31 protein-coding genes and 7 pseudogenes (1 of these 38 only partly in view) are annotated in these 49046 nt (G+C 57.9%); 20 read left to right on the plus strand and 18 right to left on the minus strand.

Going from position 1 to position 49046, the window contains the following annotated elements; all coding sequences use genetic code 11:
* Positions 1–105: pseudogene (locus XI08_RS20125) on the plus strand (tyrosine-type recombinase/integrase); its annotated part reaches 537 nt to the left of the window's first position; the annotation flags it as partial.
* Positions 106–110: 5 nt separating this feature from the next.
* Here XI08_RS20125 and tnpC read toward each other — a convergent pair.
* The 7 genes and pseudogenes from tnpC to XI08_RS20160 form a co-directional block, all read right to left on the minus strand.
* Positions 111–1455: pseudogene (gene tnpC, locus XI08_RS20130) on the minus strand (IS66 family transposase); the annotation flags it as partial.
* A 32-nt stretch (positions 1456–1487) separates the two neighbouring features.
* On the minus strand, positions 1488–1661 hold the full coding sequence (locus XI08_RS20135) for a hypothetical protein (RefSeq protein WP_179880118.1): 174 nt from the start codon (positions 1659–1661) through the stop codon (positions 1488–1490).
* Between the two features lie 84 nt (positions 1662–1745).
* The gene (locus tag XI08_RS20140) at positions 1746–1958 is read right to left on the minus strand and encodes a hypothetical protein (protein ID WP_271575661.1); all 213 of its coding nucleotides are present in this window, start codon (positions 1956–1958) and stop codon (positions 1746–1748) included.
* The gene (locus tag XI08_RS20145) at positions 1942–3195 is read right to left on the minus strand and encodes an IS4 family transposase (protein ID WP_271575662.1); all 1254 of its coding nucleotides are present in this window, start codon (positions 3193–3195) and stop codon (positions 1942–1944) included. Before XI08_RS20145 ends, XI08_RS20140 begins: the two co-directional genes overlap by 17 nt.
* Before the next feature lie 169 nt (positions 3196–3364).
* A pseudogene (locus XI08_RS20150) lies at positions 3365–3794 on the minus strand (transposase domain-containing protein); the annotation flags it as partial.
* A gap of 474 nt (positions 3795–4268) precedes the next feature.
* Complete coding sequence (locus XI08_RS20155; RefSeq protein ID WP_097670016.1) at positions 4269–4688, minus strand: SET domain-containing protein; 420 nt, start codon at positions 4686–4688, stop codon at positions 4269–4271.
* A gap of 336 nt (positions 4689–5024) precedes the next feature.
* Positions 5025–6230, minus strand: a pseudogene (locus XI08_RS20160) (IS110 family transposase).
* 240 nt (positions 6231–6470) lie between these two features.
* Here XI08_RS20160 and XI08_RS20165 point away from each other — a divergent pair.
* Positions 6471–6674: pseudogene (locus XI08_RS20165) on the plus strand (integrase core domain-containing protein); the annotation flags it as partial.
* 2188 nt (positions 6675–8862) lie between these two features.
* Here the strand turns inward: XI08_RS20165 and XI08_RS20170 are convergent.
* Positions 8863–10212 (minus strand): hypothetical protein, encoded by a 1350-nt coding sequence (locus tag XI08_RS20170; RefSeq protein ID WP_271575664.1) that lies wholly within the window; start codon positions 10210–10212, stop codon positions 8863–8865.
* A gap of 296 nt (positions 10213–10508) precedes the next feature.
* Positions 10509–10646 (minus strand): annotated as a pseudogene (locus XI08_RS46395) (IS256 family transposase); the annotation flags it as partial.
* A 1031-nt stretch (positions 10647–11677) separates the two neighbouring features.
* Here XI08_RS46395 and XI08_RS20175 point away from each other — a divergent pair.
* The 4 genes from XI08_RS20175 (at position 11678) to XI08_RS20190 (ending at position 18209) form a co-directional block, all read left to right on the plus strand.
* Positions 11678–12301: a J domain-containing protein gene (locus XI08_RS20175; RefSeq protein WP_271575665.1), complete on the plus strand. Its 624-nt coding sequence runs from the start codon at positions 11678–11680 to the stop codon at positions 12299–12301.
* Between the two features lie 1152 nt (positions 12302–13453).
* Entirely contained in the window at positions 13454–14239 is a 786-nt protein-coding gene (locus tag XI08_RS20180) for a helix-turn-helix transcriptional regulator (protein ID WP_271575666.1), read from the plus strand.
* A gap of 1806 nt (positions 14240–16045) precedes the next feature.
* Positions 16046–17746: an RNA polymerase factor sigma-54 gene (gene rpoN, locus XI08_RS20185; RefSeq protein ID WP_442869847.1), complete on the plus strand. Its 1701-nt coding sequence runs from the start codon at positions 16046–16048 to the stop codon at positions 17744–17746.
* Between the two features lie 202 nt (positions 17747–17948).
* The gene (locus tag XI08_RS20190; RefSeq protein ID WP_271575667.1) at positions 17949–18209 is read left to right on the plus strand and encodes a hypothetical protein; all 261 of its coding nucleotides are present in this window, start codon (positions 17949–17951) and stop codon (positions 18207–18209) included.
* A 638-nt stretch (positions 18210–18847) separates the two neighbouring features.
* On the opposite strand, the gene XI08_RS20195 is transcribed toward XI08_RS20190, so the two are convergent.
* The 3 genes from XI08_RS20195 to XI08_RS20205 all read right to left on the minus strand — a co-directional run bounded on the left by XI08_RS20195 (position 18848) and on the right by XI08_RS20205 (position 25882).
* Positions 18848–21103: a di-heme-cytochrome C peroxidase gene (locus tag XI08_RS20195; RefSeq protein WP_271575668.1), complete on the minus strand. Its 2256-nt coding sequence runs from the start codon at positions 21101–21103 to the stop codon at positions 18848–18850.
* Between the two features lie 72 nt (positions 21104–21175).
* Positions 21176–22582 (minus strand): hypothetical protein, encoded by a 1407-nt coding sequence (locus XI08_RS20200; protein WP_271575669.1) that lies wholly within the window; start codon positions 22580–22582, stop codon positions 21176–21178.
* A 75-nt stretch (positions 22583–22657) separates the two neighbouring features.
* Positions 22658–25882, minus strand: a complete 3225-nt coding sequence (locus tag XI08_RS20205; protein WP_271575670.1) for a hypothetical protein — start codon at positions 25880–25882, stop codon at positions 22658–22660.
* A 735-nt stretch (positions 25883–26617) separates the two neighbouring features.
* Between XI08_RS20205 and XI08_RS20210 the strand changes: the two genes are divergently transcribed.
* Positions 26618–29785 (plus strand): metallophosphoesterase family protein, encoded by a 3168-nt coding sequence (locus XI08_RS20210; RefSeq protein ID WP_271575671.1) that lies wholly within the window; start codon positions 26618–26620, stop codon positions 29783–29785.
* 404 nt (positions 29786–30189) lie between these two features.
* Here XI08_RS20210 and XI08_RS20215 read toward each other — a convergent pair whose 3' ends face one another.
* Positions 30190–30447: a hypothetical protein gene (locus XI08_RS20215; RefSeq protein WP_271575672.1), complete on the minus strand. Its 258-nt coding sequence runs from the start codon at positions 30445–30447 to the stop codon at positions 30190–30192.
* Positions 30438–30920: a HipA domain-containing protein gene (locus tag XI08_RS20220; protein WP_271575673.1), complete on the minus strand. Its 483-nt coding sequence runs from the start codon at positions 30918–30920 to the stop codon at positions 30438–30440. Before XI08_RS20220 ends, XI08_RS20215 begins: the two co-directional genes overlap by 10 nt.
* 473 nt (positions 30921–31393) lie before the next feature.
* Between XI08_RS20220 and XI08_RS20225 the strand changes: the two genes are divergently transcribed.
* The 13 genes and pseudogenes from XI08_RS20225 to XI08_RS20285 all read left to right on the plus strand — a co-directional run bounded on the left by XI08_RS20225 (position 31394) and on the right by XI08_RS20285 (position 44163).
* Positions 31394–31867 carry a hypothetical protein gene (locus XI08_RS20225; RefSeq protein WP_271575674.1) on the plus strand — a complete coding sequence of 158 codons (474 nt, stop codon included), beginning with the start codon at positions 31394–31396 and terminating at the stop codon, positions 31865–31867.
* A gap of 110 nt (positions 31868–31977) precedes the next feature.
* Positions 31978–32937, plus strand: a complete 960-nt coding sequence (locus XI08_RS20230) for a Wadjet anti-phage system protein JetA family protein (protein WP_271575675.1) — start codon at positions 31978–31980, stop codon at positions 32935–32937.
* On the plus strand, positions 32856–33323 hold the full coding sequence (locus XI08_RS20235) for an SbcC/MukB-like Walker B domain-containing protein (RefSeq protein WP_271575688.1): 468 nt from the start codon (positions 32856–32858) through the stop codon (positions 33321–33323). The genes XI08_RS20230 and XI08_RS20235 overlap by 82 nt, the downstream gene beginning before the upstream one ends.
* Before the next feature lie 2 nt (positions 33324–33325).
* On the plus strand, positions 33326–34495 hold the full coding sequence (locus XI08_RS20240; protein WP_271575676.1) for a Wadjet anti-phage system protein JetD domain-containing protein: 1170 nt from the start codon (positions 33326–33328) through the stop codon (positions 34493–34495).
* 54 nt (positions 34496–34549) lie between these two features.
* Positions 34550–34805, plus strand: a pseudogene (locus XI08_RS20245) (IS5/IS1182 family transposase); the annotation flags it as partial.
* Between the two features lie 620 nt (positions 34806–35425).
* Entirely contained in the window at positions 35426–36811 is a 1386-nt protein-coding gene (locus XI08_RS20250; protein WP_271575677.1) for an ABC transporter substrate-binding protein, read from the plus strand.
* 68 nt (positions 36812–36879) lie between these two features.
* Positions 36880–37842, plus strand: a complete 963-nt coding sequence (locus XI08_RS20255; protein ID WP_271575678.1) for a carbohydrate ABC transporter permease — start codon at positions 36880–36882, stop codon at positions 37840–37842.
* Positions 37843–37854: 12 nt separating this feature from the next.
* Positions 37855–38715, plus strand: coding sequence for a carbohydrate ABC transporter permease (locus XI08_RS20260; RefSeq protein ID WP_271575679.1), 861 nt, complete (start codon positions 37855–37857; stop codon positions 38713–38715).
* On the plus strand, positions 38712–39653 hold the full coding sequence (locus XI08_RS20265) for a ribokinase (protein ID WP_271575680.1): 942 nt from the start codon (positions 38712–38714) through the stop codon (positions 39651–39653). Before XI08_RS20260 ends, XI08_RS20265 begins: the two co-directional genes overlap by 4 nt.
* Positions 39650–40420 carry an SDR family NAD(P)-dependent oxidoreductase gene (locus tag XI08_RS20270; protein ID WP_271575681.1) on the plus strand — a complete coding sequence of 257 codons (771 nt, stop codon included), beginning with the start codon at positions 39650–39652 and terminating at the stop codon, positions 40418–40420. The genes XI08_RS20265 and XI08_RS20270 overlap by 4 nt, the downstream gene beginning before the upstream one ends.
* Positions 40413–41240, plus strand: coding sequence for an HAD-IIA family hydrolase (locus XI08_RS20275; RefSeq protein ID WP_271575682.1), 828 nt, complete (start codon positions 40413–40415; stop codon positions 41238–41240). The genes XI08_RS20270 and XI08_RS20275 overlap by 8 nt, the downstream gene beginning before the upstream one ends.
* Positions 41240–42352: an ABC transporter ATP-binding protein gene (locus XI08_RS20280; RefSeq protein WP_408912997.1), complete on the plus strand. Its 1113-nt coding sequence runs from the start codon at positions 41240–41242 to the stop codon at positions 42350–42352. Before XI08_RS20275 ends, XI08_RS20280 begins: the two co-directional genes overlap by 1 nt.
* Before the next feature lie 56 nt (positions 42353–42408).
* The gene (locus XI08_RS20285) at positions 42409–44163 is read left to right on the plus strand and encodes a phosphoenolpyruvate hydrolase family protein (RefSeq protein ID WP_271575683.1); all 1755 of its coding nucleotides are present in this window, start codon (positions 42409–42411) and stop codon (positions 44161–44163) included.
* A 1-nt stretch (position 44164) separates the two neighbouring features.
* Here XI08_RS20285 and XI08_RS20290 read toward each other — a convergent pair whose 3' ends face one another.
* The 4 genes from XI08_RS20290 to XI08_RS20305 all read right to left on the minus strand — a co-directional run bounded on the left by XI08_RS20290 (position 44165) and on the right by XI08_RS20305 (position 48374).
* The gene (locus XI08_RS20290) at positions 44165–44785 is read right to left on the minus strand and encodes a hypothetical protein (protein WP_271575684.1); all 621 of its coding nucleotides are present in this window, start codon (positions 44783–44785) and stop codon (positions 44165–44167) included.
* Between the two features lie 410 nt (positions 44786–45195).
* Positions 45196–46101 carry an NAD(P)-dependent oxidoreductase gene (locus tag XI08_RS20295; RefSeq protein WP_271575685.1) on the minus strand — a complete coding sequence of 302 codons (906 nt, stop codon included), beginning with the start codon at positions 46099–46101 and terminating at the stop codon, positions 45196–45198.
* Between the two features lie 3 nt (positions 46102–46104).
* A complete protein-coding gene (locus XI08_RS20300) occupies positions 46105–46785 on the minus strand; it encodes an HAD family hydrolase (RefSeq protein WP_271575686.1) in 681 nt (226 codons plus the stop codon).
* Positions 46786–46787: 2 nt separating this feature from the next.
* Complete coding sequence (locus tag XI08_RS20305; RefSeq protein WP_271575687.1) at positions 46788–48374, minus strand: hypothetical protein; 1587 nt, start codon at positions 48372–48374, stop codon at positions 46788–46790.
* Positions 48375–49046: the final 672 nt, after the last annotated feature.

Consider the following 49046-nt stretch of genomic DNA (forward strand, 5'->3'; position numbering starts at 1 on the left):
GCACACGTACGATGCGTCGGTAAAGGGCGGAAGGAGCGGACCACTCCGCTGGTCGAGCAGGCCTACGAGCGGATGGTGGCTGCCTGGAAGGAAAAACCCAGAAAACTTGTCGCCAGCTGACGAAAGAGCTTCTCAACACCATCCGTGGAGAGACACACGCGTCCATCTTCCAGGAACAGCGTGAAGCTCGCTCAGCGCTTCAGGATATAGTTGAACGCCTTGGCCAGGTCGTGCCCACGGGAGAGCTTGGCGAGCTGTTCCCGCATGTAGACCTGAAGATCATCGACCAAGGGACGGCTCAGCGTCTGCCGCATCTGAAACGCTCCTCCGCACTCCTGCCATTGATGGAGCGTTCGATCTCGAACAGCGCATCGATCCGGCGCACGACCTCGACCGCGATGGGCGAGAGCGGGATCTCCTTTTTGCCGGCAGCCTTGCGCCGCGCATTCTCTTCGATGTCGGCCATGGCGAAGAACGGACGCCTTCCATGCGACCAGCAGGCAGCCTCCCGGATAGGTCCGGGCTGGCGTCCCGCCAGATAGAGTTGGTTGTACCCGTCATAGGCGTCGGCCTGCAGGATGCCGGCATCTCGGGCCAGATGCCCCTGGGGATGCTCGCCCTTGCGGTTGCGGGAGTAATAGAACATCGCCTCGGCGGGCCGGCTCCACCAAATGGCTTGTCGTCCCGCACGTAGATCCAGCACCGCCCCGTGTCGGTCTCACCCTTAGCCAGCACCGGCACGGTCGTATCGTCGGCATGAAGGCGCTCGGCCGCCATGACATGGGCCTCAAGGCGGCGCAGCAACGGATCTAGCGAGGCACAGACCGCCCCAACGGCATCCGCCATGGTCGACAGTGCGATCGGCACGCCTTCCAGAGCGTAGCGCTCGGCCTGGCGGTTCAACGGCTGATGTTGGCCGAACTTCTCGAACATGATCATGGCCAGGAGGCTCGGGCCAGCCCATCCCCTGGCGATGGCATGGAATGGGGCCGGCGCCTGGCTGATCTTCTCGCAGTCGCGGCAGGAGAACTTCTCCCGAACCGTCTCGATCACCTTCCACTGGCGCGGCACCACTTCCAGCGTGCGGGTCACATCCTCGTCGAGCTTGCGAAGGCGATTGCTGCCGCAGCATTCACAAGCCGTAGGCCCATCGATCACCAGTTCCCGGGGCAGATGCTCAGGGAAGGTCTGGCGCTCGGCACGCTGGCGCGCAAATCCACGCACCCTCGTCGTCTTCGCCACGGCCCGTTCCGCCGCAAGCTCGTCCTCGGTGGCGTCGGCTTCCAGCTCTTCGAACGTCAGCGCCAACTGCTCGATCAGCCGCGCTGAACGCTCTGACCGTTGCCCATAGATCTGATGTTTTAGCTTGGCGATCTGCAGCTTCTGCTGAATCCGCAACTGAGTTGGCGACCGCAGAGCGCGGGCTGATCTAGGAAAATCTGCGGTTGCCGGCATTTTGAGGAGTCCCAACGCGTCCAACTTGTGATTCACTGCGTCGCATGGATGCTGATCGCGACGCTGTTCCGGATGACGTTGCCGCCCTGAAAGAGGCGCTGGCAGTCGAGCGCGCGAAGGGTTTGGAGGTCGCCGCTGAACTCGCGGTCGCCCGCGCGAAAGCGTCGCAAGACGAAGCGCCGTTCTGGTCGATCGAAGATCCGCAATCGGTGTGTTCGCAGAGCATCATAGTGTCTCACGTGAGGAGCTGAGTACGCATACGACGAAGCTTACGATTACCCACATTTTGGTCAGAGTTTCGCGCCCGTTGCGATATCGATGAATCGCGATAATCCGCGCCACATGATCAGATTCCCTGGTGGCGGATCGTTGGCGCGGGCGAGATAGCCGCCGAGCCTGGCGATCTTGATGAGATAATGCGACAATGTCTTTCGTTGTGCGCTGACTGGCGTCTTGTCTTTGACGAGCCGATCAAGCAATTGGATTTCAGCTTTGGTCAGCACAAATTCCGGTGAGGCATTTGGCGCTGAACGATTGAGCATCGTCATCCAAAAAAATGCGCCAGCTCACAATGCAGAATACCGAGATCAGATTCGTCAATCGCTGAGCAGTCCGCAGTTGCGAGTCCTCTGCCCTACATCCGGATTTGAGTATCTTGTGGAAGACCTCGATCTTCCATCGCAGGGAATACCATTCGAGTTTCTCGATCGCATCCCCGCGCGATTGCACCGGAAGATCGGTCAGGAGTTTCCATTCAATCTTCTTTCTGTTCTTTGGCGCTCCTCTTTCGTCAGCGTGGATCACTGTCAAAGTCAACGCTGGATACCGCGACTGCTTGCCTATCGGTGGTAGAATACGGATTTTACGATACCGGATTTCAAGAACAGCCTGGTCTGGATTGCCCTTGCTATCCTGGACTTCGATCCGATGGAGACCTTTGACCACGACCTCGTCCATTATCGTTGCAACCGTATGGTTGCCATCGCCTGCCAGGCGATTGACACAGGTCCTTACCAAGAAATGCGTTCCAACCTCTTGGGCGGCGCAAAACAATTCATAAATATCGGCCTCACGATCACCGATATGGATGCACTGCGATGGGTCCTCGAAAAGCTCCGTGGATTGCTTGAGGTTCTCCAGCCACCGAATGCTCTCCTTGGTTTCAATGGGGATCCGTGTCAGGTTGACCTCGCGCCTGAGCGCAGCGACCCCTCTGAATTTCTTTCTGGTCCAGAACTTCACGGCGCTGAGCCCCAGCGGAAGCCCCTCGAGGGTCACCGCAAGGCTCGAATGCATCAATATTCCGCATGTCGTGTATGTTTGGGGTTTTCCGTCCAATCTTCGAGAGTTGCTTTTGGGGATACGCTTAATCATCCCGATCAGATCCGGGCGCTCTCTTTGATAGGTGAATTCGGTCGTATCATGCAGGACAAGAACAGGCCCTTTCGCGGCCGCGATACGTTCCCGCGTCGATTTAAAATGACCAGACAGGATGTCGGCCTCGCTTACTCGTTCATTGGAGAAGAAACGATAGGCCGCCTTGGTGTTCGCCCAGTCTTGGCAAACCATCGGAATGCTCTGTCCGATGTCTCCACCAATCTGCTTCAGCAGCATGCGAAATCTCTCGCCAAGTCGAGCGTCCTGGAATTCGCACAGCGCAGCTTCACGGTCAAACCAGGTCACCGCGTCAGACGCCAACCGATGCGCCTTCTCATCCCGGGCGCGTGAGGTCAGTCCCATAGAGCACCTCTTCTCGAATCAGGTGCCCATCAAAGAATCACGAGCGATTCTGGCAGACTCAAGTTTTTCGACTCACTGCACCTCAAAAATGTGGGTAATCGTAAGACGACGAAGACCGCCTGATTGACGCATGCGCGCGGGCACAGCGAGCTCTATGATCGGTCGAAGGTCAGTGGCCTGCTGACCCGGCGGGCTTATCGGCCTGGCGCAGGAGCTTCCATTCCCAGGGCAGAAGTTCGTGCAGGCGCGACCCGGGAAGATCGGCGATCCGGGCCAGGACCTCGGCGAGCCAGGCCTTGGGATCAACGTCGTTGAGGCGATAGATCGTGATCATCGTCAGCATGATGGCGACACGGTCGGCGCCGCGCTGGCTACCAGCTAAGGTCTAGTTGCGCCTTCCCTGCCTCTCAATGCGCGCTCAGCGCATTAGTGAAGCAGATCTTGCCATCGTATAGGAAGTGGGCGAAGTCGTCCCAGCGCCTGAGCATGTAGTTCATAGGCTTCAGTACGTCGGAGGAGCGCGAGAGGGTTTCGCGCTCTCGCAACAACCAGGCGTGCATGTCCTGGAGAAGCGACTTGCTTTTTCCTCTGCGCTGCGCGCGGAAGTAAATCGAGGGGCAAAGATCGAGCCGCAAGCGATCTCATCAAGTGCGTTTGTGAACAGCACATCTGCGGCTCTGACGTTAAGCAGCCCATTCAGCGCATGCTAAGAGACTGTGAGGCTCAGTTCCTGCGCCATCTCAGCAGCGATTGGGAATTGATCGAGCGTCGTCAGATTCTGAAGTAAGTGCGAGATCAGGGGCATCTGCGGAGATCTTGCGTAGGGTAGGCTCTACAGATGTTGTGAACTCCACGTCGCGGCAATACGTCATCGAAAGCACGCGCCGGGACGTGGCCCACCGCACTTAGCGCGCCAGTGATGTCGAACAAGGCCGCGCTCGCAATGATCTTCAAGCTCGAGGAGGCTGCCGCAAAAGCTGGGTCGGTCGATGGCCACAATTAGTTGCCGAAACTCTTCCCGTAAATTTCGCCGACGAATCAGCCGTCAGACCGCGAACTCAATCCACTGCCGCCTAGCCCGTTGGGGCATCAACATTCACCGATGGTTCTTCATTCCACGATAAGTCACACGTCGGATCGAAAAACAAATAATTGCGAGTCAGTTCTTCACCAGGTTGTACGTCACGCGCCGTTAAAAGTCGGCAATGATCGTCTTGATATGTGTTTGGCTGACTGCTGTGGTTCATGAAGCGGGCGTTGTCGGCATTGTACTCTATAACACCATCATTTGCCTTGTAGTCTCTTGGATAGGCATGCTTATCAAGTAGAGCTCGAAATGTTGGAGCTAGAGCTTCGTACTGCTCAGGCGTCACTGCGATGTCAACGATTGGGTTGTGAATCCATATCAGCGAACCTTTGGGCAAAAGCGTCGCGGAGAAAAGTCCAATACCGCCAAACTGGTCTGGCTTTAAAACAGTTTCGACAATCAACATTAAGGAAGTCTCCCCTAACACTCAGCAAGCTAACTGACCTGAGCCGCGAAATCTCCTGCACAAATCGGTAGGGTCGTCTAATCGCGCCTCCGTCCCGATTTGGATTTGTTTGCATTTGTTGCGGCAGCGGCTGCTGCGGATCGCCTTGTACGGGACCGCCGACTTGTCGGTGCTGGAAGGCGGCTGCAAGTCAGTGGGATTCCGAGCAAAGATCCGCGTCGATCAAGGCGGCGAGTTCCTGTCGCGCGATCGTGACCTGTAACCCTACCAGCGTCGCGATACGCTTACTTTCTCGGCCGCCGGCAAGCCAACCGACACGGATGTTGTAGACAAGCCCTATGTCGCGGAGGCCTTGCTGTGTCGGGATCGTGGCTTTGCCCGCCACCGGGACGTGAACCTCGTGTACTCCTTCTCGGCGGATTCCACGCGTGCTCGTTCCTCAGCCCTCTTCGCGGGGATGTTTTAATCATAGGCCGATCCACGCTTGGCATGGCTGGTGGGTAATCCAGCGCGCAGTTCGATGCTCCGGAACTTGCGCGCCAGCAGGGCCGGCCTGGTCCAGATGTAGTCAGTGCTCTTGGTCAGCATATGCCAGATGATCATCGCCAGCTTCCGCGCCGTCGCGACTGCCGCGATGTGCTTGCCGCGTCGTGAAGCCACGCGCTGGAAGAATGCACGCAGCGGTCCCGGCGAACGGGCTTCGACGAGCATTCCGCGAGCTTGGCCGCGGCCCTGCTTGGTGATCCTGCCATGGTAGGCGGAGCCCTCGCCAGACTGCCTTACGCTCGGGTTTAGCCCCAGGTAGCTCACCAGCCTGGTCGGATCGGCAAAGCGCCGAATGTCGCCGACGGCCGCGGCCACGCCCGAAGCCACCGTCATGTCCACACCCGGGAGCGTCATCAGCCGCCGAATGATCGGATCGGACATCGCTTCACGCGCGATATCCGCCTCGACCTCCTTCAACGAACCCTGGATCAGGTCGATCTGCGCCAGGTGCCGCTCGATTGCGGCACGCTCGTCGGCAGGTACAATCTGGGCGGCGATCCACCTGCGACCGCTGATCCCTACAAGGTTGAGGTGTGGACAGGGCGGAATGAGGTGGGCGTGAAGGATCGACTGAATGAGGTTCTTCAAGCGTACCCGCTGACGCACGAGCTGCGTACGGCGCGCAACTTGCCGTCGCAGGGCCATAGTGCGCTGATCGGGTACCCAGACCTCCGGAAGAAATCCGGTGGCGTACAACTTCGCGAGCACGGCGGCATCAATCGCATCCGTCTTGATCTTTGCGTGCGCGATCCACCGCACCTGCTTCGGGTTGGCGATGACAACACGGTCGACATACGGCGCCAGAACTTCGACAACGGCCGCGGCATTGCCAGTCGCCTCGACGACCACGTGATCATCATGGGTGAGTTCCTTCCTGGCGAAAGCCTCCAAGCTGTCACGAGTCATGGGAATGCGGCCGAGCTTCGTTAGATGTCCCTCGAGCAGCGCCACGGCCTCGGCCGCCACGCGATGGATGTCCATGCCAATGATGCGCATCTCTCCCTCCATGGTCAGTGCGAAAGGGAGCTGCGGGCAACACGACAATTACGGATCCGCGCTCGCAGCGCATCCGGGCTAGTCGCAGGGGCGGCCAGATAACGACCTCGAACTCGCAGTTCATGTCAGTGCGACGGCCTGCCCGCACTTGCGTGCTCCCGGTGCCCCGAGGCCCGGATCGGTCTACGCTAATGGGCTAGATCCAGTCTGGAAACACGGGACACCGGCTACATCATGCCGGATAACGCGTTCATCGAGGCCTTCAACGGCCGCTTCCGGGCGGAATGCCTCAACGCCCATTGGTTCCTGTCCCTTGCAGACGCCCAGGAAAAAGTGGAGACTTGGCGCAGATACTATAACGAGGAACGGCCCCACGGGGCGATCGGCAATCGGCCGCCGATTTTGCTGCAAAATCACGCCGGCGCCACCAGCCCGCCAACGTGATGAGAGGCGCAAAACTCTAGTTCTGGCTGGTCCAAAGTTCGGTCTCGCTGCACACGGGACAGCTCTACTCTTGGCTGGTCTAAAGTTCGGTCTCACTGAAAATCCCGAGATGTAACTGCTGCCATATGAAAGTTCAGTGGCAGGTTAGGTGCGGGATAATTCTCGGGCGTATCCACCGTATCGGTGACCTGTGAGGGATCTAGCGCTGGTGGTGCGCTCCTAGACCCCTGGTCATCGCCCGCGCTTCCGCCGCGATGCAGTCCTGTGAGGACGCCAGATCTGCACTAAGCGTTTGGCCGTAAGGGATATCAGCCGATTTGCCGAGCCCCTGTCCCTCGACTGCTAAGCACCAAACCGGGATGCTGGCGTGGGAGTGAGCAAGGAGGGCTTATGCGCTTTGTCCGAAGCCGCAGCCCGTCGCGGGCTGATTGTCTCAAGCTTATCGGCCAACTCGCCAAGCCCGGCTGCAGGCGGCGCATGAACGAATTGCGATGTTCTCCGCATCGAGACCCCAGAGCGGACCTGAAGGCAGAGTAGATCGTTTCCCTAAATCGAAGGGCCATCTCAAGCGCTCATGGCCACGAGGTAATCGAGCCATAACCAGGGCTGCCTTATTCGCTCGGCTCGTTCCTCTGAGTGCTTCTCGGCCAAGCCGTGATCGCGCCAGGTGTCAAAAGAGAGACGACACTCGTGCCAGAAAGTACTCCCCCCCGCGCTCTATTCCTGAGCCCGGACACTGAAACACGCAACAAACGCACGGCACGGCCTGCGCACCATTGGCCCCGGCATCTTTCAATGCGGCGTTCGTCGATCCGCCGCAAGGGCCATGCAGACGCCTTGCGAAATTGAGCACCTCGCCCGAGTCGAGACGGCCCCGATGACCCCGGTCGTCGTCGCGGTGTGCCCGCCTGGTGCTGACTTCGGCCGGGAAGGCCTGCACGATCAGCTAAGCTAGAAGATTGTCGCGGCGATCGTCAATTGAGGCCGGCAGGAAGTGCGAAACGCCTCGGCCTTCGCGCCGGCGAGCCTTGCTCTATGATTTGTCTCGGCATCAAAGTACGCGGGAGATGTGCGGTCGTGCACATGATGGCCGCGATATGGCCTAGATGGGGCAGCAGCCTCGGGCTGGAGTTCCTGATGTTGACATTCAGCAGCGCAAGCTGGTCGCGAACAGACACAGCTCTGGTGCTCGGTAACGATGCTGTCGCGGGGCTTGTCTTTGGGGCGCTTCGCTATTTGAACTCCTCAAACACTATCTGGCCGATTTGATCAGCCGGACAGAGGTCGCTGCGGCTTGCTCAGCTTCATCTTGCGCTCAAGCTCCTTGACGCGATAGGTCATTTCAGGTCGTCATCTTCGACGGGCAGAGTAGTGCCGAAGGCAGCCCGCGCTGAACCAAATCCTTATCCCGAACAACGCGGCTCTCATCAAAGCGTCAAAAACCGGAGTAGCGACAGATACTTCGCGGTCTATGCACTGCTCTTGCAGATTTCAGCGACTATCTCCGCCAAAAAATAGGAAGGGCATTGCTGGCGAGCTTTCCGCGGGCACGTTGAATGCACATGTCAAGAGTATAACCAGGACAAGGGCGTTGGCGGCAGCGTTGGGGTAGCACTGCGCGAGCTGCGGAACACCTCGACTGGGCTAAGTGATGACACGGTATCCCGGACCATTGCTGACCCCTGAGATATGTACTGAACGGCTCGAGGCGGATCGACGAGGTGCCGGGCAGTGCCTCGTTGGCCAGAGGAGCTTTCTGCCGGTACGCCACGACCAGGATATGCATCTGAGGCTAATGGACGACCAACATCCATCTGCAGCTAGCTAAGCTCAGCCGACGCCTGTTCAACGGGCACGGAAAGCAGCCTCTTTACTCGGAGGATGCGTCCCCCTGTCTCGGGGCCGAGGCCCCAATCAATGGCAGTGCTGTAAAACGCAACGGTAATAATACCGTAGGTGTTCTTCGCAGCTTCGGCGCTCGGAAAGATCAAAGGGCGATGGCTGTGCGGCTCAACGAGGAGCCGCACAGCGATGATCGCGCAAAGTTAATCGGGCCGGGTAGCGCTCACCCGCGCCCGGGGAACCGCGCCAAGCTCCCAAGACGCGCTGGAGCAAGCTATGATCCAATAAGAAGTCCAATACCGAAGCTATGTGGACGGGCTCCTAGCGTGGGATTGCCCCTCGGCATCTACATTGTCGGGTGATGAATGAGCCGAACGTCGTTGGGCCCTCCCGGCCCTAGGAGGGCGGTGTAGAGCTCGCCGCGAATGTCGTATTGCTTTACCGGCTGCGCCGCGTCCGGCAAGAGGCCCCAGCGGCCGAGCATCGAGAGCATCGTGTGCGAGGCGGGTTGGGTGCCGTGCGAAAAATTCTCGGGAACGGCGAATGATGCAGCATAAACCTCGCGGGCCGCCGGGGACGTCCTCTCAGCCCTGGAGGACGCCGGAGCGGCATGCTCCATCGAACGTCCAAGCAGCGCTGGTGAGGCTCGATTTGCTGGCTGCGCGCTGGGCTGCGGAACGTTTTCCGCTCGAGATCCGAGAGGAATGGCAGGGCCTGGCGCATTGAGTGGGGTGCTTGGCCTCATCGCCGCCGCGGGCACGAATAGCGCCGTGTAGCGGTCATTGTGAACGATAAAGCTGTTGGGTCGGCTGTCCTGGCTCGGCGGGATGCCGCTACGGTCAAGCGCAGCGGACGCGTGCTGGTCGCCCTGCCGGAAATTGAAGGGAATAACGGCCGATTCCGAATGCAGCCCTTGGTGATGACCCTCGGTTGGCTCGAGAGACGCCGATGGGCCGGCGTTTCCCACCATCGCCCACAGCAAATCCTGATCGTCGCCTTCTGCAGGAAGGACGAGCGGACCGCTGGCCTGAAGCGGTGCGTCGGCGCTTTCCATCAGCACACGCGCCATTGAATTGCCCGGCTCGCTCAGCTGGCGCTCAATGGCATCCAGTTCCGGCTGGCTTAGCGTCCTCTGCCTCTTCCCAGGCCTCAACTCACCGGTGTAATCCTCACCCATGAGGGCCTCGTGACTTGAAAAGGGAGCGCTCCCGGTCAGCTCGTTCCGAGCCTGCTGGTAGCCGTCGCTCCAGTTGAACTGGAGAACGGCTTTGCCGCGATCCGGTCCCTGGTGGTCGCGCGCGGTTGGGAGAGACGATGTTAGGGTCGGTTCGCTCATCATCCCCCGCAGCGGGTTCTGATCGTGACCTTCCGCAGGCAGCTCTTTCGGCCAAGTCCAAGCTTCCCGCGGCGCGCTGTGCTGGGCAGCGGTGTCCACGAGGTGTCTGGTGACGGCGTCTTCGGGATGAGGACCGTGGGCCCCCTGGTGCCCAAGTTCCAAAGCCTCGATGAGGCTACGCTCTTCCTCAGACAGAGGAAGATAGTAGCGATCTGAAAAACCAGGAATCTCTGCAACGGCAGGGGCATCAAGCTGCGGCACTTCATCCAAGTACGGCTCAAATTCCGCTTGCTGCTGTTGCGGTTGTGACACTGCGGCGTGGTCACGGTCGAATGGGTTGATGCTGTTAAATGGGTCCATGTCAACTCCCCGGGTTTGAGTCGGTTGGCAATGCCGAGCCGATAGTGTCGCTCTCTCTCGCTCTATTAGGACCAGCTGTCGACAAGCTGACGCGCTTAGAGACTTACCGGATTGTGATCTCAGATCAGTCATTTCGCCGCTCCTGACCGCGACTGGTGAGGAAGCGGAGCGGGCGGTATGGCTTTGCGTGTTCGGGACGAGCTCAACGCCCTCGGCACTCTGACGACGCCACGATCTCGGCAACTGTTTGGGCCACTTCAGTCAACGCATCGTTTTCGACGCCACCTCGATCAGCTCACCATCAATTTTGCGGTTTGTGGCGACAACGGTTCCTTGGCTCGCACGCTCGGTTGCCGCACCGCGGCGGATGCTCTCGATCGGATTGTAGTTCTCAGCTGGCTCTGGTGCTCGGCGGGAAAGTCATAGAAAGCCAATGGGCTCCAGATTGGAGATCCTTGTCCGGTTATCAAGGTCACGCGCATGTTTGGCGCGGCTCTCGGCGAAGGTATCAAGTGCATGCTCCGCGACCGCCCGGCTTGGCGCCATTGAGATACTGCATGGCCTTCTTCTTGCCGCTCCGAACCAGCTCGGGATCTCTTTGAGCACGTTGACGGCCCTTTTGCTGCCAGCGCTCGTATTCGCCCTGCGATTGGTCATTCAGGCCCAAGATCACTGAAAGTGAAGGTTCGTTGCATCCTTTCCAGCAGGGCCGAGAGCGCCTCCTGGATCGCCTGCCGACATACCGCTTAGCTAAGGGGCGGGCAGCAGGGGATCGAGGTTCCTGGTCCGCCGCGCTCGGACTGGCAAAATCACCGAGGTGAAGCGGATCCAACGGGCGAGCTGCTTGCGCGCCGGTCCTCACCTTGGGCCTGGCAATCTCGATCGCGCCGATATCCTTTATGTTGCGCGCCGGGCGATAGCTGTGCCGCACGGCCTGGCGCGACATCCGCGGCGGCTTCAGCTCGCCGGCGTCTCGAGAATGTGGCAGTTCAGTCTCGACGGCCCGGACGAACAGATCGCGCGCGATGTTGCAGGAATTTATAGCAGTGCATGATCGACCGCAGACGGCTGACCGAAGGGCAGGATGTTGATCGTCTCCTTCGATCGTATCGGCTCCCTGGAGAAGTTCTCGCAGCTTCGCCATCCGCCTGGATACGCTGCCTCTCTGAGCGCGTCATTACCCTTCCTGTGCAGCTCCCGTTTTCTTTGTATTCACCCCCGGTCCCATTCAAGACCTCTATGTGCAGAACCCGACAGCAATTGCAATCGAGTCGATCTGAATCGCAAAGAGATGATTGTCTGAACCAAGCTCGCAAGTCCTGGCATGTCGATTGCTAGGAAGTGCCTGCTACATCATGCCACCAACTAGACGCAAAGGCCGAGACAGATCCAACTTGCCGTCCAAACCAATTCTCTAGCATACAAGCGGCGCTGTTAACTGCCGCTCCGCCAGCGGAGCAAGGTCATGCTGATCGACACATCCAAAATCTTCGATTCCATTCGCATCAACAAGAAGGAAGCGGCGGAGCGCCAGATTGCGGCGCTGTGCGAATGGCCTGGTTGCCAGAACAAAGCTACCCATCCGGCGCCCAAGGGCCGCGACAATGCGCGCCAATATTGGCACTTCTGCATCGACCATGTTCGCGAATACAATCAGTCCTACAATTTCTTTTCGGGGATGGATGCGGAAGCGGTCGCGCGCTACCAGAACGACGCGCTGACCGGCCATCGTCCGACCTGGAAGATGGGCGAGAACATCAGCGCCCGTAAAATGGCCGGCAACGCGGCCGATCTCGAGGACGACTGGCATGCCCTCTGCACGCTCCTCGAGCTGAACGGACGCGCCGGTGTCCGCCCCCGCTTGGAGGCCAAGCCTGAGGCGCGCAAGATTTTGAATGCCGAGCGGAAAGCGTTGCAGGTGATGGGCCTGAATGCCAATGCGACGCTCGGGGACATCAAGGCGAAGTACAAGGCGATGGTCAAGCAGCACCATCCCGATGCCAATGGCGGCGACCGCTCTACGGAGGATCGCCTGGTCGAGATCATCAAGGCCTACCATTACCTGAAGACTGTGGTGCGCGAGAGCTAGCCCGGACCCGACTTGAGCGGCTTCACCCCACACGCCGCGACGTAGCCCTTCATCGTGTGAAGGCTGCATCCGAGCTGGCGTGTAATCGGATTCAGACCCCCACGCCTACGCCCGAGAGGCGCAGCATCTCCGTCACGTTTGCCTGAGTTGTTATCAACAGCGCGCCCCGGATCAATCCACAACGAGCCTTTGATTCCTTCTTCTTTCATTTGCTCTCTCCTCGGCTTTGCAAGGAGGGGCAAGTCCTCACGACGCCTAAGGGAGCGGTTCGCAAAGGGCCCCACAGCAAGCGCCGAAAAGCGCCGGTCCTCGGCTGCTCAAAGACCCCGCAAGACTAAACTGCTGCTCCGCTGCTCGACTTCAAGGACGGAAAGCCTCTTGCTGGATTTGGCTTGCGCCTTAGGACCGCACTCACAGGCAGCACCCATCCGCCTTCCGCGTCAATGCAGGTGAGGCAAGTGGCCCTTAATCACGCTCTTGATCCATATCAATTCGATGTCACGCCTGAGACGTTGTCGCGTGTTTGGCGTATGTCGCATCCGCTCCAAACACCTCAGACGAGGCGGTCTTTGTCTGAGTGCCTCTCTTAAGGGTCCATTTTGCCAAAGCGGAAAGTGGTACGAGAATTGCTGTGCCCACCATGCTGGTTCTTGGAAGTCCTGAGGATCGCATGCACGCTGTCGTCCTTATCAAGCAGCTGGTTGTCGATGTCCGCGCGTGGCGGCCCAACATGCATAAGCGCCTAAGGGGGCTGCACCGGTCCTTGACGTGAGGTGTGTCGAGCTGTGCGAAGAGTTCCGTGCCAAGCGCACTTCTTTGCGTCGGTGCTCTAGATGTTGCTATGTTCTTACGAGAAGTGCTGACCTTATCCGCCGCAACCGCTGCATCATTTGCCAGTCATTCTTTCGAGAGTCTGGATACGCACGCGACGATTCGGCAGCTCGGATAGCAACCCGACCGCTCGGCAACGAACGATATCAGCTCCGCGTGGGCTCAAACCTGCGGGCGGCCCGCGCCGGTTTGCTCCACCTATCGGATCGGTGCGCACCTGGACCGGGTCAAACATCCCGGACCCGGCGCCTTCCTTCGCATCCGGGCGTCCAGCTGCAACAAGCAGAGGCAACATCTGTATAAGCAAAAATGGAAATGGAAATGGATGACCAATCGCACGGCGAAATGCCACTATCTTCAAGCAGACGGGAAAGTCGCGGGCCAGACCTATTCAGCTTCGTCGAATGCGCTACACAGACAAGATCAATCAAAGCGCTGTTCGATCTTCTTGTGAATTGCGCGAGCAATGAAGGCTTTAATAAGGTCGCGTACGGAGCACTCACCTGCTCGAATGAGCGTCGTCTGCTGGACTATCTGCCGCCACCGCCAACCATAAACTTCCCGTCTGATTGGTGCCAACGCTATGCTGAGCAAGAGTATCGAGCGATCGACCCGGTAGTCCGGCGGACAGCAATGCTGCCAAGGCCCTTTCTTTGGGATGAACTAACCCATCGATATGAACTGCAGCCCCGTGAGCTGCGCGTCTTACGCGAGGCCAGAGAAGCAGGTCTAAAGCATGGCATAAGCGTGCCATTGTTTGGATCGCAAGGCCGATTGGCGTTCGTATCGTTTGCATCTCCCTTCGATGATGCCAATCCACAGGATCGCATGGCTCATCTCACGATATTGGCGTCGGCGTTTCACAACGCTGTCGCGCAGATTACACCGCCACTTGATGAAGATTGCGAGACAGACATTCCGCTAACCAAGCGAGAGACAGAGTGCCTATACTGGGTCGCAGAAGGAAAGTCAGCCTGGGTCATCGGGCGGCTCGTGGAGGTCAGCGAGAATACCGTCAACTTTCACATGAAGAACGTCGTCAGGAAGCTAGGGGCGGCGAACCGGACGAATGCTGTAGCCAAAGCGACCCGACGCCGCCTCATTTAACTCCGCGCCCGTTTAAAAGCACGATCAAAGGCCCCGTCCTCGGGCAGGCTCTTCTGTTATTGCCGCGGATCGGGACAATCGATCTCAAGTGGCTTCAACGAAGTACTTCAGCCGAAGCGGCCCAAACCAGATAGCTGGGCAGGCAAGGGCATCAGGCGCGCGTATGCGGTGTCTCTCAACAGCGGTGCGTGGACTTAGGGCGTCGTCGTTGCATGAAAATCTCCTTGCGCCAGACTCGATCCGCCTCTTAAGCGATCTAGTGTTGCTAAATTGGCTGCTCAACGAGATGGCGGAAGACGCCGGCATCATCTTCATTCTCTCCAGCAACCGTCCCGACGCGATCGAGGCCGCGCTACCCGTCCCGGCCTTATCGATCAGGCAATCGAAGTGCCGCTGCCTGATGCGCTCCGCCGAGGCAAGGTGGTCCGCCCTATGGCAGCGGCTTGCCGGTGGACGAAGCCATGGCCGCCGAAGCCGTGCGCTTCACCGCGGGGGCAGCGCCGCTTTACAATCGTGGGATTTCCATCAACGTGAAGCGACCTGCTCGTGCAGCGAGGTCAATCGCCTATCTAGGCGTTGTGGTAAGGGTTCTCCAGCCATCGACCTTGCCGCATGTTGATCTGGCGAGGTGAGCAGGCCAGCACAATAGTGCCGTAGCGGCCGCTGATGGCAAGCGGTCTCGATCTTGATCCGTCGCTTGAACTTCTCGTGGGGCCGCTCAATGGTGTTAGTAACCAGTAGGAGATCTGCCGGTGCCAACGTTCCGCCGCGGTGTTCTGATGCGTGGTGTATGGTGCGACCATCAGCACAGAGGCAGCGGGAGCACGAATTGCGGGTCCGGCGACATAGGCAATGAGCCGGGAGTTCGAGTTGGGTGTTGGCCACCTCTGCTGCTCACTGCGTTGTACAAAAAGCGCTAACTCGCACTTGTCGTCTCGCCGTAGCTCAGATGCCGATGCGGCGACTGATTGGACTCGGCATACACCAAAGCTTCGGTGGGATGTTGTTTTGGGGTGGCGGCAGGCTCCGCCGGCAGCACTGATATGACGCGGAGTGCGCCAAAGCGCTGGCAAGACACTGCTGGCCTGCGATGAGGTGGTGCTCGAGGTCATAGGCAACGGCATGGCGCTCTACGCACGTGCGGACGGCTTTCGCCACGTGATTGTCGGCAGTCCGCTGCAAGCGAAACAACTCGCGAAGGCTCTCGACAAACCGACAAGATCGTCCCGGTCACGCCGGCCAACTTGGAGGAGGAAGGTATCCTTCCCAGATTCGGATGCGTGAGAGGCCCAGACGCGACATCGCGAATATGTTGGGACCTTCGCCAGGATAAGCCGAAGCGCAGCACAATAGTGCCAGCTGTTCGATCTTCCGCCGATTTGCCTCAGCAACTTGGGCAAGAGACTTGTTTTCGAACGCACATGGAGGACGCGCTGCGCTAACAAGCGGCGGGCTTCAGGCAGACGAACGCGACGTCCTACGGGATGTGTAAGATCGCGGTTACTCGCAGAAGTCCCCGAAACTGCCGCGGACTGCCAAGTCGTTCACAGGAGTGTTGCCACGGTGAAACTGTCCTGTTGGTTCATGTGCTCGGGTCAAAGTGCCACCTCCTAACCTCTAGTTCTCTAGTCTCACGGACAACGGAGCTTTACGAAGGAGTTCCGCAAGTGTTTCGGTGTCCAGTTGTTGGCCGCCTACATCAAAAATGTCACCCCCCATCTGCTTTTGCGCGACATCAAAGCGGTTGGATCAGCTCCTGACTAGATGAGCAAAACGCGGGCCAACTTCAGTAACGGTTCTTGCTTCATGGCGCTTACGCAGAGATTAGAGTTCCGGCAATCGCAGTCGCTGGTCATGACGCCGCAGCTGATGCAGGCGATCAAGCTGCTGCAATTGTCCAATCTCGATCTCACGACCTTCGTGGAAGAGGAGCTCGAGCGAAACCCGCTGCTGGAACGGGCCAGTGACGAGGCCCCCGCGGGCGAAGCCCCGGCCGAGGCCGGCAGTTACGGCGATTCCGAGGGTGGTCAAGGCGAGGCTCAGGGCGAGGACGGCTTCGGCGGCAGCGCGGAAGGCTTCGAGCCGGGCCAGGAAGAATGGATGAGCAAGGATCTCGGCACCCGCGCCGAGATCGAGCAGACCCTGGACACCGGCCTCGACAACGTCTTCTCCGAGGAGCCGGCCGAGGCTGCGGCGCGCAACGCCCAGGATGCCGCGCCGACCACCTATACCGAATGGGGCGGCGGCGCCTCCGGTGACGAAGACTACAATCTCGAAGCTTTTGTCGCGGCCGAGACAACGTTGTCGGACCATCTCGCCGAGCAGCTCTCGGTGGCCTTCACCGCGCCCGCGCAACGCATGATCGGCCAGTACCTTATCGACCTCGTCGACGAGGCCGGCTATCTGCCGCCCGATCTCGGCCAGGCCGCCGAGCGTCTGGGCGCGTCGCAGGCCGAGGTCGAAAACGTCCTCGCCGTGCTGCAAAAATTCGATCCGCCCGGCGTCTGCGCGCGCTCTCTTAGCGAATGCCTGGCGATCCAGCTGCGCGAGTTCGACCGCTACGACCCCGCGATGCAGGCGCTGGTCGAGCATCTCGATCTGCTCGCCAAGCGCGACGTCGCCGCTCTTCGCAAGATCTGCGGCGTCGACGACGAGGACATCGCCGACATGATCGGCGAGATCCGCCGCCTCAATCCCAAGCCCGGCATGAAGTTCGGCTCGGCGCGCCTGCAGACCATGGTGCCGGACGTCTATGTCCGCCCGGGCCCGGATGGCGGCTGGCATGTCGAGCTCAACAGCGACACCTTGCCGCGCGTGCTGGTCAACCAGACCTATTATTCCGAGCTGTCGAAGAAGATCGGCAAGGTCGGCGACAAGTCCTATTTCACCGACGCGCTGCAGAACGCGACCTGGCTCGTGCGCGCGCTCGACCAGCGCGCCCGCACCATCCTGAAAGTGGCGACCGAGATCGTGCGCCAGCAGGACGGGTTCTTCACCCATGGCGTCGCGCATTTGCGGCCGCTCAATCTGAAGGCCGTCGCCGACGCCATCCAGATGCATGAATCCACGGTGTCGCGCGTCACCGCCAACAAGTACATGACGACCAACCGCGGCACGTTCGAGCTGAAATATTTCTTCACGGCCTCGATCGCCTCGGCCGACGGCGGCGAAGCGCATTCGGCGGAAGCGGTGCGTCACCACATCAAGCAGCTGATCGATTCGGAGGAGCCCTCCGCGATCCTGTCGGACGACACCATCGTGGAACGCTTGCGCGCCTCGGACATTGATATTGCCCGCCGCACGGTCGCGAAGTACCGCGAAGCCATGCGCATACCCTCCTCGGTGCAACGCCGCCGCGACAAGCAGTGGTCAACGATCAACAGTCAAGCATCGGGAGGAACTGGCGTCCATGAAGAACTCCCAACCGTCGATTTGGAGTCCACAAGCGACACTTCGGATTTCCCTGAAAGTGAGTCTTTGACACGACATTTGTTGATTGGTGATTGAACGAAGCCGCTCGCGCCGACTGCCGTCTGAGAGGATCCGGGCGTTCTCAGAGCAGACCCCTTCAGACAGGAGGTTTTCTGATGGCTCAGGTGAGCCGCCGCATGCTCGAGGACATGATGGTGGGCAGTTTGTCGCCGGCAACGCAGCCGATCATATCTCTAGCAGTATCGAAGCCTAGCTGATTTTTTAGCCGATCGCCCGTTTGGAGGATGTTCATACGTTCCAGGTTCACTTTGTGGTGACAGGGATCTCTTGGCCGCATCTCAACCAGATGGTCTGTGCGTCGCACCTTTTCGACGGCATGACGCTCGGCCACAGCGAGATTTCCGAGCGCATCGCCTGCGCGCGCGAGCCTCGCAAGCTGCCGGTCGTGCTGATTACAGAGGAGGTGGTGAGCTTTCTAAAGGCAATCCTGAGCCTAACGAGCCGTATAGCGCTGACGACGTCTGTGCCACAGCATTAAGCGTGTCGGAAGTGGCTTTCCTCGCGATCCCGGATATCGACAGACAGCGGATGGTAATCCGGGTCGAGCGGGTAAAGCTGGCAGGGACGTCATGCTCTCGCCACGACTTCTTAACATTCTAAGGGCCTATTGGCGGCTACTCGACCGACACGCAGGCTATTTGCCGGCCGCGACAGTTAGCGGCCGCTTGATGCGACCATTCTGTATGCTGCGTGCCGCTCGGCCCACATCGCAGCGGATCTGAACAAACCCGTGACTTTGCACACACTGCAACACAGTTTTGCGACCCATTTCTAGAGTGGCGCCGACATTGTTGATGCGGTCTGCGCCGCAATTGGCCACCTGGACGCCTTCTATGCTTTGACTGTCGCATGGGCCAGCCGACCAGGCACCGGATCTCCCAGGTCGGTTGGAAGCCGAATTCCGCGTCGACGTCCTGAGCGGCATTCGGGCTCTGGGATAGGTGAGGGGCGGCGTCATCGGAAATCTCGAAAGGCTCGGGCTCGATCCAAGCGAAGTCGGCGTCGACGTCCTCGCTCTCGCCGCGATGGTGCACGCCGCCGACAGAGGGATGCACCGGCTCCGCGGAAGATCCAACGTAGCCGCGCCGACGTGCAGGTCGGCGGGCAACACCTTACTCATAGAGTCTTGAGATACTCGACAAGCGCTCGCCGTTCGGCGTCGGTCAATTCTGGTCCGATCACGCCAGGCGGGAGCTTCCTTAAGTCGGTTTCCTTGCCCTCGAAGGAATGTCCACGATTGCTGTTCCCAAGCAGCGAAACGTCGAAGTTCGTCAAGCCGGCCGCACAGCTGTCGGCCGACTGTGCTTTCGTAAGAAGTCCGACATTGACCGGGTCGAACGCGCGGCTGCCGACGCAAAACGACGTCGGCCGCTGGGCCTGCGGTGCCAACATATCTCTCAGCGTTGGAACGGACCCGTTGTGCAGATAAGGAGCCGTCGCCCACACACCGTCCAGCGGACGCGCCCGGTACTGAGGTTCAAGGGCGAGAACAGCTTCGTCTTTGCCGTTGCGGCTCGCACGCGCCCCGACATAGACGCGCTGGTTTTGGCAGTTCTTTCTCGGTCCCCACATTTGACTCTTGGCTTCTTCAGAAGCGCCGTTCGCAATCATCCATTGGTCAATCGTCTTGCCGACCACGTCCATGAGTGCGAGTACAAACAGAGGATCTGCCCCTTTATCTGCCGGAAGGCCACAACCTCCGGCTTTGTTGAGGTCATCTGTAGGATGTAATCCGAGTGACTCGGGTAGGTGAACGCGCCGCGTCGTGAGGACGCTGGATTGTTGGGGGTCGGTGCCGATCGCGGTGACCGGCATCTGGACCACGTTGAAATAATGCCGTCCGCCGATCTCCACCCAATTCTTCTCGTTCTTGGCTGAGCGATCGGGGTTCTCTGGGCTCCAGAACGAATCTTCCGGCCACTTTTTGTCGAAGGCAGTATCGTTGACCGGGCCCCGGTGACATTCAAAGCAGTGAGCGCGATAAAGATCGCGACCTTGTTCGACGAGCTTTTCATCGATCGCCCAGGCCGGGTCACCGCGGAATTTCTCCTGCGCGTCCTTCCATTGCGGGGCCACGAGCCCGGTAAATTTTCTGCGGCCTGCATCGCCCGCCGAAAAGGGATCGGCGCCGCGAAGAAGCTCTTCGAACCGCGAGATTTCGGATAGATGTATCGACGAGGCAAAAAGCGGCCGTCCGGGCGCGGCCGCTGTCATATTGATTTTCGCGCTGACACCGAGCGCCTCGCCGGAATTGCGAACGAGTTCGTTGAGAACAGAGGCGTCATACTGTGCCCAAAGGAAATACGGCGTGTCCCAGATTGGCGGAAAGCTCACGGGCGCATCGTGCCGCGCGAAATTGCCCTTGAGGAGTGGGTCCCGGAGTTCGCCAGTCACGGGATCGAGTAGGTTCGTATAGAAAACCTGGTTCCCGATCCGGTTCAGCGCATCAAGTCGACCGAACCCTTCGTCGAGAGACGCCACTCCCTGTCCTGTCAAAAGTCTGTCGGTCGCTGCCTTTTGGTTCCTGATCTTTTGAAGTGCAAGCTCCAGATCGCCTCGAATCTGCTTTCGATCGACGCTTTGCCCTTTGATCCGCTCCAGCTTGCTGGCGAAACGCTCAAATCGCCATGGCAACATCAGCGTGTAGCCGATCGATAGCCCGATGACTCTTTCAACTTCGCCGAGATTGACCATCGCCGGCCCACCGTCGAACCGTATGCTGACATTCTTGTATTCGAGATGCCCCGTATGACAGGCGGCGCAGGTTAGTCCGATCTGATCTTCATATGGGGCGCCCGTCATCGGATCGACACCGCCCTTGAGGATGGCAAAACCGACCGGCAAAGCGTTCGGATTGCCGGGCGCGCTTGGAGCCCCACCGGGGGGCGCGGTACCCCCATTCGGTGCATCGTCGTGATAACCATATGAGGGCGCATTACCGGCAAAGTCCTTTGAGCCAGGACTCGGGATGAAGCCCAGGCGGCGCAGATAGTCCTCGTCGCTCAAGCTTGTGTAAGAGAAGGACAGCTCCGGGCGTTCCAGGGCCAAGAACCACTGATACGGGACAGGAATGGTCGCCGTCCCCTGGGACGTGTGGTGAAACCAGTAACGCTGACGGGAGCTCCAGTTTTGCGGCAGCCAATAAGCGCTTTCGATTTTTGATGGCTCCGGCAGGGTCGCAGGCAATAATTGAGCGACCAGATTTGCGTCGTTCTTGATTCTAAGAGCTGCATCGCGAACTTTCTCCGGCGCGAAATACACCAGGCCGGCCGCCACGATCACGACAACAAAAATTGCAAACAACAGGCTGGTGACATGAGGCCAGCGCATCACCCAGGAATAAAGACGAGAGCCAAAAGAAGGTCTCCCCATAGCAAGCACTCCATAAATCTTTTCGTGCGTCGAGCCGAGGCGGCAGACTGCCGCAAACGGTCACGGCGTCTGTTACTTGTTCAGCAGTCGGCTATTGATGAAGGCGACCACGTCGGCCGTCTCGGCTGCCGTGCGCCGGGTTATTGTCGCCGCCGCCGGGCCCCCCCGCAAGAACGAGGGGAACCAACCGAAATTGCGAACATTCCAATCTTCTTTCGGCCAGACCGCGCGGTTCACGCCAACCGCTGCGAAGTTTGCAATTTTCCTGGCGAGTGGCTGCGCTGTCTCGGTGTGACAGCTGACGCAATCGGTATTGAAGAAGTGGCTCTTGTTCGGATCGGCAATGGTATTGACGATCTCGATGATGCGGTTGTTGGGCACGTTGCCATCGATAAACTCGGAGGTCGAAACACCCTTGCGATCAGCGGCGGGCAAGGGCGGATTTTGCAACGCCGCGTGTCGACAGGTGATCGGATTTTGATTGTTCGTACCCGGTTGCGGGACGACGTGTTTTCCGCCGATGATGCTGAACATCTGTGCTGCGTGCAGGCCATCAAGCGTCGGGCCGGGCACGGGTATCAACCCCGCTTGCGGGACCCTTAACATCGACACGAAAATCCAGGGCTCGGGCGGTGCGATGCCCATCACTGCCATGGTGTTGAGGCGCTGAGGCGAGAGATGCTTCTCAAGCAAGGCCTTGAGCGCATCGCGAAAAGCCTTTGCCGATGCTCCTACAAGACCCGGATGCACGTTCAGATCACCGGCAGTCGAGACTTTGACTTTACCAAAATGTCCGGCTGCAAGCTGATCGCGCAAGGTCGCGACGTCACGAACGATCGCCTTGAAGGCTTCGTCGTCCGGTTTGAAGCGCGGGAACGGCGCGCAACCCTCCAGAGGCGGATCCGCCTCGAGAGTGAAACTGAAGATAAGGTGGCCCGCGGTGTCGTGAACCTTGAAGCCGTCCGGCCCATTGGTCACCGGCTGAATGATGAGGCGGATTTGCGGTTGCCGGCCAAATTGGGCGACGATATCCGGCGCCAATCCCGGCGCGCCCGGATCGATACGGACGCCCGCCACAAACCAGGCGTCGATCTTTTTCACGGCATCGGGCAACTGAATTTGACGTACACCCGAATCAGGCACGCCCGGACGCTCCGGATGTTCGGCGTTGGCGATAAAGCGCGCGAAGTCCGCGTCGGAAAACAGCCGCTGGGGGGATCCCGAGGGGCCGGCGAGATCGGACACCGCGATCAGATTGGCGAGATCGCCCGCCGACTTCGGCGGAGGAAAGAGAATAGACACATCATTAGGCGCAAGCGGCTTTGATGCGGCTTGCGCCGGAGCCGTTGTGACGTTCAAAGCTGATGCGCACATCACTCCCGCCGCAAACAGTCGTGCAAGCCGCCGACCAAACATCGATCTGTGCATTTCACCCCTTTGCCACCATTGGAAATCCCCCTGTAAGACTAAAAACGTCACGCATCAGCTGTCAAAAGCGGCGGTCCGCCGCTACTCTCTCTCGCTACGGCAATGCGAGCGAGGGGATTAAACTCCTCATTCCTCACCGTAGAATTGACTTTGCAAGGTCTTGAGTTTCGTCGGGTGTAACGCCTCCTCAATACAGCCGAGGAACATCTCACTTCTTGTAGTGACCCGCGTCCTGTCGACCGACGCACGTGCCATGTCCGTTTGTAACGCGCGTACGGCCGCCCAGTCGTTCGCACGATCCTTGAGCAACTCGAACAGTGTTCGGCGATTGTTGGGCGGAGATAATCGGTCGTCTCTATACCGGTGCAATCGGAAGTGGGCCAAAGTGACCTTGGCCGAGATCTTGGCGTCCCTCAGCGCGTCGGGAAGCGTCAGCAGATCGAACCCTTCGAGCTCGCCCAGCTGCTGCATTTGATCCTGCGCTTCCTGATATTGCTCGCGGCCGACCAGTTGATACATTCCTCGCGGGCGAAACAGCCAACCGTCATCCGTTCCGGGTTGGTTGCCGAACAGATTGCCGTCGTAACCAAGGACGAAGTTGGCCAATTCCTTGGGATGGTTGAGTAATGAACTAATGTCGACCGCGGGCTTGTTTGCGGCCGCAAGCTTTGCGTTATTCTGGTCGATGCGATCGCGCCATTTCTGTGGGAGTTGTGAAGCCGCGCTGTACGAGAAATTCTCGCTGCTACGCGTAAAGTCGGCGCTGTCGTAGGACACTGACCCAAGAATATAGGCCAGGATACGAGGATCCGTCTCCTCGACGCGATCCCATTCCTGCAACAAGGCCTTAACCTGCTCGGCCTGATAATAGGCCATGTAGCTCTTGCGATATGGCGGAACAGGTAGAGGAGCCGGTGAATGGTCCTTGCTCGATTCGGCCAACTGGTGCTCGTAGGCGGCGAGTTTTTCTTGATACTTCTCATAACCGCGCTCTTGCAGCCAATTGCTCTCATAGCAGGCAAGCAACGGCTGCGGCTTGATCTTTGGAGATGGTTGATATTCCTTCGCTAACTCGCCGGCGTAGGCAGCCCGTGCGAGCTTGGCGTCCTTAAGCGTTTCAAATGCGGACGCGACCGATCCATTCAGAAGATGGAATAACTTCACCTGCAGGCAATCAGCGTTGCTCTGCCTCTCGCGGGACTGATCGAAGTCGTCCTTTGGCACGCAATCCCAAAAGCGACCGCTGCTCAATGAGATGATATCCTCGGTCTTCTGGGACAACGTCCAGCCGAGTGGAAGGCTGTAAAACAGGCCTGTTATGTCCGTGCGGCCGAACGTCGGAAAGCGCTGCACACTGGGAGTCACCTCGGCCTCGAGCCGACGATCAATGCTGGTTGCATGATTGAGCGCGACATAGGTTCGGGAGGTTCGCGTGCTCAGAAGCGCGCGTACCGGCTCCATGAGCTCACCGAACATGAATGACCCATGATCACCGAATTGCCCGCTCACGAGAGACAGCATGTAAATTCGGAATTTCGGCGCATCGGAGGTGCCCTTGATGGCGTTAAGCTTCTCAATGAGATCGAGCGCGGTCTCGATCCCGGAGTTCTCCACGTATCCGCCGTCCACCAGGCGCGCCTGCGGATGAGAGGTTATGCAGTCATTCTTGACCGAGACGGTCGCCGCCGGCGTAACCCACGGAAATCGCGCGCTCGTGAAAGCGGCTGTGCTGAGCGGAATACGAAGCGAGTGGCTCTTGACCGTTTGGTCAGCCCCGGTGCCCGCGCGTTCAAGCGCTGCAAGAACACACAGGTCCGTGTCTTTCGGGTGCAGCGGATCGAAATCGAAGGGAGAGATGACAGCCCGTTTGCCGCTGCCGGCATCTGTCGTGTTGAACAACAGCGCCGGCATGTTTTTATCGGGCGCCCAATGGGACTGATAGTCGGCCTTTAGCAGATTGGATCGATCGCCGGTGCCCTTGTGGTTGCCAAGCATTCTGTCGCCGGCGTTCTCTAAGGTGTATTCGAGGAAACGCGCGCGATCGAAGGCGGGGACTGCGACCGGTGAAAACATTTGAGTGAAATCGGTAAAGAGAAAGCCGGCGACCAAAGGCGACAGAAAATCCGTTGCCAAGACGCTTGCAACGCGCTGCTCGACCGGGCCGGGAGCATCAATATCTTGGACCCGCCCAACTCCAGCAAGGAAATCTGCGATTTTGGGGCATGTCTTTCCGTCGACGGCATTCGAATCAAGGGACGCATTTTCGGCGTGGAGCGCAGCGGCGAAGATTGCCGAACCGACGCTGCCGCCGGACACACCGCTTATCGCAAACAGATGTTGGCGAAATGCCGGGCAGAGATCCTGCAGCCGCGCAAGGAACCGCGCTGCATTATTGGCGGCATAGATCCCTCCGCCTTGAGCCGCCACAATGAAGACGGGATATTCGCCGAGCCTCTTGGCTTCCTCCACTCGCGGCTTCTGCAAAAGCCACTCGCGGAATGCGCCGGCAGCGGACATGCGCGTTTTCTCCGGCGGGCTGTTTGCTTCAGAGACGGTACGCAGTTCGTGGTTGTCACCTCCGAATAAGGAGGCAAGCAGAAACAAGCCGCCAAAGACAGCCGGAATGAACGGAAACGCAAATCTGATCGTCAAGAGAGCAAAATGGACGGTGAGACCAATGACGCAAACCGCAAAGAGAGCGATCACGCCGAACGATCCAAGAAATTGTGCAAGTCTATCCGGCAGCAGGATAAATGCTGTTGTCAACAGCACGATGCCGCCAATCGAGAGCGCGAGAAACCTGTAGCGGATGAAGTAAGCGTTGTTGGCGCGGCTCGCGATGTCAATCGAGCGGTCTCTTGATCCTATTCGCCAAGTAAATGCCACGAAACAGGCGAGCATGATCAGCATGGCGATCGCGAGGATGAGCAGTATGTTCCGCTCAAACGCGAGCGCCTGGTCCTGAATGCGGAAGATGCTGCCGACCTCCTCGACCTCCCCAATCTTTCGCGCCGGTCGCGAGGCGAATTGGCCTGCTGTGGCGGCGATGATCGGCAGTGCTCCAAGCAGGACGGGAGCAAGTCTTATATAGTAGGCGAGGCGCCCCGAAAGCTTAGGGATTTGCGGCAGGGATGCAGTTGTGAGCTGAAACGCGCTTGCCCAAATTGTTATGGCAATCAGGCCCAGGGCAGCGAACTCCCTGAACGTCACCCAACCAAGGTCGTCGGCGGCTATCCGGTAGAGTTCCTGAATCTGATCTGGCAGGTAGAGCAACACTGAGATAGCTAACGACAGAACGATTATCCATCTAAGATTGCGCAACAAGGTAAACAGCTGCTCGCGCACACTCATCGCGTTATCTCCCTCACACCTTTATGGAGATTGCTGGCAAGCCACTGAAACAGGCTCTGGTACTAGGCATGCGCGCCAGCTCACGTTGAAATTGTTCAGCCCGTAGCGTACGGGCGACTCGAAACAGATCATCTTTTAGGACACGCTCTTAGGTAGCGCGTCAAATATTGTGCACTCCCTACAGGAGTGTGCCGGCTTTGTCGATATGTTCTGCGCGGCAATCGGAGAGTTTTCCTCCGGCTGGCCAAACTTCTTCATCGTCGGGCAAATCGCTTTCCTATGACTCCTCTTGAGAGAGTTGGCACGGCCTGATCACAAACGCTGAGCACAAACCGCACCGTTGCCTGTAGGAAGATTACGCGCTTGCCAGGCATAGGGTGCCAGATGGCCCGCGACGAAGCTGCCGTGGAATGGCCTGCGATGGCGACGTCTTGCTGCTTGAAAGAAAGGCCTGGCGCTCTTGTTCAGCTTGACTCCGGGCGGAAACGCAAAAAAACGGCAACGCCGCTGCTGTAGTCTGTGAAGCTACGAAGTCCCGGAGTGTGGGTGCTGCTGCGCACCCTGCCGACGCTATCAGCCATACCAGGAGCGATGCCGACCTAGGATTGAGGAGTGCCTGCTGCGACTCCTAGGCGGCAGAGAAATGGCTGACGCTATCGAACGGCTGTAACTTTCCTCCGGCGTTCCGCGCATAGCTCGCTCCACCAACTCGTGATCGACGGAACCCGCACTGCTATGAAAGTTTTGCACCTTTCTGACCTTCATCTTTCGGCCAAACACCAGCACGACGAGGAAATTGTCCTAAAGGCTGCAATAGAAGCAATCGAAGCTCGCCGGGACGAGGCTGGCGCTTTCGATCTTGTAATCTTTTCGGGCGATCTCGTGAATCGCGGCGGGGATGAAAACGTTTTTCAAACGGCCAGATCGACGTTCATCAAGCGCTTTCTGAACGCTGCCGGCGCTTCTGAAAGCCAATTTGTTATATGTCCCGGCAATCATGACATTGACCGTGATGTCGTCCGAAAAGTCGGCTACATCGAAGCCGGCCTTCTCAAGACACTTACTAATCGGAGTGAAATTAACAAGTTCGTCGACGATCATTGGTCTCACCCGATTTCCTCTGCTCCCCCTCCATTTGCACGGTTGTCAGGATTCTACCGTGATGTTTGGGCAGCCCATTCAGATAGCTGCATATCGACCAATCTTTTCTTGAAAGCCTACATCATCAAACAAAGCGATGGCGACATAGGTATCGCCTGCTTCAACACGGCATGGCGCTGCACGGGCGAAGCGGGCGACGTTGACAAGGGAAACCTGATTCTTGGCGAAAGAGTCGTCGATCACGCTATCGAACTCTTGCGTTCGGCTCGCATAAAGATCGGCGTCTTCCACCATCCCCTCTATTGGTTAAATGAATCTGACCAAGTAGCTGTCGAAGGGCGGCTCCAAGCCGCGTTTGACTTACTCGCTTGCGGTCACATTCATCGTCCAGGGCCCGAGTTGCGTAAAACAACAATGGGCGATGCGATACTTTCACAGGCCGGCTGCCTGTATGGAAGCCGAGAATGGTTCAACGGCTACAGCATTGTGGAGACCGACAGCAGCGACACTGCAATTGTTCGCTTATACGAATTTTCAGATCAACGTCGAAAATTCCTGCTAGCCACGCGAGTTGTGGACGAGGGCATTGTCAGATACCCATTTTCCTCCTCTGGAGGCACCTCTACAAACACGCTTTCAACAACACTGCGCAAAGCCCGCCCCAATATCCGAAAGTTAGCAAATGACCAGATAGCACTCGCGGGCATTGCAGAACAAAGTAGAGATATTGACGAACACTTTGTTTGCCCGCCGCTAAACAGGCTTTCACAGGCAATCCCCACCTCACAGGTCAATGATTCTCCAGAGAATGACCGCGAGAACTTGTTGGGCATTCTGAAAAGCAAAGAAAACGTCACCATCGTGGGTCGGTCGGAGCTTGGGAAAACGACCGTTGCTCACTATATCGCTGTTAAGGTTTCAGAAGGCTTTGGCGATCAAGCGCGCTTTCCCTTGATTGGAAGGTTTGCTGAGCTCGAATCGAAGGATGGCAGTCTGTGGAGACTTTTCCGCAGTTATGCGAATGAAGTGTCAGATGGTGCCGCGACGAGAGCCTTTGTTGAAACCAATCCGGTATTCGCAATTGTTGACGACGTAGATTTGTTTGACGAGCCCCGCGTCAAGGCTCTCGGCTTGCTGATCACGAAACACAATAATGTCCGTTGGTGCATATTTGTCCGGGCAGCAGCCGGCACGGAGTCTCTTTGGAAGGCTTCTGGCAATGCCTTTCCAAACACCGAGCAGTACGTCATCGGAGAGTTACGTCGGGGAGCGATCAGAGCCCTATCTGATACCTACTTCGTAAGTAAAGACGAACAAGATCGGCGCTATCAGAGCCTGATGGAGCAGTTGCAGCGTATCGGCCTTCCAAGAAGCGGCTATGTCGTTTCGCTTATCCTTTGGGCGTTGAAGAATAGGTCCCAGGGCGAACTGCTAAACGAAGCCGTTTTGTTACAAAATCTGATCGATCACATTTTAGGTCGCATGGATTACACGGGAGCGCTTCGTCGTGAATTTGACTTCACCATGAAGTCGCTAGTCCTTCAGAACCTAGCTTTCCACTTTAAGACGACCAATGAAGTCCAATCCAAAAACGACGTGGTCGAGTTTGTGATCGGCCTGCTCAAGCGTAAAGGACTTAGATATGACGCAGCCGAGATTGTTCGCGCGTTCATCAAGTGCGGCGTCTTGTACGAGGTCTCTGAAACCCTCTCATTCCGCTACCGACGCTTTCAGGATTTTTTCTTTGCTGGGTATCTCCGAGATAACCCTGCTGATATCCAAGATATCTGCAAAGGGGAACGCTGGCTAGATTACACAAAGGAGCTTGATATCTACACGGCGCGATTTCGTCACGAGAAGCAGTTTCTCGCGTTTGGGCTGCAGATAATCGAAGGCATCAACCGCCCCGAGCCGCCTCTCTCCGTTGAGCAGCTCGAAGACTACCTTTCCGAAGGCCAGAATCTGGACTTTACGCAGGCGCAGCTCAGCAAAATGCGCAAAGAACGCATGACGGCCGAGAAAATCGACGAACTGATGGATAAGACCGACCAGCGCATCGCCGAAAAGCGCGAGAAAGAGGCGCGTGACAAAGCCAAGACTGGGGTCGAAATCCGAAGCAATCGCGTAATCAAATTTTCTATGGCAGTGGAGATGTACAGTGAATTCATCCGAAATCTTGAGTTTGTCGATAAGGAAGTAAAGACAGCTCATCTGGAACATTGCTTGACGTGCTGGGAAACAATTCTCCGTGGCTTTCTGTCCGGCCTCAAAGAGGCAATCGATGATCTAGTTCACGATATACATAATGGAGGCGAAGTCGCCGCCAAAGTGAACAAGAAAGGAAGCACGCTCTCCCCTGAAAAGCTGTCCCAGCTATTTAGGTTCATCGAGGGTACGATCAAGCATGTCATGCCGACCATCGTTGCTGAGATCGCCTATCAAAACCTTGGAAGCGAAAAGCTGGTTGATTTTATCGATGAGCAGATACGCAGCGAGAAGACATCTGCAATTCGCACGCTGCTCTGCTCTTTCATGTTGCTCGAGATCGACTCGTCCCTAGCTATAACCAGGATAAGTGAGTTTTACGGATCGGAAGATACGCCACGGTGGGTGACAGCTGTCATAACCGAGCGCCTGTACAGCTATTATCGGCAACGACCTCTGGCGGGCGCAACACGCAAAAAATTTGAGGAACTTGTTGTGACGCTAGAAATGCGCTTGGCCGGTGAATCTCGGCCAAGAGTTCGAGGAAATTATTTATCCGCCTTGAAGAAGAAGGCATTCAAAGAACCAAAGTCCTAAACTCTTATTGTGGATGAAGCGCCACCTACAGTCAAAGATCGAGCCATCTCGCGGGACTTGCGGCGCGGATTTGGCGCGGCGGACTCGATCATGGCCATGGATTACCTCAAGGGTCGCGCATGGCAACCGAAAGGCTACCATACGCCGCCAGCTGACAATCGTTAGGGTCGCGCCGGGCGTCGATCATGGTTCGATGAACGCCGCTGCGCCCGGATCACGCCCCGGCCTGCCTTGACCAGATCGAACCACCCCTTCAGGTGCGGATGCGCCCACCAGTCGATCCGTCGTTGATCGACCGGAGGCGCGAGCCCGCGGGTTCATATCAGTTATTTGTCATCTGATTCAGCGTCCGGAACGGGCCTCGACGGCGTCCGTCGGCCTTGAGGGTCCCGAGCGCGGCGCGTTCACGCCGAGTATTGCTGCACAATCGCTTTGCCGCGCGCCGAGATTCCGTCCAGCATGGTGTCAAGCACCGGTTCCGTCAGGTCCTCGCCCCTCGCCCCCTTCACGACCTCGCTGAGCGCGTCGGAAATCTTCTCGCCGAGCCCCACGAATCGCGTGATCATCTCGTCGGGATCCATTTTCATCACTTCCGCCTGGCGCCTCCAGTGCCGCGGCAGGACTTCTGAGAACTTGTAGGAACCCCCGATCTTCATCGCCATGCGCACCGCCGCGGCTCATGTTCGTCGTCGTCGTAAGGCACCAAGCTCAGGACGTTGTGGAGTGGTGCAAGAAATATCCGCCGGCCCGGGAGGTGGATGACTGAGAAGTTCTTCGCGGGAGCGTCGGTACCGAGCACCAGGAAGCTGAAGGCGATCATGTCAGCGAACGTCGCCTTGTCCGCCTCCGGATCGGTAGCGTAACGCAACACGTCACTGGAGATCTGCTCGATCGAGGGGCCGCCTTCGCTCTGGTATTTGACGGCGGGATGCGCGCCGAGCGCCTGGCACATGTCCTCCTGGTGGAAGCGTCTGACCGCGCCGTCGCTACCGATCTCGCGGTCATATCGGGTGACGACGATCGGGATCTCTTTACCAAACTTCCCAACCTTAACTTCGGCCGCCGTGATCCCGAGCTGGTTCGCAAGACGCAGACACGCGTACTCGTTCTCGGTCGTGCCTCGCAGGTGAGGCATTGGCGGATATGATTTTTACGCAAGTAGCGGCGATATTAGTTTTAGCAAATATGCCGAGCTATGAGTTAAAACTCATGCCGGTGCGATCGGCGCTCGTCTCGTCCAGGAACCAGCCTGACGCAGCGACCTGAACGGCTTCGCCGCCTTGGTTGCGGGTCTTGCCGCACGATGACCGTGCCCCGGCCGGGTGAGTACCCGTGCGGGGACGTTTCTATCCTCGGCCTGAAAGCGGATAACCGCCGCTGGGTGCACGCCGCAATTCTTCCGGCCTTCAAGAGCACGGGGGAACTCCATGGGCATACCAAATGAGACTCTCGGGGCCTCGACAGAACGCGTCGAGCGAGGGTATACCGGAACATACTGTGAACCACTCTTCCAGTTGCAAATTTTGAACCTGCTCTCGGTTTAATATCTTACATCTTTTCATGGGTTTAAGGCCGACTTAGGATGCCGGCGCAAGGAGCGTGCAATCATTGTCCCTGTTCCGCCATTTGCATGACGACGCGTTCCTGGCCTTCTCGCGCGATCACAAGCACCTCTATGCCGCTTGTCTGCTCGATCTCCATGAGCGTTTTTTTTCGGGGGCGCCGGCATTCCCGAGCCCTCAGCAGGTCATGCACGCCATCTACGATGTGATGCGTGCCAATCCCACGTTGTGGAGCGAAACCGATGATTTCGGCAGCCTGCCGGAAATGATTTCGGCCGGTCGCCGCCGCATTCGCAGGGCCGATGTCGCGCTCGCCTCCGAGAAGGGTGAAAAGGCGCTTGGCCTGGCACGGCAGCTCTATGCTCGGCTCCTCGCCTGGGGAGCTCGAGGAGGAGGAATATGGCCTGCGCGTCACAGTGGACATGGCGATGGGACCTCTCCTCGTCATCCAGCGGTTGGCGAGCCTCAACAAGGATCTGTCGCAGCGCTTCGGGGGGCTGATCGTCCAGATACGCCTTAGTCTCGAAGCGGTTGAGAAGCTTACGCCGGAGGTGACCGATCGCAAGCAGCGCGAAGCCGCGCTCGCAGTCAAGAGAGGCTCGCAACCAAGCGGACCAATTCACCGAGAGCTTGCGCGCCATTCTCGCCGACCTCAAGCGCATCAGGCGAACGGTGATGGAATCAAAGACCGTCGGCAGCCGGCTCGAGGCCTTTTTCGAGGAATTCGTCGACCAGCTCTTGCTCAAGGATTTCGAGTCTATCCTGACCTTCAACCATCCTTACCGTTTCCGCGACGCCATCGTCGACCTCGCGCGCAGAATCTCCTACACGCCGGTCACCATGCAGGTGCTGGCCGAGGAGTACGTCGCCGCCAGCATGGCGTCAGACGTCAAAGACGGCCACACGGCCGCGGCCGACGACCTGCTAGCCATCGAGAACATCTTCGAGCAGATCGGCGAGATGTTCGATCGGATCGAGACCTTTCGGCGGCAACTTGAGGCGCGCGTCCGAAACACCATCAAGTACGCCGAGCGGGGCGCACAAGGTCTGGTGGGCCGCGCCGGCGACCTCGTCCGTCGTCTCGACGCGCTGCTCCGAGATGGACGTCATGAGGGCGCTACCGTCGAGTGGAGTGTCGAGCCGCTTCGGTCTCCCTGGTCGGAGCACCATCAGGCGCCGAGCCGCCGGCCACGCCGTCCTGTCGAGGCGAGGGAGCTTTCAGCGCCGCCTTCGGATCCGCTCTATGAGCTGAGGAAGCAACTGCGGCTCGAATACATCACGCGCATCGCGCCGCGCCCGGAGGACGTCCGAACGTTTCTCGAGGGGCAAGTCCCGCCGGCCGGAACGAAGGAGGCGCGCTTCTTCGAAATTGGGACGGTGGACGACTTCCTCGCGTTCGACTGCGCTCGCCGGTACGCCCTGACCGGCGAAGTGCCGCTGCAGATCGCCGGAAGCTTCGAATTCGAGCCGTCGCCCGACACTCCGCCGCACGACAGCGAATGGCTGCGATGCGCGAATTTCGTAATCCGTCGTCGCGCACTTGGCAGCAGCTTTGGCAGCGGCTTTGGCGAGGGAGCGGCGCATGCTTAGCGAGTTCGAGAACATCGAGCGCTCCGCGGGCGCCGACAAGGCCGCTCGCCGCCGTCTACGGAAGTGCAGAACGGCGCGCAGGCAAGCCGTCCGGCTTCGCGCTCGCGATGTTCGACGAGGCGTTCTCCAAGATGGACGGCCGAAATCAGCGCCAGATGATGGCGTTCTACAAGAAGCTGGGCTTGCAGTTCGTGATCGCAGCGCCCTTCGAGAAGCGGGTGGCGGTGCTGGAGCACATGGATACGATCGTGGAAGTCGACAGAATCGGCGAGCAGTCGAGGGCGAGCGTTGTTTCGCTGAAGGAAAAGGCCAAGCGCGAACTCATGGCGATCGATCCTGACCTCATGTCCGACCAGGATCTCGCCGCCCGGCTCGCAGCCGAATAATCATGCCTCGCCGCTTCACAGACGCGAAGGACCTGCTCGGCGATCTTCTCGATCGTTTCGAAGCCGGTGCTGCGAGTCCGATCGCGCATCCGGACTATGCGGCTTTCCCGTCCGTCGTCGATGCCGACGCCTTTCTGAAACGTATTCGAGAAGCGGAGGCTGCCGGCGCAGTCTCCCTTGGTTGGGGCCGCCGCGGCAAGCGGGACCAACTCGCCCACGTGCGGCTGGCTTCGGCGGAAGCCCTGTACCAATACCTCGGCCGCACGCCGGCGCCGCAGATCGCGCAGGACGCCGTCGCGCGGCTTGTCGGCGGATCGGCGCTGCACGATTCGCTGAAGACAGGCGCTGCTCAGATTGCCGCGGTGTGGGGACGGGGGAAAACGTGGCACGGCTTCGCTTCGTCCGATGTCGATACGCTGCGCCACGCCTTCGATCTCGCCCAGGCCATCCTGGACAACAAGCATCTCGACGTGGACTATAAGACCTTCTCGCGACGGACGGTGAAGCACAGCAAGACGCTGGAACGCGTTGAAGGCGTCGTGGTTCGGCTCCTGAGTGGCGTCCTCGAGTTTCCTCCGGGCGCGCGGCCCCGCGAGGCACTGCGGGCGATCGGGCTGGAACGCTTTGCCCCGCCGCTGCTGATCGCGGGTAAGATCGATCTCCTTGGGGCCGATCTCTCCAGAGTCACTCCGCTCTATCTCGGGATCGCGCCTAAGGAGGCAGATCGTGTCCGCTTCCGGGAGCCGCCGGCCTATGTTTTGACAATCGAAAACTTCGCAAGCTTCAACAGGCACGTCGCCGAGGCCGACCCCGCTCGACTGGGTGCTACGCTGTATGTTGGCGGGTATCCCTCGCTTGCCACCCAACAGGCCCTGCGCACGATCTCGGCAATGGTGTCCGAACAAACCCCGATCTTTCACTGGTCGGATATCGATCCGGACGGCACCTGGATATTCCACACGATCGAGCGCGCCGTCGGACGACCGATCCTGCCGCATCTCATGAGCGTCGAGATTGCCGAACGCTCGGGGCAGGCGCCGACCAAAAAGTCCGCACCCGCTCGTTGCCCACCAAACTCCGGCATCGCTTCACTGGCGGCATACTTGGCCAAAGATGAATCCAAGATCCTCGAGCAGGAGGAGCTTGATCCGATTCTTCCTACGCCCCCGTAGGCGTTCGGACTGACGAGGGCGCCAGCTTGCGTAGCGGGCACGCTTGGCCATTGACGTAAGCGGCTCGGTGACAAGCTGGAGCTTTTGCTGGCCGAGAGCTTGAGGGGGCGCATGAGACTGGCGCGTTGCGGGCGCGCGATCTCAAGCGTGCGACGGTGGAGACCACGTTCAGCCCAAGACTATCACCTCCCGACCGATGCCAAGCTGGAGCATGCGGCGATCAACCAATCGGCTGGCCCGCGAGTGCGGCCTTAAGCTGCGGCAATCCTATCTGCGCATCGGCTCAGGCGCCGCTCAGTCATCGAGCCGTGATCGGCCACATGAAGAGCGACGGGCATCTCGGTCGCTGCCATCTCAAAGGGCCGGGAGGGGGACGCCGCCAACATCGTCTTTCACCGCCGTCGACCACAATCTCCGCCTCACCCTCAGCCTGGCTGAGGCTTTCGTTGCGCCTATTCCGCAACGCCTTGTTGCTGATGTTCGCGGTCGCGCTCGAGCTTCGTCCTGCAACATAGCGGGTTGAGAGTTGATTGTTTGCGGATCGAGAAAGGTTGCGGCAATGCATCAAGCACTCGTCCCTCTTAAAAGCAGCACAATCAAGAACAAGATCGAGGCGTCCGTGCCGCAAGGTGAGATCAACAGAGGATTTGAACGAGCTACTATGCACCAGCTCGGGCGGTTGGCCCGGCTCGGCCCTCGTTTGTAGGCTGGCTGCGCGAGGCCTGAACATGGGCCTGCATTGATCATCTCCCCCATGGCTTTTGCAACGGCTGCTCTAACGCTGTTTTCTTGACTTACCCAAAAATACCCAACTTCGATCTGAATGGGTGCATAAGGGCGGAAAATCACGGTTAGCGTTACCAACACTCGCGGCCCTGGAAGACGACAGGCACGTGAATTTGAGGGCCGAAGAGCCCAGAGGAGGGACCAATGCCAAGGACGCTAGCCGCACTGCGCGGCCATTCTTACCATTTCGTCAAAGCCGCTCTGATTTGCTCAACTCTCTTGTCCGGTGCGGCCGCATCTTCCGGCCAGGCCAAAGCGGAGGATATCAACTGGCGTCAGTTCGAGGGCGCTTCGATCGTTTGGGCTTACGACATCCATCCATATGCTGACGCGGTTGCAGCACAGCTTCCTGAGTTCGAGAAGTTGACGGGCATCAAGGTGACGCCCGAGCTTTATCCGGACGATGCCTATTGGAATAAGCTGACCATCCAGCTGAGCACAAAATCGCCCTCCTGGGACGTCGTCGGCACAGGAATTCAACCGGCTTGGGATCTTGCGCCCGGTCAACTGCTTGAGCCGCTCGACCGCTATCTGAACGACCCTAAGCTCACATCGGCAAGCTATGACTACAAGGACTTCTTCCCCGCATTGCGTGACGCGCTGACTTGGCAAGTCGATGGCGGGCAGATCGAACCGGGCCGGGGTCAGGTGTGGGCCATCCCGCACGGGTTCGAAAACATCCAATTGTTCTACCGTAAGGACATTCTTGACAAACACGGTATCAAGGTTCCGACAACCCCGCCGGAAATGTCGGCGGCATGCGAAAAGCTAAAATCTGCCGATCCCGCGATCACGCCCCTGGGCGTGCGAGGCGTGCGCTTTTGGAGCAGCATCCACACGGCCGCGATCTCAATCGCCAAGTCCTATGGTGTACACGACTTCGTCGTCAAGGACGGCAAGTTGGAAACCGGTCTCGATTCTCCCGAGTCGATCGCCTTCCACAAAGACTACGTGGAGATGATCAAGAAGTGTGCTGCCCCATCCTTTGCCAACGACAACTGGTACCAAGTGGTCGATGGCATCAATTCGGGTCGGACAGCGATGGCGATCGATTCCAACATGTTCGGGTTCTGGAACGATGTTGCCGGCAAGCCCGCTTCGGGCAAGATTGCCTTCGCGCCGCCACTGCGAGCTCCGAACGGCAAGACTTTCGAATCGAACATCTGGATCTGGTCCCTGGCCATGAATGCTGCTTCCCAGAAAAAGGGAGCGGCCTGGCTCTTCATTCAGTGGGCGACGTCAAAGCAGGTCGAGCTGAACGGTGCCATCGCCGGCAAGCTCGTCAACTCGCCGCGCGCTTCGACCTGGAGCGACAAGGTTTGGCTCGACTATGCGGCTAAACCGGAATTCACAAATTTCGTGGATACCTTCAAGAGTGTTCAGGACAGGGCTGCGCTCGCCTTTACGCCGCGCGTAGGGTTTGCCGAGGCCATGAACGCCTGGGCAGTTGCTATGCAGAAAATGGTTAATGGTGCGGACGTGAAGGCGACATTGGCCGACCTCGCCTCCGAGATTCGCTCCTCCATGTAAGGCAACCGGGGAGCGGCATCACCGGATTGCCGCCTCCACTACCCCCGCGTATCTTCGAGATGTGAGCGATGAACCTTCGAGGCATCGACGCAACCGTGACGCTACAATCATCGGTAGGCCAACTGGCACCGCCCAAAAAAGAGCAGGTGCAAAACGCCGGGCAGCATGCTCTTGACTGGTGGAGCCTTGCTGCGATTGCTCCCGCGATCATCATACTGCTCGGATTTCTTTTTCTGTTTTTCTATGGCGTCTTCCAATCGCTGACCGATCTCAAGCTTGGCCGTCCCCTTGTTCGCTTCATTGGGGTCACCAACTATGAAGTGGCAATCAAGACCCAAGATTTCTGGAACAGCGTGCGGGCGACCACGGTGTATGCCTGCTCCGCGGTCCTCGCGGAAGCGTTCTCTGGGCTTGCGCTCGCTAAATTGTTCGCAAGCCGCGTGTTTCTTGCACAAGTGATGCGACCTGTCATTCTCCTTCCGTTGGTATTGCCGCCAATGAGCGTCGCCTTGATGTGGACCACAATGATGGATCCACAAAACGGGATTCTGAACTATTTGTTTTCGCTTGTTGGGATCGGCCGCTTCGCCTGGATTTCGGACGCCGGTACGGCGATGTTCTCGCTAGTTCTCATCGACATATGGACTTACACACCATTTTTTGCGCTCATCATCTTCGCCGGTTTGCAGGGCATTAACGAGGAGATCAGAGAAGCCGCGCGGATCAATGGCGCTAAGGGTTGGGCGACGTTCCTCTATATTGAGCTTCCGCTCATTGCACCGTATATCCTGATCGCCGCAGTCTTTCGGTTGATCGAGTCGCTCAATCAGTTCGATATCATCTTCGGAACAACCCAGGGCGGTCCAGGTGACAGTACCTCGGTGCTCTCGGTTCGCGCCTACATCACGGCTTTTCAAAACCTCGCCTTCGGGCGTGGTGCCGCGCTCATGGTTGTCAACTGGTTGATCGTGCTTCTCGGGACCTTGGCCATGGTAAAACTTTGGCGGTTGGTTCGGCAGCGCGTAAGCTAGAGGAGGCTGGCAATGCGCTTCAATCGCTCAACGCCCGCAAGCTTGTTCCTTAATGGACTGGTTCTTGTCTGTACGCTCATCCTGACATTTCCGCTGGTCTGGATCGTGATGATGTCACTGAAGCAGCAGGGCGAGGTCATGACCTGGCCGCCGCGCTTTGTCTTCACTCCAACATTTGAGAACTTCCGCGTTTTGTTCGATGCCGCCCAGGCCGGGGCGACAAGCTACGGCACCATCAAGGTTGATTTCCTGACGCCGGTCGCCAATAGCGTCGTGATATCGCTTGGCGCGGTGCTCGTGTCGCTGATCGCCGGCGTGCCCGCAGGTTACGTCTTGGCAAGGCGTGATATCCCTAGGAAGGAGGACATCGCGTTCTTCATTCTGGGCTTCCGCTTCGCGCCGGCACTCCTTGTCGTCATACCGCTGTTCAGCGTGTTCCAAACAGTTGGCCTTTATGACACTTATTTCGGCATGATCTGGGTTTATCAGGTCGTCACGCTGCCAATGATCATCTGGCTAAGCCGATCATATATCGAGGACATCCCAAAGGACATTGAGGAGGCGGCGGCCATGGATGGTGCAAAGCCGTTCCGTGTAGTCTGGCACATTGTTCTTCCGCTTCTAAAGCCCGGCCTAATCGGCGCTTCATTGCTCATTTTCTTGCTTGCCTGGCACAATTTCGCTCTCGGCCTGATCCTCAGTTCGACGAAAGCACCGGTCACCGTCGCCCTGCTCAAGCTGCTTAATCCAGGCGTTCAGTTCTATCCGGTCATGGCTGCGGGTTTGGTGGTGACCATGATTGTGCCGGTCGTCCTGATAATCCTTGGCCAGCGTCATCTCGAACGTGGCCTTACCTTCGGGGCCGTGAAATGAGCCCCAGACCATTGATGTTCTTCGGAACGACCAATCTTGACCTCTGCTTCAACATCGAGCGGCTTCCAACGCCGGGTGAAAGCCTGATGGGAAGCTTAAAGCAGAATGCGGGAGGCAAGGGCGCAAATCAGGCGGTCGCCGCCGCTCGATTGGGGCTTCGGCCGAGCTTCTACACCCGGCTTGGCGATGATGACGCTGGCCGATCGTTGCTGCAAGCGCTGCGTGAGGCAGGTGTCCGCCTTGATGCCATTGAGGTATGCCCGGGGGAGATATCCGGTTCTGCTCTTGTCCTCGTCGGCGACGACGGCTCCAACATGATTGTCATAGACCCGGGAGCCAATGCAAATGTCACTCCGAGCATGGTCGAGAAGGCGGCCGAATTCATTGAGCGGGACGCAATCGTCGTTGCCGAAATGGGCATGCCGGTCCCCGCGCTCAATCATCTTTTTGCATTGAAGAGCGTCAAGGAATTCGATCTCATTTTCAACCCAGCCCCCGTGAGGGTGGGCCTGTCGCCCGCGGCGTGGAGGAGTGTCGATTTCGTCACACCAAACCAGACGGAAGCTTTCGAGCTCACCGGTGTCGAGGTGCATGACTTCGACGGCGCCGCTCATGCGGCTGGAAAGCTTCTCGATCTCGGGCCGAAAGCAGCGCTGATCACGCTAGGTGCGCAGGGAGCCTACTACGCCGATGCCAGCGCGACTTTCGCGCTCCGGGCATTTCCTGTGAAGGTCGTTGATACGACCGCGGCGGGCGATGCCTTTAATGGAGCTTTCGCAGCCTCTCTTGCTCATCGGTTGCCGATACGAGAAGCGATCAAAAAAGCGCTCGCGGTTGCCGCCTTATGTGTGACGCGACGCGGTGCTCAAAAATCGATGCCTAGCAGTTGGGCCGTCGACGAATTTCTGAATTCTCAATCGATCTTGGAGTTGGAATGACCGAACAGTTCTCAGTTGCAGACAGGACCGTGCTTGTGACCGGTGCAGGTGGAGGCATTGGCTCAGCCATAGCTAATGCTTTCCGTCAAGGCGGTGCGAACGTCCTGGCAACCGACGCGAATATGGAAAACCTGCGAGACATTCTGACTCGTTTGCCGCACGGCAATGGCATCCTGCCGATGAGCATGGATGTGTCACGGGAAGATGATGTCGGCAGGGTGCTTGATGAGATCGCCAAGCGCTTCGGCAGGCTCGATGTCCTGATCAACAACGCCGGAATAAAATCGGCTCAGGCGCTTCTGACCGGAAATGCCGATCGAATCGAAAAAACCATCCAGATCAATTCCGTCGCAGTGCTTCGTTGCGCGAAGCTGGCGATCGAGCGCTTCATGAAGAGCAAGGGCGGCCGCATCGTCAATGTCGGGTCCTCGTTGTCATCTCAGGGTGCTGTTTTCAACTACCAGGCTGGCGGCGCCGACTACTGCTTGTCAAAAGCCATCGTGCACGATGTGACAAAGCTGCTCGCTTATGAATGTGCTCCGTTCAAGATCAACGTCAACGCGATTGCTCCCGGGATTATCGATACACCCATGCACGGGCGTCCGCGAGAGGAAACCGAAGCGCGCCATAGTGGCCGAATTCCGCTGGGCCGGGTCGGACTGCCGGAAGATATCGCAGGGCTTGCGGTGTTCCTGGCCAGCCCCGCAGCTTCCTACATGACCGGGCAGATTGTCCATGTGAACGGTGGGATGCTGATGAATGGTTAGCGTCAGCTCTAATATCAACTGGCCGCCGATAGAAGGGATTATCTCCGATCTCGATGGCGTCGTTTATCGTGGCGGCACCGCAATTGCGGATGCCATAGAAGCGTTTACGAGATGGCAGAAAGCAGGCGTGCCATTCTGCTTTGCGACGAACAATTCAACGCATACCCCGGAGGACGTCGTCGGCAGGCTGAGAGGATCTGGTCTTTCGATCGCACCGTCTCAGGTCGTTACAAGCGCTATCACCGCCGCAGAACTCGTTCGAACTAATTATCCACACCTAACGCGAATCTATGTCATCGGAGCTCCCTCGCTTGTAACGGCCATGCGGGATGTTGGGCTGGAGGTCACTGACCGAGCGCCTGAAGCCGTTGTGATGGGGCTTGACCGGGATATCACGCATGAGAAGCTGCGAATTGCGGTTGCGTCGATCCTCAATGGAGCTGTGTTCATAGGAACCAATCCCGATCTGCTGCTGCCGACGGCGAGCGGGTTCGAACCTGGCGCTGGTGCGACCATTGCAGCTGTGGCCGCTGCTACGCAAGTGCAGCCTTCGATCGTTGGAAAACCGCAGGTGCCGATGATCGAGACAGCGCTCTCACGCCTCGGTACGAAGCGCGGGTCGACCATCATGATCGGAGATCAAGTTCCTACTGACATTCAAGCCGGAAAGAGGGCGGGTCTTGCCACGGTGCTTGTTACAACCGGCGTGCCAACGCGTCAGGATCCGTCCTTGATGGCTCCCGACTTCATCGTATCGAGCTTGCGCGAGATTGAGGTAAGTGCTGCTCGCGCGGCTCAACCGCGACAGAGGAGGGCATAATGGCCGACGTTCGCCTGGAGGGCCTCAAGAAGACTTTTGGGACAATCGAGATCCTGCGTAACATCGACCTAACTATCGATCACGGCGAATTTGTCGTCTTCGTTGGTCCGTCCGGGTCGGGCAAATCCACGCTTCTGCGCATGATTGGCGGGCTCGAGCCCATCAGCGGTGGGCGGCTCCTCATCGACAATGAGCTCGTCAACGACATCGATGCGGCCGATCGCAACCTCGGCATGGTCTTTCAAAGCTACGCTCTCTATCCGCATATGACGGTGAAAGAGAACCTGGCCTTTCCCCTGCGCATGGCCAAAGCCGCGAAAGCCGAGATCGCTGCCAAGATAGCCAAAACAGCATCGCTATTGCAGATCGACCATCTATTGGAGCGCAAGCCTCGACAACTTTCAGGAGGGCAACGCCAGCGCGTCGCAATCGGGCGCGCCATCATGCGAGAACCAAAAGTGTTCCTGTTTGATGAGCCCCTGTCCAACTTGGACACCGAGTTGCGCGTGCAAATGCGTGTTCAGATCGCCAAGCTCCACAACCAGCTCGGAAATACCATGATCTATGTGACGCATGACCAGGTCGAGGCGATGACCATGGCCGACAAGATCGTCGTCCTCAAGGACGGCAACATCGAACAGGTCGGCAGCCCCCACGATCTTTATCACAATCCGGCCTCGCGCTTTGTGGCAGGATTCATCGGCTCGCCGAAGATGAACTTCCTGGACGGCAAGGTCGAGGCAGCTCACGAAAATGGCCTAGACGTGCGACTGGAGGCCGGTTCTACAATCTTCGTTCCGGTCCAGCCAGACCAAGGCCTGGTTGGCAAGCCGGTCACCGTTGGAATTCGCCCGGATGACTTCTCCTCGCCGGCACCCGGGCAGCAGGAGATCTCTATTGGGCTCGACGTGGATTTCGTTGAGCATCTCGGTAACGTCACATACATCTACGGTGTTGCTGGAGATGAAACGGTCGTTGCCAGGGCGCCACAATCCGGCTCGCGCAATGGCGCCGGAAAGCTCACTCTCTCAGCTGCTCCAGCCGATTGCCACCTGTTCATGAGCAATGGAAAGGCGGTACGGCGGTTGCAAGCGCCTGCGACTTGGAGCTAGTCTTGACGTCAGCCGTGCAATGATGCCGGCTCAGGATCGATACTCGGACGGCTGAGGTGAAGGGAGCCGGCATCAGGCAGTTCTTCCGGAATTCCCGCTCGTTTGTGCTTGGAGCAGGAATCGGGTCGGGCATGACCGCTAGGGCCGCCGAACGCGCAGGCGCAGACTTCGTGCTCGCGCTCAATGCTGGCCGTTTTCGCGCGATGGGCGGGTCTTCGCCCGCCTCAATTCTTCCGATACGAAACACGAACGAGTTCGTAGCTAGTTTTGGTCGAACCGAGATCCTCCCGAGCACGAAATTGCCGGTGTTTTTCGGCGCCTGTACCTTCGATCCGCAGCTCGATATCGACCGCTTTCTCGATCGCTTCATCGGGTGGGGCTTTTCCGGCGTAACCAACTTCCCTTCCATTATCCATATCGATGACGTCAGAAGGGCACTTCTCGAGAAGTGTGGGCTCGGCTATGAGCGGGAAATCGAACTTCTGGTGAAGGCGGCAAGACGTGGCCTCATGACGGTCGCCTATACCCGCACTCAGTCCGAAGCACGACGTATGGTTGAAGCGGGAGCTGAGGCGATCTGCATCAACTTCAATCTCAATCGGGAGTACGAAGGCGGGACCGACCCATCCATTAGCCTATCGGAGCTGGCTGCGCGGACAAGCGCGGTCGTGCGCGCGGCTCAATCTATCGACAAGGGCGTGATCTGTTTGCTTGGTGGCGGACCGATTACGAAGCCGGACGAATTGCTGGACATATGTCGCGAAACAGGTGTTAAGGGGTTCATCGGCGGCTCATCGCTCGATCGCGTCCCACTGGAGATGTCGGTCCTTGAGGTTACCTCCGGGTTCAAGACCATCCACTTGCTGCGCGAAAAAGTTGATCTGCTCGAGCGCCAACTTCAGTTGAGCGGCTTCACCCACGGCATCGTTGCACAGTCCTCAAGCATGAAGCGTGTGCTAGAGACTGCAAGGCGCTTGGCTGGTAACACCAATCCTGTGCTGGTGTGGGGCGAAGCGGGATCAGGCAAGCGACGCATAGCCAGCCTCATTCATGCCTTCAGCGACCGAAAGCACACGAAGCCGGCGCTGTTTCAGTGTCGCCGCGGTCCGGCGATCGATACGATTGGTGCGCTGTTGGGCTCCGAGGGCCATGCGAACAGGAAACGACAACTATCGCTTCTGGAAGCCGCGAGCAATTCTACGGTTTTGCTGATGCATGTCGATCAGTTGACCTCGGATGGGCAAGAGCGTCTGGCCGACTATCTCGAGACGGGTAGTTTCACGCCCCTGTACGGCGTATCGGTTCTAAGATCGAATGCCCGCATTGTTGCAACCGCAACTGTAGCTCGCGGAGCCGGTTTGGAGAGTGTTCTATCTCCACGCCTTCTTTCACTCTTTGTTGGGTTAGACATAGAGCTTCCCGCTTTGCCGAACCGGCTGGAGGACCTTCCGCAGCTCATTCAGCATTTTACCGTAGAGGCCAAGGGGGATTCGAACGCTCAGATTTTGGCGATAGAAAAATCCGCGTTCTTAGCGCTGGCAGGCCATCATTGGCCCGGAAACTTGAGAGAATTGCGCCAGATCGTCAATCAACTTGTCGCACAGAAAGATGCTCACATAGTCGCGGAGGTACTTAAGCCGTTATTGAGTAGTGGAGTACACCCGAAGCCCACATCGGCGTTCTCGGAGCGCGAGTGGATCATCGAGGGCCTGAAAAGAAACAGGCTGCATCGCGGAAAGACTGCTGATTTTCTAGGACTTTCGAGAAAGACACTTTACAACAAGATGAAGAAATTGCGGATCTTAGAGTAGCCTATTCTCGCTTTTTGCGTCCAGTTTCCTTCGAACTCGTCACACCCGACAGCGAGAACTGTGGTATCGATAATTCCTGTTGGCCACCGCTGACCAACTCCATCTCGTCCTCAATCCTCATCGCAAGATCCTCTTCCCGCACATGCAATATACCTTGCAGACTGGAACTAAGTCGCCTCTCGGCCACCGTAATTTCGGATTCCGTAGCAGCAGCGAACATCGTTTTGAAGTTTAGGCTTGCGAACCATTCCATACGCCGAAGTTCGATCTCCCGGCCTGGACTTAACGGTATGCCAACCGTCGGCCACTCAATGATCGATGCAGGTGGGAAATTAACCACTCCGGAAATTCCCGCACCTTTCAATAAGTCCCGAAAATCTTCCCAGCAGGCGAAAGGGTCTATCATGACCATCGCCGCATAAACGTGAACGCATCCTTTGTCGGACAGGGCTCGCAAGTCTCGCAAAAGGCAGTCGTTCCAGTCAATGACAGGCAACGTTGCCATCACAAGCAACGATCCTTCTGGCAGGCTTCGCAAGGAAGGGGCGTAGATCCGCAGCGGCGAGCCATTGACTGCTGCCGAGACATCGGTGGCAAGCCTGGAGACAACTTTAGCCTTCACGATTCTATCCGATCTGCTCATCTCGGAATCGTACCCCTTCTATAGACGATTTTCGATCTAATGTAGACCAGCGTTGATCCGAGCGGGAGCGGAATCGTCTCGATACTAAGCGCGGCGGGCAACTCAGGCTCCCCCCGCCCGCCGGTGAGTCATTCTTAACAAAGGCCGCAGAGACGCGGCCGCCGGGCGCTGAACGGCCAGATCCGAACATGAAATAGGCCGCCCAGATTGCTCTACAGGGCGGGCGATGCCGCGCAATCCTTCGCAAAAAGGAGAGGCTTGCTTTTCAAAGACGCGATCGCGCCGAAGCGCCAATCGCAACGAGACGGCGTCTTGAATGTACTCTCGCAAGCCACCAACCAGAAGCAGGTGGACAGCAACCTTGCCTCGGGTCCCAGAGGTCTAAGAGTTTATCTGTGAGACAAATGAGGTAGCGTCAGTTCGGCTTTTCCGTCCAAGACCGCGGCATTTAAGCTGGCGGCAGCAGCAGACAGGACTGGCACCGAAACTGAACTTTCGTTTGCTAGGCGTACTGCACACTCAATATCCTTTGCAGCATTCGCGATGGAGATCGCCAGTACATCAGGTTTCTCGCCCAACAAAAAGGCAGCGAAGGCTTGGAATATTCCGCTATTGGTGGAGCCACGACTAACCAAAGAGCGAAGCGTCACAAGATCGATGTCAAGACCATTTGCGAATTGGCAGACCTCTCCTGCTACCGCCGCTATTCCCATCGTCATGCTGTTATAAACAAGCTTGAGCTTGTGACCTTGTCCAACATCTCCGACATGAAAAACGCTCTCACAAAATGCACTGAGAATGCCTTCAGCAACCGGAAAAAGAGCGTCACTCGATCCAACGATCGCGTTGAGAAGGCCAAACTCCGCTTGCTCGGGGCTCCGAGTTACTGGGGCGTCTATGAAGTGCAGGCCACCTTTTTGAGCCTGCTGGGCTAGAGCGATTGTCGAAGCAGGATAGGAGGTGGTGCAGTCAATTATCAAATCGCCTCGAGACAAATGAGCAAAAAGCCCATCTTGCGCAAGGCACACTTTCTCAACTTCGCGGCTCGACGGCAAAGACAACACCACAGCACTTACCTGCCGCGCCAACTCAGCGATGGAGGAAAGTTCACGGGCACCCGCGCTGGTCAAGCGATCCGCACCGGCACGATTCTTGTTGGCTTTGATATGCAACTCGACTTGCCGACGCAATAAGCTCAGCCCAATTCCGGTGCCCATACGCCCGACTCCGACAAGCCCGACTTTTTGCTTCGCCGTTTTAGCGCCGGCGTTCGGTGGTGGTTCTTCGCCAATCATGATTCATACACCCCGGAAAAACCCGTGACTTTGTAAGATGGGCAACAATTCATGATGGTTGGTAATCGTGTAGTCTGGACACGCCGCGCGCAAGCGCGCGTCCGAAACAAATCCCCCTGTAATGGATATGCTCTTCAGTCCGAGATCGCGTGCAATGTCCATTTCGACCGGCATGTCGCCGATGATGAAGGTACAGCCAGGATCTAGTCTGTTCTTCTGCAGGTACAAACGAAGTCGTTCTCCCTTGCTCATGGACTTGTACTGAGTGGCGCGACTTTCAAAAGCCAGCACATCCTTGATGTAGTCGCTAATTCCGAGTCTTATCATTTGGGACCGAAGGGGGGCAACTATATGATTGCTCACGATTATGGGCAGAGCGGCTTCGCGGTGCGCTAGCTCCAACATTCTGCGCGCGCCTTCGCGCAGAGCGGCCTTTTCCGCAAGAGGTTCGTAGGTATCATGAAAGACAGCACTCCCATTGCGGTCCACGGCCGCAATCTCTTGCTGCGACATCCCGAGACTACGATAAAGAATAGACAACGGAACGTCGCAGTGTTCCCGAAGCGTGGCCATGTCGATCGTTGCATGGCCAAAGTGGGCTAGAATAGCGTTGGTGGTTTGGAGCAGCGCGGAGGCATCATCTAGCAATGTTCCATTCCAATCGAAAGCAAGGACTGGTTTCACTATCAAACCTCTCGCTCGATTGAATTCAAACAGGCAGTGCTGCCGACCAATGCTCGCAAATTCCTGTCTGCTCGTTGCTGTCCCGCAGGAGTAGGCATGTTGAATGTAAAGGGAGACAAATCGAAGCCCGCCAATCTGTGGGCTAGTAACGATACTAGGAGCTGGAAGGGCAGATAGGACAGCGTGGCTGCGTTGATGCATGCCGCCATACTATCCTCGATGCTTCTCAGAACTTCCGGCTTCATCCGGTGAAAGCGGAGGCTTTGCGCGCGCTTTTCGGGCGGCAGGCGCTTCCATGTCTGCCAAAATACGAGCTCTTCTAGTGTGTCGATACCGATGCCGTAGTAGTTCGGAGCCACGATCGGCGGCGAACCGATTGCCCAATGTACGGCCGTGGCTCCAGCGGCAAGGAGCATTCGCGTAACGGCTCGACTCGTATCGCCACGAATGAGAGCCTCGTCGACCATTATTATTGTTTTTCTAGAGAGGTCAGGCTCCGACACTCGGTACTTTTGAGCAATGCGAGACTGTCGTTCCTCCAGAGTGCCGATAAGGGTTCGTTCAACAAATCGCGTTGCAATGACTTCGCGACGCTCGGCGAAAACGTTGTGTCCGGCGAGCGATGCAAACAGCCCGTCCGCGTACGGGCCCCCCGTACGCGGCATGGAGGACACAATTATAGGCGTTGAGCAGGATTCTGTTTGCAGTCGCTGCGAAACAGGTCCGCCCAAGGCGACGCCGATGTTGTAGCGGGTTTTGAAATGTGACTGGCCTTGGATCGTCGTGTCTGAACTTCCCAAATAGAGGGTTTCGTATGCGCAGAGTTTGGCCGTGTATCGCCCATTGCTTACGGAATGATCCCTGCTACGTCCGGTTTGACCGTCTACATACTGTATGTGTCCGGGCGAGAGTTGCTGCGTCGTACCTTCAAAAGCAGTAAATGCGGAATCTTCGGAGGCAAATAGCAAAAACCCGTCACTTGTTCGCATGGTCTCCAAAGGGCGCAAACCGCTTTGACTGCGGTATGCGACAAGGTTTCCTTCGTGGTCCAGAACGAGCGCGCTAATGGCGCCATCAATGCGCCCATCAAGCTCGCGAAAGACGGCTTCGTAATTGGTGGGGAGGCTGTGGCGCCAATACTTTTGTTCACAGGAACGTTCAATCCATTGGAGCAGGATCTCAGCGTCGCTATCAGGAACTAACGGTTGCCCTTGACCAAACAATTCTCCTTGGAGTTCTGCGGCATTGACCAAAGCTCCATCCAGAGAGATTGCTAAATGGTGGCTGACACCCTCATTGCTTTTAATTAGGCGAAGGTTGCCATTGCTGCGGGATCGGGCATGGATCTGGGCGATTGCGACATGAGGACGAAAACTCGATTCCTGTTCAATGGGCTCTATACGCACTGAGGCGCGCGATGAAGGAAGCGCTGTCGCATATCGAATGCCACGCTTGTACATGAACGCAGCAACTCCGACGCCGGCCTGTCCACGAAGTGTCAGTTTCGAAACAATGTGTTCGAGGCGTTCGTAGACGGTCGCGCTGGGAATTCTTGGCGGACATAAAAACGCACCAGCGACACCGGACATTCACGTTTCCTCTTGGTAGAACTGCCTCGTTGCCCGCAAACGGGCCGACGCATCTGGTCTAAACGGGGCTGCCTCGCGTTAAGCAATCATCGTACCAATGGTTGCGAGCTCGGCAGACACGCCACCGGAGCAATGCGACTGAAACGTCGTGGAGTTTTTTTCCTGCCGGGATGAGCTTTGTTGTCTGTATCCCGACACTCGTGTCCTGACTGCGACGAGTTAGTGCGAAGAGCACAAAGCTAACCAGATGGTGTCGCCCTTAGCGCAGTCTACGGATAGCTTGCGTGCGGCTTACTTGCGGCAGGTAGAGGACGTGACCAAATCCAGCGCGGCCGTGCTCGTTCAAGGCCTGCTCAGTACTTGGCCGGAACCAGCTACCGACATCATTGATTGATCAAGAGCGTGTTGCTGGCAATGATCGGCGGGCGATCGGTGCGGTCAAGCCTATCTGGAAATAGTCGAGCGTACAGAGCGCTGACCAACATCTTGCGGTCGTCAATAGTCCTGCGGAGGCAGCGCTCGCTTGGGGCAGAGCTATCGATTGTTATCAATTACGAAAGCAGCTTCGGAAAACTGAGCATTGGCAAGACTCACTCCACGTGCCCTGGATGAAGAGACGTCCTTCCGAACGGTCGTGAAACTCTAAGACCGAGTCATTTGTTGCTCAGCCCA

It is taken from the genome of Bradyrhizobium sp. CCBAU 11361, assembly GCF_028128935.1.
Lineage (GTDB): Bacteria > Pseudomonadota > Alphaproteobacteria > Rhizobiales > Xanthobacteraceae > Bradyrhizobium > Bradyrhizobium niftali.

What these genes read in the sequence shown, in the direction of transcription:
- XI08_RS20145 (WP_271575662.1), bottom strand. Translation starts at nt 3,195, where the DNA reads ATGGGACTGACCTCACGCGCCCGGGATGAGAAGGCGCATCGGTTGGCG.
- XI08_RS20155 (WP_097670016.1), bottom strand. Translation starts at nt 4,688, where the DNA reads ATGTTGATTGTCGAAACTGTTTTAAAGCCAGACCAGTTTGGCGGTATT.
- XI08_RS20170 (WP_271575664.1), bottom strand. Translation starts at nt 10,212, where the DNA reads ATGGACCCATTTAACAGCATCAACCCATTCGACCGTGACCACGCCGCA.
- XI08_RS20175 (WP_271575665.1), top strand. Translation starts at nt 11,678, where the DNA reads ATGCTGATCGACACATCCAAAATCTTCGATTCCATTCGCATCAACAAG.
- XI08_RS20180 (WP_271575666.1), top strand. Translation starts at nt 13,454, where the DNA reads ATGGATGACCAATCGCACGGCGAAATGCCACTATCTTCAAGCAGACGG.
- rpoN (WP_442869847.1), top strand. Translation starts at nt 16,046, where the DNA reads ATGGCGCTTACGCAGAGATTAGAGTTCCGGCAATCGCAGTCGCTGGTC.
- XI08_RS20195 (WP_271575668.1), bottom strand. Translation starts at nt 21,103, where the DNA reads ATGGGGAGACCTTCTTTTGGCTCTCGTCTTTATTCCTGGGTGATGCGC.
- XI08_RS20205 (WP_271575670.1), bottom strand. Translation starts at nt 25,882, where the DNA reads ATGAGTGTGCGCGAGCAGCTGTTTACCTTGTTGCGCAATCTTAGATGG.
- XI08_RS20210 (WP_271575671.1), top strand. Translation starts at nt 26,618, where the DNA reads ATGAAAGTTTTGCACCTTTCTGACCTTCATCTTTCGGCCAAACACCAG.
- XI08_RS20215 (WP_271575672.1), bottom strand. Translation starts at nt 30,447, where the DNA reads ATGGCGATGAAGATCGGGGGTTCCTACAAGTTCTCAGAAGTCCTGCCG.
- XI08_RS20220 (WP_271575673.1), bottom strand. Translation starts at nt 30,920, where the DNA reads ATGCCTCACCTGCGAGGCACGACCGAGAACGAGTACGCGTGTCTGCGT.
- XI08_RS20235 (WP_271575688.1), top strand. Translation starts at nt 32,856, where the DNA reads ATGCGCGAATTTCGTAATCCGTCGTCGCGCACTTGGCAGCAGCTTTGG.
- XI08_RS20240 (WP_271575676.1), top strand. Translation starts at nt 33,326, where the DNA reads ATGCCTCGCCGCTTCACAGACGCGAAGGACCTGCTCGGCGATCTTCTC.
- XI08_RS20250 (WP_271575677.1), top strand. Translation starts at nt 35,426, where the DNA reads ATGCCAAGGACGCTAGCCGCACTGCGCGGCCATTCTTACCATTTCGTC.
- XI08_RS20255 (WP_271575678.1), top strand. Translation starts at nt 36,880, where the DNA reads ATGAACCTTCGAGGCATCGACGCAACCGTGACGCTACAATCATCGGTA.
- XI08_RS20260 (WP_271575679.1), top strand. Translation starts at nt 37,855, where the DNA reads ATGCGCTTCAATCGCTCAACGCCCGCAAGCTTGTTCCTTAATGGACTG.
- XI08_RS20265 (WP_271575680.1), top strand. Translation starts at nt 38,712, where the DNA reads ATGAGCCCCAGACCATTGATGTTCTTCGGAACGACCAATCTTGACCTC.
- XI08_RS20270 (WP_271575681.1), top strand. Translation starts at nt 39,650, where the DNA reads ATGACCGAACAGTTCTCAGTTGCAGACAGGACCGTGCTTGTGACCGGT.
- XI08_RS20275 (WP_271575682.1), top strand. Translation starts at nt 40,413, where the DNA reads ATGGTTAGCGTCAGCTCTAATATCAACTGGCCGCCGATAGAAGGGATT.
- XI08_RS20280 (WP_408912997.1), top strand. Translation starts at nt 41,240, where the DNA reads ATGGCCGACGTTCGCCTGGAGGGCCTCAAGAAGACTTTTGGGACAATC.
- XI08_RS20295 (WP_271575685.1), bottom strand. Translation starts at nt 46,101, where the DNA reads ATGATTGGCGAAGAACCACCACCGAACGCCGGCGCTAAAACGGCGAAG.
- XI08_RS20305 (WP_271575687.1), bottom strand. Translation starts at nt 48,374, where the DNA reads ATGTCCGGTGTCGCTGGTGCGTTTTTATGTCCGCCAAGAATTCCCAGC.